The sequence below is a fragment of the Streptomyces sp. NPDC059008 genome (genome assembly GCF_042749045.1).
Classification (GTDB): Bacteria; Actinomycetota; Actinomycetes; order Streptomycetales; family Streptomycetaceae; genus Streptomyces.
Genome location: NZ_JBHYJC010000001.1, coordinates 241,901 through 298,687 on the forward strand (window position 1 = coordinate 241,901; position 56,787 = coordinate 298,687).

The 56,787-nt window shown below is 71.0% G+C and carries 48 protein-coding genes, 1 tRNA gene and 2 pseudogenes (1 of these 51 running past the window's edge); 22 read left to right on the forward strand and 29 right to left on the reverse strand.

From position 1 onward, the window contains the following. Positions 1-116: 116 nt before the first annotated feature. Genes ACFWZH_RS01100 through pdhA (ACFWZH_RS01110) form a run of 3 tightly spaced genes read right to left on the reverse strand, consistent with a single transcriptional unit; the run spans position 117 to position 3,840 of the window. The gene (locus ACFWZH_RS01100) at positions 117-1,616 is read right to left on the reverse strand and encodes a dihydrolipoamide acetyltransferase family protein (RefSeq protein WP_384424166.1); all 1,500 of its coding nucleotides are present in this window, start codon (positions 1,614-1,616) and stop codon (positions 117-119) included. Positions 1,617-1,639: 23 nt separating this feature from the next. Then, positions 1,640-2,623 (reverse strand): alpha-ketoacid dehydrogenase subunit beta, encoded by a 984-nt coding sequence (locus ACFWZH_RS01105; RefSeq protein WP_384424167.1) that lies wholly within the window; start codon positions 2,621-2,623, stop codon positions 1,640-1,642. Between the two features lie 2 nt (positions 2,624-2,625). Beyond that, a complete protein-coding gene (gene pdhA / locus ACFWZH_RS01110) occupies positions 2,626-3,840 on the reverse strand; it encodes a pyruvate dehydrogenase (acetyl-transferring) E1 component subunit alpha (RefSeq protein ID WP_384424168.1) in 1,215 nt (404 codons plus the stop codon). Between the two features lie 327 nt (positions 3,841-4,167). Between pdhA (ACFWZH_RS01110) and ACFWZH_RS01115 the strand changes: the two genes are divergently transcribed. The 3 genes from ACFWZH_RS01115 to ACFWZH_RS01125 all read left to right on the forward strand — a co-directional run bounded on the left by ACFWZH_RS01115 (position 4,168) and on the right by ACFWZH_RS01125 (position 6,461). Then, positions 4,168-4,827: a response regulator gene (locus tag ACFWZH_RS01115; RefSeq protein WP_384424169.1), complete on the forward strand. Its 660-nt coding sequence runs from the start codon at positions 4,168-4,170 to the stop codon at positions 4,825-4,827. Between the two features lie 118 nt (positions 4,828-4,945). Beyond that, on the forward strand, positions 4,946-5,365 hold the full coding sequence (locus tag ACFWZH_RS01120; protein ID WP_384424170.1) for a pyridoxamine 5'-phosphate oxidase family protein: 420 nt from the start codon (positions 4,946-4,948) through the stop codon (positions 5,363-5,365). 52 nt (positions 5,366-5,417) lie between these two features. Beyond that, positions 5,418-6,461 (forward strand): phosphotransferase, encoded by a 1,044-nt coding sequence (locus tag ACFWZH_RS01125; protein ID WP_384424171.1) that lies wholly within the window; start codon positions 5,418-5,420, stop codon positions 6,459-6,461. Positions 6,462-6,479: 18 nt separating this feature from the next. Here ACFWZH_RS01125 and ACFWZH_RS01130 read toward each other — a convergent pair whose 3' ends face one another. Further along, positions 6,480-8,096 carry a protein kinase gene (locus ACFWZH_RS01130; protein ID WP_384424172.1) on the reverse strand — a complete coding sequence of 539 codons (1,617 nt, stop codon included), beginning with the start codon at positions 8,094-8,096 and terminating at the stop codon, positions 6,480-6,482. 320 nt (positions 8,097-8,416) lie between these two features. On the opposite strand from ACFWZH_RS01130, the gene ACFWZH_RS01135 reads away from it, so the two are divergent. Continuing rightward, positions 8,417-10,081 (forward strand): protein kinase, encoded by a 1,665-nt coding sequence (locus ACFWZH_RS01135; RefSeq protein WP_384424173.1) that lies wholly within the window; start codon positions 8,417-8,419, stop codon positions 10,079-10,081. A 77-nt stretch (positions 10,082-10,158) separates the two neighbouring features. Here the strand turns inward: ACFWZH_RS01135 and ACFWZH_RS01140 are convergent, their stop codons facing one another. The 4 genes and pseudogenes from ACFWZH_RS01140 to ACFWZH_RS01155 all read right to left on the reverse strand — a co-directional run. After that, complete coding sequence (locus tag ACFWZH_RS01140; RefSeq protein WP_384424174.1) at positions 10,159-10,710, reverse strand: bacterial proteasome activator family protein; 552 nt, start codon at positions 10,708-10,710, stop codon at positions 10,159-10,161. A 171-nt stretch (positions 10,711-10,881) separates the two neighbouring features. Next, positions 10,882-11,778: a hypothetical protein gene (locus ACFWZH_RS01145; RefSeq protein ID WP_384424175.1), complete on the reverse strand. Its 897-nt coding sequence runs from the start codon at positions 11,776-11,778 to the stop codon at positions 10,882-10,884. A 138-nt stretch (positions 11,779-11,916) separates the two neighbouring features. After that, positions 11,917-12,894, reverse strand: a complete 978-nt coding sequence (locus ACFWZH_RS01150) for an NAD(P)H-quinone oxidoreductase (RefSeq protein WP_384424176.1) — start codon at positions 12,892-12,894, stop codon at positions 11,917-11,919. A gap of 94 nt (positions 12,895-12,988) precedes the next feature. Then, positions 12,989-13,729: pseudogene (locus ACFWZH_RS01155) on the reverse strand (potassium channel family protein); the annotation flags it as partial. A gap of 425 nt (positions 13,730-14,154) precedes the next feature. On the opposite strand from ACFWZH_RS01155, the gene ACFWZH_RS01160 reads away from it, so the two are divergent. Then, the gene (locus ACFWZH_RS01160; protein ID WP_384424614.1) at positions 14,155-15,156 is read left to right on the forward strand and encodes a potassium channel family protein; all 1,002 of its coding nucleotides are present in this window, start codon (positions 14,155-14,157) and stop codon (positions 15,154-15,156) included. Positions 15,157-15,274: 118 nt separating this feature from the next. Here ACFWZH_RS01160 and ACFWZH_RS01165 read toward each other — a convergent pair whose 3' ends face one another. The 7 genes from ACFWZH_RS01165 to pdhA (ACFWZH_RS01195) form a co-directional block, all read right to left on the reverse strand. Next, the gene (locus tag ACFWZH_RS01165) at positions 15,275-15,850 is read right to left on the reverse strand and encodes a hypothetical protein (protein ID WP_384424177.1); all 576 of its coding nucleotides are present in this window, start codon (positions 15,848-15,850) and stop codon (positions 15,275-15,277) included. Between the two features lie 167 nt (positions 15,851-16,017). Beyond that, positions 16,018-16,974 (reverse strand): helix-turn-helix domain-containing protein, encoded by a 957-nt coding sequence (locus tag ACFWZH_RS01170; RefSeq protein ID WP_384424616.1) that lies wholly within the window; start codon positions 16,972-16,974, stop codon positions 16,018-16,020. A 219-nt stretch (positions 16,975-17,193) separates the two neighbouring features. Then, positions 17,194-18,768: a molybdopterin molybdotransferase MoeA gene (locus ACFWZH_RS01175; RefSeq protein ID WP_384424178.1), complete on the reverse strand. Its 1,575-nt coding sequence runs from the start codon at positions 18,766-18,768 to the stop codon at positions 17,194-17,196. Next, entirely contained in the window at positions 18,765-19,694 is a 930-nt protein-coding gene (locus tag ACFWZH_RS01180; protein WP_384424179.1) for a DUF6457 domain-containing protein, read from the reverse strand. Before ACFWZH_RS01180 ends, ACFWZH_RS01175 begins: the two co-directional genes overlap by 4 nt. 118 nt (positions 19,695-19,812) lie before the next feature. Continuing rightward, positions 19,813-21,279, reverse strand: coding sequence for a dihydrolipoamide acetyltransferase family protein (locus tag ACFWZH_RS01185; RefSeq protein WP_384424180.1), 1,467 nt, complete (start codon positions 21,277-21,279; stop codon positions 19,813-19,815). After that, entirely contained in the window at positions 21,279-22,313 is a 1,035-nt protein-coding gene (locus tag ACFWZH_RS01190) for an alpha-ketoacid dehydrogenase subunit beta (RefSeq protein WP_384424181.1), read from the reverse strand. The genes ACFWZH_RS01185 and ACFWZH_RS01190 overlap by 1 nt, the downstream gene beginning before the upstream one ends. Beyond that, complete coding sequence (pdhA, locus tag ACFWZH_RS01195) at positions 22,310-23,503, reverse strand: pyruvate dehydrogenase (acetyl-transferring) E1 component subunit alpha (protein WP_384424182.1); 1,194 nt, start codon at positions 23,501-23,503, stop codon at positions 22,310-22,312. Before pdhA (ACFWZH_RS01195) ends, ACFWZH_RS01190 begins: the two co-directional genes overlap by 4 nt. Before the next feature lie 224 nt (positions 23,504-23,727). Here pdhA (ACFWZH_RS01195) and ACFWZH_RS01200 point away from each other — a divergent pair, with 224 nt between their 5' ends. After that, positions 23,728-24,249, forward strand: coding sequence for an Lrp/AsnC family transcriptional regulator (locus tag ACFWZH_RS01200; RefSeq protein WP_384424183.1), 522 nt, complete (start codon positions 23,728-23,730; stop codon positions 24,247-24,249). A 10-nt stretch (positions 24,250-24,259) separates the two neighbouring features. Here ACFWZH_RS01200 and ACFWZH_RS01205 read toward each other — a convergent pair whose 3' ends face one another. Both ACFWZH_RS01205 and ACFWZH_RS01210 read right to left on the reverse strand, forming a co-directional pair. Beyond that, positions 24,260-24,850 carry a TetR/AcrR family transcriptional regulator gene (locus tag ACFWZH_RS01205; protein ID WP_384424184.1) on the reverse strand — a complete coding sequence of 197 codons (591 nt, stop codon included), beginning with the start codon at positions 24,848-24,850 and terminating at the stop codon, positions 24,260-24,262. Positions 24,851-24,861: 11 nt separating this feature from the next. Next, complete coding sequence (locus ACFWZH_RS01210) at positions 24,862-26,373, reverse strand: 3-hydroxyacyl-CoA dehydrogenase (RefSeq protein ID WP_384424185.1); 1,512 nt, start codon at positions 26,371-26,373, stop codon at positions 24,862-24,864. A gap of 147 nt (positions 26,374-26,520) precedes the next feature. On the opposite strand from ACFWZH_RS01210, the gene paaN reads away from it, so the two are divergent. Then, complete coding sequence (gene paaN, locus ACFWZH_RS01215) at positions 26,521-28,203, forward strand: phenylacetic acid degradation protein PaaN (protein WP_384424186.1); 1,683 nt, start codon at positions 26,521-26,523, stop codon at positions 28,201-28,203. Positions 28,204-28,257: 54 nt separating this feature from the next. Here the strand turns inward: paaN and ACFWZH_RS01220 are convergent, their stop codons facing one another. From ACFWZH_RS01220 to ACFWZH_RS01230, 3 genes are read right to left on the reverse strand one after another with little or no spacing between them, the layout of a single operon-like run. Beyond that, the gene (locus ACFWZH_RS01220) at positions 28,258-28,932 is read right to left on the reverse strand and encodes a TrmH family RNA methyltransferase (RefSeq protein ID WP_384424187.1); all 675 of its coding nucleotides are present in this window, start codon (positions 28,930-28,932) and stop codon (positions 28,258-28,260) included. Next, the gene (locus ACFWZH_RS01225) at positions 28,929-30,341 is read right to left on the reverse strand and encodes an HTTM domain-containing protein (protein ID WP_384424188.1); all 1,413 of its coding nucleotides are present in this window, start codon (positions 30,339-30,341) and stop codon (positions 28,929-28,931) included. Before ACFWZH_RS01225 ends, ACFWZH_RS01220 begins: the two co-directional genes overlap by 4 nt. Next, positions 30,338-31,009 (reverse strand): DUF5819 family protein, encoded by a 672-nt coding sequence (locus ACFWZH_RS01230; protein WP_384424189.1) that lies wholly within the window; start codon positions 31,007-31,009, stop codon positions 30,338-30,340. The genes ACFWZH_RS01225 and ACFWZH_RS01230 overlap by 4 nt, the downstream gene beginning before the upstream one ends. A 167-nt stretch (positions 31,010-31,176) precedes the next feature. Here ACFWZH_RS01230 and paaA point away from each other — a divergent pair, with 167 nt between their 5' ends. The 6 genes from paaA (at position 31,177) to ACFWZH_RS01260 (ending at position 35,992) form a co-directional block, all read left to right on the forward strand. Then, positions 31,177-32,127 carry a 1,2-phenylacetyl-CoA epoxidase subunit PaaA gene (paaA, locus tag ACFWZH_RS01235; RefSeq protein WP_384424190.1) on the forward strand — a complete coding sequence of 317 codons (951 nt, stop codon included), beginning with the start codon at positions 31,177-31,179 and terminating at the stop codon, positions 32,125-32,127. Beyond that, on the forward strand, positions 32,124-32,462 hold the full coding sequence (gene paaB / locus ACFWZH_RS01240) for a 1,2-phenylacetyl-CoA epoxidase subunit PaaB (RefSeq protein ID WP_384424191.1): 339 nt from the start codon (positions 32,124-32,126) through the stop codon (positions 32,460-32,462). The genes paaA and paaB overlap by 4 nt, the downstream gene beginning before the upstream one ends. Then, the gene (gene paaC, locus ACFWZH_RS01245; RefSeq protein WP_384424192.1) at positions 32,462-33,178 is read left to right on the forward strand and encodes a 1,2-phenylacetyl-CoA epoxidase subunit PaaC; all 717 of its coding nucleotides are present in this window, start codon (positions 32,462-32,464) and stop codon (positions 33,176-33,178) included. Before paaB ends, paaC begins: the two co-directional genes overlap by 1 nt. Further along, positions 33,172-33,669, forward strand: a complete 498-nt coding sequence (paaD, locus tag ACFWZH_RS01250; protein ID WP_384424193.1) for a 1,2-phenylacetyl-CoA epoxidase subunit PaaD — start codon at positions 33,172-33,174, stop codon at positions 33,667-33,669. Before paaC ends, paaD begins: the two co-directional genes overlap by 7 nt. After that, entirely contained in the window at positions 33,669-34,712 is a 1,044-nt protein-coding gene (locus ACFWZH_RS01255; protein WP_384424194.1) for a 2Fe-2S iron-sulfur cluster-binding protein, read from the forward strand. Before paaD ends, ACFWZH_RS01255 begins: the two co-directional genes overlap by 1 nt. A 146-nt stretch (positions 34,713-34,858) precedes the next feature. Beyond that, positions 34,859-35,992 (forward strand): acyl-CoA dehydrogenase family protein, encoded by a 1,134-nt coding sequence (locus ACFWZH_RS01260; RefSeq protein ID WP_384424195.1) that lies wholly within the window; start codon positions 34,859-34,861, stop codon positions 35,990-35,992. A 245-nt stretch (positions 35,993-36,237) separates the two neighbouring features. On the opposite strand, the gene ACFWZH_RS01265 is transcribed toward ACFWZH_RS01260, so the two are convergent. The 4 genes from ACFWZH_RS01265 to ACFWZH_RS01280 all read right to left on the reverse strand — a co-directional run bounded on the left by ACFWZH_RS01265 (position 36,238) and on the right by ACFWZH_RS01280 (position 41,411). After that, a complete protein-coding gene (locus ACFWZH_RS01265) occupies positions 36,238-36,582 on the reverse strand; it encodes a rhodanese-like domain-containing protein (protein WP_384424196.1) in 345 nt (114 codons plus the stop codon). A gap of 10 nt (positions 36,583-36,592) precedes the next feature. Further along, positions 36,593-37,684 carry a hypothetical protein gene (locus tag ACFWZH_RS01270; protein ID WP_384424197.1) on the reverse strand — a complete coding sequence of 364 codons (1,092 nt, stop codon included), beginning with the start codon at positions 37,682-37,684 and terminating at the stop codon, positions 36,593-36,595. Positions 37,685-38,218: 534 nt separating this feature from the next. Beyond that, the gene (locus ACFWZH_RS01275; RefSeq protein WP_384424198.1) at positions 38,219-39,685 is read right to left on the reverse strand and encodes a DUF2252 domain-containing protein; all 1,467 of its coding nucleotides are present in this window, start codon (positions 39,683-39,685) and stop codon (positions 38,219-38,221) included. A 382-nt stretch (positions 39,686-40,067) separates the two neighbouring features. Further along, complete coding sequence (locus ACFWZH_RS01280) at positions 40,068-41,411, reverse strand: ABC transporter permease (RefSeq protein ID WP_384424199.1); 1,344 nt, start codon at positions 41,409-41,411, stop codon at positions 40,068-40,070. A gap of 156 nt (positions 41,412-41,567) precedes the next feature. On the opposite strand from ACFWZH_RS01280, the gene ACFWZH_RS01285 reads away from it, so the two are divergent. Next, a complete protein-coding gene (locus ACFWZH_RS01285; protein WP_384424200.1) occupies positions 41,568-42,002 on the forward strand; it encodes a MarR family winged helix-turn-helix transcriptional regulator in 435 nt (144 codons plus the stop codon). A 44-nt stretch (positions 42,003-42,046) separates the two neighbouring features. Here ACFWZH_RS01285 and ACFWZH_RS01290 read toward each other — a convergent pair whose 3' ends face one another. Next, positions 42,047-42,409, reverse strand: a complete 363-nt coding sequence (locus tag ACFWZH_RS01290) for a winged helix-turn-helix transcriptional regulator (protein WP_384424201.1) — start codon at positions 42,407-42,409, stop codon at positions 42,047-42,049. A 126-nt stretch (positions 42,410-42,535) separates the two neighbouring features. On the opposite strand from ACFWZH_RS01290, the gene ACFWZH_RS01295 reads away from it, so the two are divergent. Further along, positions 42,536-43,186 (forward strand): FMN-dependent NADH-azoreductase, encoded by a 651-nt coding sequence (locus tag ACFWZH_RS01295; protein ID WP_384424202.1) that lies wholly within the window; start codon positions 42,536-42,538, stop codon positions 43,184-43,186. Between the two features lie 159 nt (positions 43,187-43,345). On the opposite strand, the pseudogene ACFWZH_RS01300 reads toward ACFWZH_RS01295, so the two are convergent. Continuing rightward, positions 43,346-44,476: pseudogene (locus tag ACFWZH_RS01300) on the reverse strand (MFS transporter); the annotation flags it as partial. Between the two features lie 156 nt (positions 44,477-44,632). On the opposite strand from ACFWZH_RS01300, the gene ACFWZH_RS01305 reads away from it, so the two are divergent. Beyond that, positions 44,633-45,598 (forward strand): LysR family transcriptional regulator, encoded by a 966-nt coding sequence (locus ACFWZH_RS01305; protein ID WP_384424203.1) that lies wholly within the window; start codon positions 44,633-44,635, stop codon positions 45,596-45,598. Positions 45,599-45,887: 289 nt separating this feature from the next. Here ACFWZH_RS01305 and ACFWZH_RS01310 read toward each other — a convergent pair. Beyond that, positions 45,888-45,971, reverse strand: a tRNA-Leu gene (locus ACFWZH_RS01310). Positions 45,972-46,496: 525 nt separating this feature from the next. Between ACFWZH_RS01310 and ACFWZH_RS01315 the strand changes: the two genes are divergently transcribed. The 6 genes from ACFWZH_RS01315 (at position 46,497) to pknB (ending at position 54,554) form a co-directional block, all read left to right on the forward strand. Continuing rightward, the gene (locus ACFWZH_RS01315) at positions 46,497-47,315 is read left to right on the forward strand and encodes an FhaA domain-containing protein (RefSeq protein ID WP_384424204.1); all 819 of its coding nucleotides are present in this window, start codon (positions 46,497-46,499) and stop codon (positions 47,313-47,315) included. A gap of 10 nt (positions 47,316-47,325) precedes the next feature. Next, positions 47,326-47,853 carry an FHA domain-containing protein gene (locus ACFWZH_RS01320; RefSeq protein WP_384424205.1) on the forward strand — a complete coding sequence of 176 codons (528 nt, stop codon included), beginning with the start codon at positions 47,326-47,328 and terminating at the stop codon, positions 47,851-47,853. Between the two features lie 132 nt (positions 47,854-47,985). Then, the gene (locus ACFWZH_RS01325) at positions 47,986-49,539 is read left to right on the forward strand and encodes a PP2C family protein-serine/threonine phosphatase (protein ID WP_384424206.1); all 1,554 of its coding nucleotides are present in this window, start codon (positions 47,986-47,988) and stop codon (positions 49,537-49,539) included. 23 nt (positions 49,540-49,562) lie between these two features. After that, the gene (locus ACFWZH_RS01330; protein ID WP_384424207.1) at positions 49,563-50,945 is read left to right on the forward strand and encodes an FtsW/RodA/SpoVE family cell cycle protein; all 1,383 of its coding nucleotides are present in this window, start codon (positions 49,563-49,565) and stop codon (positions 50,943-50,945) included. Further along, entirely contained in the window at positions 50,942-52,411 is a 1,470-nt protein-coding gene (locus ACFWZH_RS01335) for a peptidoglycan D,D-transpeptidase FtsI family protein (RefSeq protein WP_384424208.1), read from the forward strand. The genes ACFWZH_RS01330 and ACFWZH_RS01335 overlap by 4 nt, the downstream gene beginning before the upstream one ends. A gap of 145 nt (positions 52,412-52,556) precedes the next feature. Further along, the gene (gene pknB, locus ACFWZH_RS01340) at positions 52,557-54,554 is read left to right on the forward strand and encodes a Stk1 family PASTA domain-containing Ser/Thr kinase (protein WP_384424209.1); all 1,998 of its coding nucleotides are present in this window, start codon (positions 52,557-52,559) and stop codon (positions 54,552-54,554) included. Between the two features lie 121 nt (positions 54,555-54,675). Here the strand turns inward: pknB and ACFWZH_RS01345 are convergent, their stop codons facing one another. Together ACFWZH_RS01345 and ACFWZH_RS01350 are read right to left on the reverse strand one after the other, a co-directional pair. After that, a complete protein-coding gene (locus ACFWZH_RS01345; protein ID WP_384424210.1) occupies positions 54,676-55,419 on the reverse strand; it encodes a class E sortase in 744 nt (247 codons plus the stop codon). Between the two features lie 25 nt (positions 55,420-55,444). Beyond that, positions 55,445-56,787, reverse strand: the 3' portion of a protein-coding gene (locus ACFWZH_RS01350) for a class E sortase (protein WP_384424211.1). Its footprint extends 112 nt past the window's final position; only the last 1,343 of its 1,455 coding nucleotides appear in the window; its start codon lies off the right edge, out of view — the gene reads right to left on this strand; its stop codon occupies positions 55,445-55,447.

Below are 56,787 nucleotides of genomic sequence, written 5' to 3' on the forward strand. Positions count from 1 at the left end.
CCACTAACCGCGTTCGCCCCCCCCCAGCCGGCCAACGGCCACTCTTATACTTAAAGGGGGCCGGGGTTTTTTCACATTTCAACCGACGCCCGGCCCAGCCGATACCGCGTCCCGGATCACCCCCAGGTGATCAGCCGCTTCGGGCGCTCCAGCACCGCCGCGACATCCGCGAGCAGCTTGGAGCCCAGTTCACCGTCGATCAGCCGGTGGTCGAAGGACAACGCGAGCGTGGTGACCTGGCGCGCCGTCACCTTGCCCTTGTGGACCCACGGCTGGAGCTTGACCGCGCCGAAGGCGAGGATCGCCGACTCCCCCGGGTTGAGGATCGGCGTACCGGTGTCGACGCCGAAGACGCCGACGTTGGTGATGGTGACCGTGCCACCGGTCATCGCCGCCGGGGAGGTCTTGCCCTCGCGGGCGGTAGCGACCAGATCGCCGAGTTCCGCGGCGAGTTGGGGAAGCGTCTTGACCCCGGCGTCCTTGATGTTCGGGACGATCAGCCCGCGCGGTGTGGCCGCCGCGATGCCGAGGTTGACGTAGTCCTTGTAGACGATCTCCTGATTCGCCTCGTCCCAGGACGCGTTGACCTCCGGGTGGCGCTTGATGGCGACCAGGAAGGCCTTGGCGACGAGCAGCAGGGGGTTGACCCGCAGCCCCGCCATGTCCGGGTCCTGCTTCAGCTCCTGGACGAGCTTCATCGTGCGGGTCACATCGACGGTGATGAACTCCGTGACGTGCGGCGCGGTGAAGGCGCTGGTGACCATCGCCTGCGCGGTGGCCTTGCGTACGCCCTTGACCGGTACCCGCCGCTCGCGGGCGGCGGCGTCGACGATGCCGGGCTCGGCCGGGACGACCGCCGTCGGCACGGGAACCTCGGCCGGTACCGCCGGGGCCGGAGCCGGAGCGGCGGCCGCGTGCACGTCCTCGCGGGTGATGATGCCGTCCGGCCCGGTCGGTGCGACGGTCGCCAGGTCGATACCGAGGTCCTTGGCGAGCTTGCGCACCGGCGGCTTGGCCAGCGGCCGCCCGGCGGAGACCGCGGGCGCGGCCGGAGCGGCCGGAGCGGCCGGAACAGCGGGGGCGGCGGGAGCGGCCGGAGCCACCGGAGCGGCCAGCGGTGCCGGTGCGGACCGCCCGTTCAGCTCCGCCTGGAGCCCGGCGGTCGCGGCCGCCGGCTGGGCCGGCACGCCGGGCTGCGGCTTGCGGGCCCGGCGCTTGGTCGAGGACGGCGCGGCGCCGTAGCCGACCAGCACGGCCTGGCGGCCCTGCGGCTCGGCGTCCTCCTCGTCGGGCGCCGCGGCGGCCTGCGCGGCGCCGCCCGCGGCCGGCGCCTGGGCGGGTCCGGCTCCGGGGTCGGTGTCCACGGAGATGATGACGGTGCCGACGTCGACGGTGACGCCCTCGCCGAAGCGCAGCTCGTGCACCACGCCGTCGTAGGGGATGGGCAGTTCGACGGCGGCCTTGGCGGTCTCGACCTCACAGACGACCTGGCCGTCGGTGACGGTGTCGCCCGCCTGGACGTACCACTTGAGGATCTCGGCCTCGGTGAGCCCCTCGCCCACGTCGGGCATCTTGAACTCGCGGAAGCGCTGTGCGTTGGCGGTACCTGCAGTCATGGTCACGAACTCTCCTCAAACCCTCAGTACGCCAACGCGCGATCGACGGCGTCGAGCACCCGGTCCAGCCCCGGCAGGTACTCGTCCTCCAGCCGGGAGGGCGGGTACGGGGAGTGGAAGCCGCCGACCCGCAGGACCGGTGCCTCCAGGTGGTAGAAGCACCGCTCGGTGATCCGGGCGGCGATCTCCGCGCCGGAGCCGAAGAAGACCGGTGCCTCGTGGACGACGACCAGCCGGCCGGTCTTCTCCACCGACGACTGCACGGTGTCGAAGTCGATCGGGGAGAGCGAGCGCAGGTCGACCACCTCGACGGACTTGCCCTCCTCGGCCGCGACCTTGGCCACGTCCAGGCAGACCTTCACCATCGGGCCGTAGGCGGCCAGCGTGAGGTCCGAGCCGCTCTGGGCGATCCGGGCCTTGTGCAGCGGATCGGGGATCGACTCGGTGTCCAGCCGCGACTTGTCGTGGTAGCGGCGCTTGGGCTCGAAGTAGATGACCGGGTCGTCGCCGGCGATGGCCTGCTGGAGCATCCAGTAGGCATCGGAGGAGTTCGAGGGAGAGACGATCTTGAGGCCCGCGACATGCGCGAACAGCGCCTCGGGGGACTCGGAGTGGTGCTCGACCGCGCCGATTCCGCCCGCGTACGGGATGCGGATGACGACCGGCACCTTGACCTTGCCCAGCGCGCGGGCGTGCATCTTCGCGAGCTGGGTGACGATCTGGTCGTAGGCGGGGAAGACGAAGCCGTCGAACTGGATCTCGACGACCGGGCGGTAGCCGCGCAGCGCCAGGCCGATCGCGGTACCGACGATGCCGGACTCGGCGAGCGGGGTGTCGATGACCCGGTCCTCGCCGAAGTCCTTCTGCAGGCCGTCGGTGACGCGGAAGACGCCGCCGAGCTTGCCGACGTCCTCGCCCATGACGAGGACCTTGGGGTCGGCCTCCATGGAGGCGCGGAGCGATTCGTTGATCGCCTTGGCGATGGTGATCTTCTCGAAGACGGCCATGGTCAGTTCCCCTCCGCGACGGCATCGGCGTCGGCGAACGACGCCTGGTACGCGGCGAACTGCGCGCGCTCCTCATCGACGAGCGCGTGCCCGTCGGCATAGACGTTCTCGAAGATCGCCATGTGGTCCGGATCCGGCATGGCGCGTACGGCATCGCGGACCCGCTTGCCCAGGGCCTCGCTCTCCTCCTCGATCGACGCGAGGTAGGCGTCGTCGACCATGCCCTCGGCCTGCAGATACGCCTTCAGCCGGCGGATCGGGTCCTTGGCCTCCCAGGCCACCCGCTCCTCGTCGGCCCGGTATCGCGTCGGGTCGTCGGACGTGGTGTGCGCGCCCATGCGGTAGGTGAAGGCCTCGATGAGCATCGGACCCTGGCCGGTGCGGGCCCGCTCCAGCGCCGCCTTGGTCACCGCCAGACAGGCCAGTACGTCGTTGCCGTCGACCCGTACGCCGGGGAATCCGAAGCCGCGGGCGCGCTGGTAGAGCGGCACCCGGGTCTGCTTCTCGGTGGGCTCGGAAATCGCCCACTGGTTGTTCTGGCAGAAGAACACGACCGGGGCGTTGTAGACCGCGGAGAAGGTGAAGGATTCCGCGACATCTCCCTGGCTGGAGGCGCCGTCACCGAAATACGCGATGACCGCGGAATCCGCGCCGTCCTTCTGCACACCCATCGCATAGCCGGTCGCGTGCAGCGTCTGCGAACCGATGACGATGGTGTAGAGGTGGAAGTTGTTGCCGTTGGGGTCCCAGCCGCCGTGGTTGACGCCGCGGAACATGCCCAGCAGGTTCGTCGGGTCGACTCCACGGCACCACGCCACACCGTGCTCGCGGTAGGTCGGGAAGACGTAGTCGTCGTCGCGCAGCGCGCGGCCGGAGCCGATCTGGGCGGCTTCCTGGCCCAGCAGCGAGGCCCACAGACCCAGTTCGCCCTGGCGCTGGAGGGTGGTCGCCTCGGCATCGAACTTCCGCGTCAGCACCATGTCGCGGTACAAGCCGCGCAGTTCCTCGGGGGACAGGTCGATGGCGTAGTCCGGGTGCTCGACCCGCTCCCCTTCGGGGGTCAGCAGTTGTACGAGCTGATCCTGCTCCGCCTGCTCGGGCCGGCCGGTCGGGCGGGCCTTGGCCGGGGACGCCTTCTTCGCCGGCGCCGCCTTCTTGGCGGTGGTGCGCTTGCTGCTGCGGGCGTTTTTCCGCTGCGCAGTGCCTTCCACGGTCACGTGCTGCTCCTCCGTCTGTCCGGCCCCCGGGGTCCGCCGGTGGCCGTATTGCGGCTCACCCGGTATCCGATACGGCGCACGGGGTGTGTGCGATCGCGGCCGGATCCGGGTGGAACAAAGCTCCCGGAAGGTGGCCTGCTCATTGCACGTTACCCATTGTCAAAGCCGAAGTGGAAACGGCGCTGACCTGCGATTTTGCTTGGATTTCCAAGTAAATCGCGAAGGCTCGGAACAACTCCTGGTCACAGCGTTGCAGGCCGCCGGGACAACGGCACGTTATATCGGTGACCTGGAGCACGGGAAGACTTGATGTGTGAGACTGGCTCGGTGAGCGAAGACGGAAAAATCACGGTATTCCTGCTCGACGACCATGAGGTCGTCCGGCGCGGTGTCCACGAAATGCTCGCGACCGAGGCGGACATCGAGGTGGTCGGCGAGGCCGGCACCGCCGCAGACGCCCTGGTCAGGATCCCTGCGACGCGTCCCGACGTGGCCGTGCTCGATGTCCGGCTACCGGACGGGAGCGGTGTCGAGGTCTGTCGCGAGATCCGCTCGCAGAACGAGGACATCAAATGCCTGATGCTCACCTCGTTCGCTGATGACGAGGCCCTTTTCGATGCGATCATGGCCGGTGCGGCCGGTTATGTCCTCAAGGCCATTCGGGGCAATGAGCTGCTCTCCGCGGTACGCGACGTGGCGGCCGGCAAGTCGCTGCTCGACCCCGTGGCCACCGCCCGCGTCCTGGAGCGGCTGCGCGACGGCAGCGCCGCCAAGGGCGACGACAGGCTGGCGAACCTCACCGAACAGGAGCGCAGGATCCTCGACCTGATCGGCGAGGGGCTGACCAACCGCGCGATCGGCGAGCGGCTCCACCTCGCCGAGAAGACGATCAAGAACTATGTCTCCAGCCTGCTGTCCAAGCTCGGCATGGAGCGCCGCTCCCAGGCTGCCGCCTATGTCGCGCGGAGGCAGGCGGAGCGGCACTGACCCGGCGGGGGCGCCCGGCAGCACCCCGCCCGGCTCATGGCGTTTCGGGACCATCGTCCCGTTTCCTCGGGCTGCTGGGCCCTACTGGCCGGCCCGGCCCGAACGGCAAGGTGGTGACATGCCCACCGACAACTTCCGTGCCGTCGAGCTGCTGGGCCGCACCCCCTACGGGCGGGTCTCGGCCAGTCGGCGGGCGCTGCCCTTCACCACCGTCACCCGGCATCTCGTCCTCGACGACGGACGCCTGATGCTGCGGCTGCACCGCGGCTACGACTACCACCAGGCGCTGGACGGCAGCGTGGTCGCGTACGAGGCCGACAACATCAACAGCGGTGCGCCGGACACCTGGTCGGTCCAGTTCACCGGCACCGCCCGGGTCGTCGACCCCACCCCCGCCGAACGCGCGCTCTTCGGCCCCACGCCCCGGCTGGCCGACGGCGTGCCCTTCAACCCGGTCTTCCTGCGCATCGAGCCGGAGTTCGTCACCCTGCACCACCTCACCGATGTGCCCGCCTTCCGGCACGCGCACTCTGCGTAAGGCTTTCCCGCACAGCCACTCAGACGGGTGCACTTGATCTAACATCTGGCGCGTGCTGCGCTCATCTGTAGTCCGGCCGGCGGCGACGCCCGCCAGAGACACCCTCGGATCCCTGCTCCGCCACTACACCGGCGCCGGCGCGCCGCTGTCCTGCGAGCCCGTCGCCGAAGGCCTGCTCAACCACGGCTACTTCCTCGCCACCACCGGCGGCCGCTACTTCCTCAAGCACCACCTCGACGGCGACCAGGCCGCCATCAACCGCCAGCACCGCGCCACCCGCCGGCTCGCCGCGCTCGGCCTGCCGGTCGCCCCGCCCGTCGCCGACGCGGACGGCCGCACGGTCACCGTCCTCGACGGCCGCTGCTACGCCCTGCACCCCTGGGTCGAGGGCCGGCACCTCGACGGCGCCGCGCTGACCTGCGGCCAGTCCCGCCGGCTCGGCGCCCTGCTCGGGCTCGTCCACACCGCGCTGGAGCAGGTCATGGCGGACGAACCGCACCCCGCGCGGCCACCCTGCGCGGACGCCGGTGCCGACCCCGCGCGGACCTTCGAGATGATCGACGAACTACTGGCCCTGGCCCGCGGCGCCCGCCCGCGCACCAGCTTCGACGAACTCGCCGAGCACCGCCTGCTGGAACGCCGGGCGCTGCTGGAGCGGCAGGCGCACCGCCGCCCGGCCCCCGGCGCAGAGCCCGCCGCCGGCTGGGTGCACGGCGACTTCCACCCGCTCAATGTGCTCTACCGCGGCCCGGAACCGACCGCGATCGTCGACTGGGACCGGCTGAGCGTGCAGCCGCGCGCCGAGGAGGCGGTACGCGCCGCCGCGATCTTCTTCGTCCGTCCCTGCGGCACGCTGGACCTGGCCAAGGTCGCGGCGTACGCGGGCGCCTACCGCAGCGCCTGCGGGGCCGACGCCGACGAGCTGGCCGCGGCCGTCCACCGGGTGTGGTGGGAGCGGCTGAACGACTTCTGGATGCTCACCTGGCGCTACCAGCTCGGCGACCGCCGCACCGACCCGCAGTTCCCGGCGGCGGCCGCACTGGCCGTGTGGTGGACCCGCGAATACCGCGCCGTACGGGACGCGTTCACCCGCTGAGGCGGGCGAGCGGGCAGGTCAGCCGGTCGTACCGAGCGTGGTGCCGCTGTCCGTGCCGCTGCCGGTGGTGGTCCCGCTGTCCGTGCCGGTGGTCGTCCCGCCGTCGGTGGTGCCACCGTCCGCGGTGCCGCCGTCGGTGGTGCCACCGTCCGCGGTGCCGCCGTCGGTCGTCCCGCCGGTGGTGTCGGTGGGCGGCTCGGTCGTGGGCTCCTCGGTCGTCGGCGGCGCCGTGGTGGGCTCCTCGGTCGTCGGAGCCGTGGTCGGCTCCTCCGTCTCCGGCTGGGTGTACGTACCGCCGTCGCCGCCGATGCCACCGGGCTCGGTCTGCGGGGTGGTCGGCTCGTCCGTCGGCGGCTCGGTCGTCTCCTCGTCCTTCGACGGCGACGGCGACTGCGTGGTGGGGGTGTTGTGCTTGGTGTCCGGCTCCTTGGTGTTCTGCAGCGCGAAGGCCACGCCCACCGCGATGGCGATCACCGCGAGCGCCGCGATCAGCCAGACCTTGCCGCGGCCGCCCTTGGCCGGCCGGTGCCCGCCCTCGAACCCGCCGTCGTCCTCGCGCATACGGGACGACAGGATCGGCTGGGCCGTGGTCTGCCCGGCGTCGGGGTGCGGCAGCGCGGTGGTGGCGGCGTTGCCCAGGGACGGGGTGTGACCGCCCTCGTGCAGCGCGACCGGGCCGGTGTTCCAGGTGCCGGTGTGCCCGCCCTGCTCCTGCAGCATCTGCAGCGAGTACTGGACCAGGCCGCGCATCTCCTCGGCGGTCTGGAACCGGTCGTCGGGGTCCTTGGCCAGCGAGCGCATGACCAGGCCGTCCAGCTCCGGCGGCACCGCGTCGGCCACCTCGGAGGCCGGCACCGGCATGTCCTGAACGTGCTGGTAGACCACCGAAAGCGGGGTCTCGCCGGTGAACGGCGGCCGCAGCGTGAGGAGTTCGTAGAGCAGACAGCCGGTGGCGTAGAGGTCGGAGCGGGTGTCGACGGTCTTGCCGAGGGCCTGCTCCGGGGAGAGGTACTGGGGCGTACCCATGACCATGCCGGTCTGGGTCATCGTGGACTGGGCGCCGTGCAGGGCGCGGGCGATGCCGAAGTCCATGACCTTCACGGCGCCGCTGTTCGTGATGATCACGTTGGCGGGCTTGATGTCACGGTGCACGATGCCGTGCTGGTGGCTGTAGGCCAGCGCCTCCAGCACCCCGGAGACGATGATCAGCGCCTGGTCCGGCGGCGGGGCGTCGGCGTTGAGCAGCAGATCGCGGATGGTGCGGCCCTCGACCAGCTCCATCACGATGTACGGCACGGTGTTGCCGCCGACCAGGTCCTCGCCGGAGTCGTAGACCGCCACCACCGCGTGGTGGTTCAGCCCGGCCACGGACTGTGCCTCACGCGTGAAGCGGGCCTTGGACACCGGGTCCTCTGCGAGGTCGGCACGCAGCAGCTTGACGGCGACGGTCCGGCCGAGACGTACGTCCTCGGCCGCGAACACCTCCGCCATGCCACCGCGGCCCAGCCGTCCCGTGAGCCGGTAGCGGCCGTCGCCGACCAGCCCGCCGTTGCCCCACATCTCCGGTGCGTCGGGGATATTGGAGCCGGTGGCCTCAGGATCGGACGGGCCCTGGGGGCTCTGCGTCGGTGCCATCGGTCCTCGCCGTCGAATCGATCCGCATGAGAGCGGTAAGGTCATCGGTCTTCGCTAGAGCACGCTACAGGCTCCGCGGCACCCGCCGGTCCGCCGTTGACCGGCCATCAAACCCGCCGAATGCCTGAAATCGCAAGTTCACCCGAGGTCACCAAGGGTGCAAACGTCTCACCGCCGTGACGGGATCTTGCACATCTGGTCACGGAACGGGCACACGGCTTGACGTGTCCGAGGCCTGGGGCAGACTTGGCTGCGGAATTCCAGATTTTGATCGCTACACGTGCGGGTAGTGGGCCGTGCGCCTAGGGGGAAGCGAAACGATGAGCCAGGACGGCGCTCAGGGCCAATTCGAGGGCCGTTCGGTCGGCGGAGGACGTTACCAGCTTCGTGATCTTCTCGGGGCCGGCGGCATGGCATCCGTGCACCTCGCACACGACACGGTGCTCGACCGCGACGTCGCGATCAAGACCCTGCACACCGAACTCGGTCGCGAGCAGGCCTTCCGCGAGCGCTTCCGCCGCGAGGCGCAGTCCGTGGCGAAGCTCACGCACACCAATATCGTCTCGGTCTTCGACTCCGGCGAGGACGAGCTCGACGGCGGCATGGTGCCGTACATCGTCATGGAGTACGTCGCGGGCCAGCCGCTGCGCTCCGATCTGGACTCCGACATCGCCCAGCATGGCGCGATGCCGACGGAAAAAGCCCTGAAGATCACGGCCGATGTGCTGGCGGCGCTCGAGGTCAGCCACGAGATGGGCCTGGTCCACCGCGACATCAAGCCCGGCAACGTGATGCTGAACAAGCGGGGCGTCGTCAAGGTCATGGACTTCGGCATCGCCCGCGCCATGCAGTCCGGCGTGACGTCCATGACGCAGACCGGCATGGTCGTCGGCACCCCGCAGTACCTCTCGCCCGAGCAGGCGCTGGGCCGCGGTGTGGACGCCCGCTCCGACCTCTACTCCGTCGGCATCATGCTCTTCGAGCTGCTGACCGGCCAGCTGCCGTTCGACGCGGACTCCCCGCTGGCCATCGCCTACGCCCATGTCCAGGAAGAGCCGCCGGTCCCGTCGAGCATCAACCGCTCGCTGCCGCCGGCCGTGGACGCCCTGGTCGCGCGGGCTCTGAAGAAGAACCCCAACGAACGCTTCCCCACCGCCGAGGCGATGCGGGACGAGTGCCTGCGGATCGCCGGGTCCGGGCAGTCCGGCGCGACGCCGCTGATCATCGGCGAGGGCCCGCGGGCGCGCACCAGCGGCTCATCGGTGTCCTCCGCGGTGTTCCCCACGGCGTCCGGCAATCCCCAGACCCCGGTGCCGCCGAGCGTCCAGCAGCCCTACCAGCCGACGCAGGCGGCCGGCTTCGGGCCGTCGACGCCCCCGCCGGTGCCGAACAACGCCTACCCGACCCCGGCGCCCGGCCCCGCCCCGGCGCCGTTCAACGCCGGCGGCTTCCAGGCCCCGCCGCCCTACACCCCGCCGCCCGTGACGGCCTCGATGCCGACGGCCGGCAACCCCGCCAACCGGAAGAACAACACCCCGGTGATCGTGGTCTCGGCGATCGTCGGTGTGATCGTGGTCACCGCGATAGCGATCGGCATCGGTCTGAGCGCCGGCTCCAGCGACGACAACGGCGGTGACTCCCCGACGTCGACCTACACGCCGTACTCCTACACCCCGTCGCCCAGCGAGAGCATCCGGCCCGAGGACAAGACGGCGACGATCCTGACGTCCCAGTGCACCAGCCCGACCAAGAGCTACTCGGACAAGAACAAGATCCTCGTCCCGTCGTTCCGCTTCAAGAACCTGGACTCGGTGAAGAAGTGCATCGAGGCCGCGGGCTGGAAGTGGAAGATCGTCGGGCAGGAGGACAGCTCGATCTGGGGCAAGAACACCGTCACGCAGCAGAAGCCGGACGCCATCAGCTGGTGGTACCCCAGCAAGAACGACACCATCGAGCTGACCATCTCGACCGGTCGCAGCGGCTGACGCCGCGGGGCTCACGGCCCACGGACAGACCGAAGGGGCCGGCACGCGGACTGCGTGCCGGCCCCTTCGGCCGTTGATCAGAGGTACGGGCCCGAGCGGGCGCCGCCGTGACCGGGCTTGCCGTCATCGCCCTCCAGGGGCGCGACACCGGGCGGCAGCGCACGGCGCATCTGCTCCAGCTGGGCACGGGCCGCCATCTGCTGAGCGAACAGCGCGGTCTGAATACCGTGGAAGAGGCCCTCCAGCCAACCCACCAGCTGAGCCTGGGCGATGCGCAGCTCCGCCTCCGTCGGCACCGACTCGTCGGTGAACGGCAGCGACAGCCGCTCCAGCTCCTCGACCAGCTCGGGCGCCAGCCCGTCCTCCAGCTCCTTGACCGAGCTGGCGTGGATCTCCTTGAGCCGGACCCGGCTGGCCTCGTCCAGAGGAGCGGACTTCACCTCCTCCAGCAGCTGCTTGATCATGCTGCCGATGCGCATGACCTTCGCAGGCTGTTCGACCATGTCCGTCACCGGGACCTCGCGGGGCTCCTCGCCGTCGGAGCCGGCAGCGCCGAGGGCCATGCCGTCCGGGCCGACAACCAGGACGTGTGGGTTCTCCTGCGACCGTTCGTTCATCGGCATATCCATGCCGCCATTCTCTCGTACGGAGGCTTATGAACGGTGGTGCCCCCGGCAGAAGATGATCCACCGCACCGAACGATTCCGGCAGCCGCTGTTTCACGTGAAACCACGGATTTCTCGCCGTTTCACGTGAAACGTTCCGAAGGAGCGCTCTGTTTCACGTGAAACGGAGCAAGATCAGCGCCGGCGCAGGCGCAGGGCGAGAAAGGCCAGGCCCAGACCGGTCAGCGCAAGGCCGGCGCCCATCGGGAGAACCCGCTCGACCGGTGCCTGCGGGGCCTCCAGCGCGTACGGGCTCGCCGTCGCGGCCGACTCGTCATCCGTGCTCCCCGGCATGGGAGTCCCGCTCCGCCCGGCGGTCGGCTGGGGATGCGGCGAGAACGCCTCGTATCGGCGCTCGCTCGGCCGCTCCGGGGCCTTGTGCCGCGGGGGCGAGGGCCGGGCCGAGGGGGAGCCGGCACGGGGTTCGGACGCCGCACGCGTACGGCGCTTCGGCGGCGGGGCGTGCCGGCCGCGGCGGGCGTGCGCACGGTCGCTGCTCCGCGGGCCCGCCGGTCGGGCGGACCGGGGGCCGCGGGTGCGCGGGGACTCCTCGTCGCCGCGGAAGGGGACGAAGCGCGGCAGGTCCGGTACCGCGAAACCGGGCCCGAACGAGTGAGGGAGGTGGTGGCGCCACCGTCCGTACCCGAAGTGATGGTGCGACGGCAGGTGCGGGATGGCCGCCAGGAAGTCCGGCAGACGGGGGAAGTCGTCCGGCAGCCCGGGAAGGCGGATCGCAACCCCGGGGTGGCCGGCGTGGCCACGGCTCGCTCCGTTTCTCCCGTGGGACGGCGAGAGATCGCTCAGGCGGTCGCCAGGCCCGAAATCGTCGGGTCCAAAGTCCTCGGGGTCGAGCATTTCGGGTACGTAGTCGTCGGACAGATCGCCCGGGTGGGCGAGCTTCGGGGGGCGGTCGGCCGGTGTGGCCTGCCGTTCCGAGGCCGCCGCGGGTGTGGTCCCCGCCGGGACGGGCAGGACGACGGCGGCAACCAACAGACCGGTGGCGATGCGCGATCGGAAACCTGGAGCGACCACAGTGCCCCTCCCGTGCCGAGCCGTCGGGTGACCTGCCCAGCGTCACATGTGATCAGATTCACGGCATCTCGAGACGTCGGCGGGGGGGGAGCCGCCGCCGTGCGGGAGGGGCGGGCGCAGGCGGCGGGCGGCGACGGCTCAGACCGTCAGCACGACCTTCCCCACGTGCACGCTCGCGTCCACGACGCGGTGCGCCTCGGCGGCCTCCGCCATCGGAAGCGTCCGGTCCACGATCGCGCGGACCTGGCCGTTGCCGATCAGCGGCCAGACATGCTCACGCACGGCGGCGACGATGGCCGCCTTCTCGTTCAGCGGGCGGGCCCGCAATCCGGCGCCGGTGATCGCGGCGCGCTTGGCCATCAGTGCGGCGAGATTCAGCTCCGCCTTCACCCCGCCCTGCAGCCCGATGATCGCCAGTCGTCCGCTGACGGCCAGTGCCTTGACGTTCCGCTGCAGATACTTCGCGCCGATGATGTCGAGGATGACGTCCGCGCCCTTGCCGTCGGTGGCCTTGCGGATCTCCTGGACGAAGTCCTGCTCGTGGTAGTCGATGAGGATGTCCGCGCCCAGCTCGGCACAGCGGGCGAGCTTCTCGGGGCCGCCGGCGGTGACCGCGACCCGCGCGCCGACGGCCTTGGCGAGCTGGATCGCCATCGTGCCGATGCCGCTGGCGCCGCCATGGACCAGCAGCGTCTCACCGGGCCGCAGGTGGGCGATCATGAAGACGTTCGACCAGACCGTGCAGGTCACCTCGGGCAGCGCGGCGGCGGTGACCAGGTCCAGGCCGGTCGGCAGCGGCAGCACCTGGCCGGCCGGGACGGCGACCTTCTCCGCGTAGCCGCCGCCCGCCAGCAGCGCGCACACCTCGTCGCCGACGGCCCAGCCGTGCACGCCGGGGCCGATCGCGACGATCCGCCCCGAGCACTCCAGCCCGGGGTACGGGGAGGAGCCGGGTGGCGGGTCGTAGAAGCCCTGACGCTGCAGCAGATCGGCGCGGTTCACGGCGCTGGCCGCGACCTCGATCAGGACCTCGCCCTCGGCGGGCAGCGGATCGGGCACTTCCGCCCAGACAAGTGCTTCGGGGCCACCGGGCTCCGGGATAGTGATCGCTCGCATGGGCGCGAGGCTACTCGCCGTCCGCGCGCGGAGCGACGGTGCGGGGGCCGCAGGCAACGGCAGGGGCTGCCTGTCACCCGCTCACGGAGTCCGGTTATTCATCCGCCCGGCGCATCGGGGAGACGCCGGTGCCGGGGAGCGTCGGCTTCCTGGTCTGCTTGCCGGGAAGGTCCGGCTCCTCCGTCGGCGCCGCGCGGACGATGGTGATCAGACGGTCCGTGCTCTGCAGCGGGCTGGCCTCCGGATCGTCGTATCCCAGGAGCCGGTGGCCGCGCAGCACGGACACGACGAGGTCGTCGGTCTCCCGTACCGACTTGCCTACCTCGGCCTTCACCACGGGGCGTTCGACCAGGTCCAGGCCGCTGCCCTGCTGGATCAGGTCCTCCATGACGGTGCCCGCGCTGGGGCTGTGGACGGACAGGCCCAGCAGCCGGCCGGCCGCGCTGGCCGAGGTGATCACGGCGTCGGCGCCGGACTGGCGCAGCAGCGGGGCGTTCTCCTCCTCCCGCACCGCCGCGACGATGTTGGCCGTCTTGTTGAGCTGACGCGCGGTCAAGGACACCAGCACGGCGGTGTCATCGCGCTGGGTGGCGATGACGACCTGGTGCGCGCGCTGGATCTCGGCCCGCATCAGCACATCGCTGCGCGTCGCGTCGCCGACCACCCCGGCGAAGCCCTCGGCCACCGCCGCCTCGATCACCTTGGAGCTGGGGTCGACGATGACGATGCGGTCGCGGCTCAGCCCCGTCGCACGCAGGGTCTGCACGGCGGAGCGGCCCTTGGTCCCGAAGCCGACGATGACGGTGTGGTCGCGCAAGGCGTTTCTCCAGCGTTTTGACGACAGCAACCTGAGTCCATGGACAACGAGTGCGTGCAGCAGGCCCGTTGGGGCGATCGCGAGGGCCAGGGCCGGGCCTGCCACGTGCGTCCGTCCGTCGAGGTCGACGAGGCGCCCACCACTCCTGGGAACGACGCTACCGACATCACGGAGCGACGTCCGCCTTCCGCCCCATGACCGGGCCGGGCATCAAGGACCGCGACACCCCCTGACCGGGACCTGAAGAAGGGCTTGATCCCCGAGGATGGCGGTATGCCTTACGCACGGATGTCTCCAGCACAGGCCGGACCAGGGGGGCCGATCGCATGAGGGAAGAGCAGCGGCCGCCCCGCAGGCCCGGAAAGGTCTCCATCCTCGGCTCGCTGTGGTCACGTTCACGCACCCAGAACGGGGAGGACGCCGAGGACGGCCGGTCCGTCGTCATGCCCGTACAAGGCGTGCGGCCGCCACTTCAACAAGTGCTGCGCCGGCTCGTCATGGCCCTTGTGGTGTTGGCGCTCACGACGTTCATCGTGTGGATCGATCGCGCCGGGTACCACGACAACGCCGGCGGGACCGTCGGTCTCCTCGACTCGGCGTACTACGCGACAGTGACCCTGTCGACCACGGGTTACGGGGACATCACCCCGGTCAGCGACGCTGCGCGGCTGACCAACATCTTCGTCATCACGCCGCTGCGCGTCCTGTTCCTGATCATCTTGGTCGGTACGACGCTGGAGGTGCTCACCGAGCGCACCCGGCAACAGGTACGGGTGCATCGGTGGCGCTCCCGCATGCAGGAGCACATCGTGGTCGTCGGGTACGGGACGAAGGGCCGCCACGCCGCCCAAAGCCTGCTCGGCCAGGGCGTCTCGAAGCAGAAGATCGTCGTGGTCGACCCCCAGAAGCAGACGGTGGACGCCGCGAGCAATGACGGGCTCGTGGGCGTCGTTGGTGATGCGACGCGTTCCGACACCCTGCGCAGGGCCGAACTGCACCGGGCGTCGAAAGTGGTCGTCGCCACCCACCGGGACGAGACCGCCGCCCTGGTGACGCTCACCGCGCGCCAGCTCAACAAGCGCGCCTCCATCGTGGTGGCGATCCGGGAGGACGAGAACATCCCGCTGCTGAAACAGAGCGGTGCCGACGCCGTCATCACGAGTTCCAGCTCCGCGGGCCGGCTGCTCGGGGTGGCAGTGGCCAGCCCCAGCGCCGGCGCGGTCCTGGAACGCCTCATGACCTACGGCAGCGACCTGGACCTCACCGAACGCCCCGTGTCAGCGGCCGAGGCGGGGAAGTCCGCCCGCGCATGCAGTGACCTGGTCGTGGCCGTCGTACGCGGGGGCAAGGTGCTGGACTACACCGAGCCGGAAGCCGCGAAGCTCCAGCTCACGGACCGGCTCATCACCATTCAGCGGGCCCCGGCCGGGGATCGCGCGGACTGAGTCCCCTGTGCGGCCCGAGGCGACTGCCGCCCCGGCGAAGGGAGGGAGCAGACCTCTTGGAGTCCCTGGCGTTCCGTCGCCCTCGGCGTCACCAAGAGGTCCTGCCCCGTTCGGTCGTTCAGTTCTCCGCGTCCGCGGTCACGCTCTTGTACACAGGGGTGTTGCCCTTCCAGGCCATGGCGATGAAATTGATGCCCCGGCCCTCCTTCATCTCACTGTCGAAGTAGCAAGCCGTCCAGCCCGCGGCCTTGCCGAGGTCGTTCCTGCACTCGAAGACGGTTTGCGTGTTGCCGCGGTACAGGGCGCGCATGTAGATGCTCATTCCGTCGGACGCCGTGTCCTTGACCCAGAAGTAGTCACCGGCCGGGTCGAAACACACTTCACCGTGCTTCTTCGCGCCGCCGCCCGAGTTGACCGAAACGCAGACGACCTTGTCGCTCGGCTTCGGCCCCGCACCGCCGACGCGCATGGCGTTCTTGACGTGCCAGCCGCCCCCTTGGATGCGGGCTTCTCCTGTGTGCCGCACCGTGGCCGCGGAGGCGGAGGGAGCGGAGGCAGCCGTCTTCGTCGCTGTCGGCGACGAAGGCTGGGTGCTGTCGGCATGGGCCGTGCCGGCCAGGCCGCCCAGTCCCAGCATGGCGGCGGCGGCAGCTGTAGTGGTACGTCGGAAATGCACGAGAATCCCCCAGGTCATGGATGTTGCTTCGGCTGACTGATCCCTCGGCTGCCCGCCCAGCTCGGCAGGCAGCCCGCGTCGTCAAGGTCCCGGGCCGCAGCGTTGATCGGCGCCCCACCTGCAAGGATTCCGGTGCCAGACCTGGAAGTCGTTAGCACTCAGACAACAATCGCTTAGCTATGCGTCTACTCCAGGAACTCGGGCGCCTGTCGACGATGGTCCCGGGGCGGCAGTCCGTATGCGGTACGGAAGGCGCGGGTGAAGTCGGCCGCGCGGGGGAAGCCCCAGCGGGTGGCGATGGCGTGGATGGGGACGGCGTGGAGCGCCGGGTCGGCGAGGTCGCGGCGGGCGGCCTCCAGGCGCAGGCGACGGATCCACGCGGCGACTGTGGTGTCTTCGTCCCGGAAAAGACAGTGCAGATAGCTGGTGGAGATGTAGTGCGCGGCGGCGATCGTGGTTGGGGTGAGCTGCGGGTCGTGCAGGTGCTCGCGGATGAACGACTTGATGCGCAAGGTGAGCATCCGCTGGTGGGTCTCCGGCGGGAGGAAATCCGCGGCTTCGAGCGTGTGGGCGAAGAGCGCGGCGACCAGATCGGTCACGACCGTGCCCAGCCGGGGCCCATCGGAGGGCTGGTAAGCGGCGGTGTCCGCGGTCAGCTGGGTGAGGAACTGCGCCAAGAGCGCCCCCATCCCCTCCTGGGCCGACACCGGCGCCCCGACCACCCGGGCAGCCATGTCACGCGGCAACGGCAGCAGGGCCTTGGGAACCTCCACCGCCACCGTCGCGACCCCGGTGCTGTGGATCTCACTCGGCAGCGAGGTGGAGGTGATGAACAGGTCCTGCGACTTGTACGCGGTTTCCCGGTGCCGCCACACACCTGCCCCGGTCCCGCTCAGGACCAGCGACAAACTGTACGTCTCGGGATCGGACTGCCGGATCATCTTCGGCATACGCCGGAAGACCTGCGGCGCGAAAGCAGCAGACCAGACAGTGACGGCACCGAGATCCAACACACGCTGAGAAGCCCGGAAATCGTCAGCGCAGTCACTGCGCAGCTCCATCGGCGCATGAGAACGACCCAACAACTCGACCCAGTAGTCGAACCGGTCCGCCGCAGGAACGTCTTCACTCCGGAACACCATCTCGTCCAACAACTGTCGTTCACCGTCCCTGAAACCGCTGGTCGAAGCCTCTCCTTCAGTGACGGGTGTCCTGGACACCACAGTTCCGCTCCGCGACGGCCGGGGCCGACGTGGCACCCGGCCACACCGGACCCGCCCTGCGGCGCCCTGCCTCCTCCTGGCCGGGGTGCCGACAACCGCGGAGCACCTCGCGCGCCGTGCCGTCGTGGGACGGCAGCTTCACGCGGTGCCTCCCGTGGGTTCCTGCGGGGCCCCGGGGTCGGTCCGGTCCGTTGTCGAGTCGGCCGACCAGTCCGTCGACCAGTCCGCCGACCAGGGAAGTTCCAGTAGTTCGAGTTCGCTGCCGGGCTCCGCGCCACCGGGTGGGACGACGGCCAGCGCCTCGGCGGCGGCGATCCCGCGCAGCATGGCGGGGCCGTGGAAACGCAGCGGCTCCACCAGCAGGCCCCGGTGCGCGTCGTCACGGTAGACGACCGGAACGAGGCGGGTGTCCCGCGGATGCCCCTGGACGGCGGTGCTCACCGGCGCACGGTACGTGGCCGCCGGGCGGCGGCCGGAGAGCGTCCGCAGCAGCGGCTCGGCGAGCGTGCACAGACCGGAGACGGCGGCGAGGGGGTTGCCGGGCAGGCCGACGAGGTGCCGCCGCGGGGCGAGCCGGGCGAGCAGCATGGGGTGGCCGGGGCGCACCGCCACGCCGTCCACCAGCAGCTCTGCGCCCAGGTGGCGCAGCGTGGGGTGCAGATGATCGACCGGGCCGGACGCGGTGCCGCCGGTGGTGATCACCACATCGGCGGTGGACTCGGCGATGGCCGCGTACAGCGTGTCGGCGTCGTCGGCGAGATGGCGTGGCGCGGCCGCCTCGACGCCCAGCGCACGCAGCCAGGGGGCGAGCATCGGGCCGAGCGCGTCCCGGATCCGGCCCTCCCGGGGCAGTCCGCTCTCCAGCAACTCATCACCCAGGACGAGCACTTCGGCCCGGGGCCGGGGGTAGGTGGTCAGCTCGTCGTAGCCGGCGGCTGCGGCCAGGCCGAGGACGGCGGGGGTCACCAGGGCCCCGGCGGGCAGGAGTTGGTCGCCGCGGCGGCACTCCTGGCCTCGGGGGCGGATGTCCTGGCCGGGCGGCGCGGGCCGGGGCGCGTACAGCCGCAGCCCGCCGTCGCCCAGCCGGCGGACCTCGCCGTGCTCGCTGCGCAGCACCGCGGTGGCGCCGGCCGGGATGCGCGCGCCGGTCGCGATCGGGATCGCATGGCCGTCGGGAAGCGCCTCGACGGGGGCGTGACCTGCGAGGATGCCGTGATGCAGGCCGGTTGTGGCCTCGTCGGCGGGCTGGTCGACACGCCAGGGCCCGGGGCCGGAGACCGCCCAGCCGTCCATCGCCGAGGTGTCGAACGACGGCAGATCGGTGAGCGCGGCCAGCGGCGCGGCGAGCGTACGGCCCAGTGCGGCGCCGAGCGCCGTCGTGGTGGCCGGGGGCGGGCCGGACACGGCGTGCGCCGCGGTCCGGCGGGCGGTGTCCCAGGGCAGGTCGCCCGGCGTACGACGGGGTGACGGCTCCTTTGGGCCGGCCGGGCCGCAGTGGTGGTCTGCGCCGGTGCCGCGGCCCTCGGCGGCGGATGCGCGGGCGTCGTCGGGCGGGGTGCCCGCGCCGCCGCCGGTGGCCCCTGCGTTCGCCACCCCCGCCGCGCGGGCGCCGTTGACCAGCGCGAGCGCGTCGTCGAACGGGTCGCCGGGCCCGGCGCCGGCCTGCGCGCGCAGCACGCCGCCGGGCTCCGCGCCGCCCTCCACGTCGGTCATTCGGCGGGCTTCGCTTCGCTCCCCGTGGCGCCGCCGGACCCGGCAGCGCCTCCGGACGCCTCGGTCTCCGCCGCCCAGCGGCCGGCCAGCGCGGCGGCCCGGTCGGACAGCTCCTGCACATCCCGGCCCTGCTGCCCCGCCGCATAGCCGATCAGGAAGGTCGTCAGCGGCGCGGCCGGGCGGGCCACGCCGTGTGCGGCGTCCCGAGCCAGGTCGAGAAGCGCCGCCGTGTCGACATCGAGCTCGATGCCCAGTTCGGCCTTGACTGCGGTGATCCATTCGTCCAACACGTGTCCATGCTCCCTGATGCGGGCGCGTGCCGCGCTGACGTCTTCCCAGGTGTCGCAGTCGAAGGAGGCCGTGGACGTGGCGTCGGGGACCCGCGCCAGCGCCAGCCGGCCGAGCACGGCGCGCAGCGGCAGACCGGCCAGGGTGCCGTGCTCGGCCCGTACCCGCGCCAACTCGCGGCGCAACGACGCGGCCCGGTAGGCGGCCACCAGCGGCTGGTCCCGGCCGATGGTGTCCTGGAGCATCGCGCCGTCAGGGGGCGTGACGGCGCCGTCGGGCACGCCGCCGGCCGCCGTGCGCGTCGCCGCTGCCAGGAGGCCGCGTACGGTCGCGGCGGTCAGGAACGGCAGATCGGCGGAGAGGACGAGCACCGTCGGGGCGGTGGTGTGCCGCAGGCCGGCGTCCAGCGCGGCGAGCGGGCCGCCGCCCGGGGGGTCCTCCAGGGCCCGGACCACGGCGCGGGCTGTGGGGCGGCCGGGGCCGACGACGACCGTGATCGCCGCATCGGGGCAGGCGGCGATCACCCGGTCCAGGAGGGGGCGGCCGCCGACGGACAGGGCGGGTTTGTCCGCCCCGCCGAGCCGCCGGGCCGCGCCTCCGGCCAGGACGATGGCGTCGTGGTCGGTGTGGTCGCTCACCCCCTGAGTATCGCCAAGGGGCGCCGCGACCACACCGGTGTCGTACGTCTCACGGCTGTCGGCTCCGCCGCGGCGGCCCCGGCCGTCCCGCCCTCGCCGCCGCTGTCCGGACCGTGGGTCACAGCCCCCGCAGCAGCACGGCGGGCTGCTCGACGCAGTCGGCCACGAATCGCAGGAAGCCGCCGGCCGTGCCGCCGTCGCACACCCGGTGATCGAAGGTGAGCGAGAGCTGGACGACCTTCCGGACGGCCAACTCGCCTTCGTGCACCCAGGGTTTGTCGGCTATCCGGCCGATGCCGAGCATCGCCGCCTCCGGGTGGTTGATGATCGGCGTGGAGCCGTCGACGCCGAAGACGCCGTAGTTGTTGAGGGTGAACGTGCCGTGCGTCAGCTCGGCCAGGGTCAGCCCTCCGGACCTGGCCGTTTCCGTGAGCCGGGCGATCTCGGCGGACAGCTCCTCGACCGTACGGGCCTGGGCGTCCCGCACGACCGGCACCACCAGACCGCGGTCGGTCTGCGCCGCGAAGCCCAGATGGACCGCGGGCAGCCGGACGATCTCCTGGGTCTTGGTGTCGACGGTGGCGTTGAGCTGGGGGAACCGTGCGAGCGCGGCCGTGGTGATCCGGGCCAGCAGGGCGAGCAGCGACACCTTGGGAACGCCCGGAACGTTCATCGCCCTGCGGGCGGTGAGGAGTTCGGTGGCATCGGCGTCCACCCAGCAGGTGGCCTCCGGGATCTCCCGGCGGCTGCGGCTGAACTTCTCGGCGGCCGCACCGAGCATCCCCCGCAACGGGATCCGCTCCTCGCCGGCCGTGGCGGGCCCGGTGGCCCTCGCGCCCGCCGTCACGCCCGTCGCCTCGGCAGCGGCCGTCTCCCGCGCCCGGATCGCGCACTCGACGTCGGTACGGAGAATCAGGCCGTCCCGCCCGGATCCCGTCACCTCCCGCAGATCCACGCCGTTCTCCCGCGCCATCCGGCGCACCAGCGGAGAGATGACAGCCACCGAGCCGCTCCCGGCATCCACCGCACCGGCCCCGGCCGGGCCGTGCGCACCGGCGCCCCCGACTCCCCCGGCTTGCCCGGCCGTCTGCCCGCCGGACGCCTCCGCCCCGGCCGCGGCCTCTCGCGGCGGCTGCGGCACTCCGGCCGCGGGGCCCGCCGTGCCGCTCGGCCGGATGCGGCGCCGCCGCGCCGCCGCCGCGCTCGTGCCGTATCCGACGAGCACGTTCCCCGACCCGGCATCCGCCGGATCCGCCGGGGAGGCACCGGCCCCGTCCGCGGGCACACCGGAAGCCGGTGGCGCCTCCTTGGGGCCGCTGCCCGCCAGATCGTCCGGCACCGCGCCCACCGCGACCGTCACCAGCGCCGCGCCCACCGGGACTTCGGCGCCCTCCTCGCCGAAGCGGGCGGTCACCACGCCGCCGTACGGGCAGGGCACCTCCACCATCGCCTTGGCGGTCTCGACCTCCACCACCGGCTGGTCGATGGCCACCACCTCACCGACCTCGACCAGCCATTGCACGATCGTCGCCTCGGTGAGGCCCTCCCCCAGGTCGGGCAGGGTGAATTCGCGGACCACGGCCATCACTCACCACGTCCCTCGGTCCACTCCGACTCCCACTGGAGGCGGGCGACGGTGTCCAGAATCCGGTCCACGCCCGGCAGGTGATGCCGCTCCAGCATCGGCGGCGGATAGGGGATGTCGAAGCCGGCGACGCGCAGCACCGGCGCCTCCAGGTGGTGGAAGCAGCGTTCGGTGATCCGTGCGGCGATCTCCCCTCCGGGACCGCCGAACCCGTTGGACTCATGGACGATCACGGCCCGTCCGGTGCGCCGCACCGACGCGCAGACCGTGTCGTCGTCGAACGGCATCAGCGAGCGCAGATCGACCACTTCCAGGTCCCAGCCCTCGGCGCGCGCGGCCTCGGCGGCTTCCAGGCAGACCGGGAGCGACGGGCCGTAGGTGATCAGTGTGGCGCTGCTGCCGCGGCGCCGGACCTCGGCCCGTCCCAGCGGGGCGACCGGGGCGGGGGCGTCGGGCGACCAGTCGGCCTTGGACCAGTAGAGCCGCTTGGGCTCCAGGAAGACGACCGGGTCGTCGGAGGCGATGGCGGCGCGCAGCAGCCCGTAGGCGTCCTCGACGGTCGCCGGGGTGACGACCTGGAGTCCGGGGGTGGCGAGGTAGTACGCCTCGGAGGAGTCGCTGTGGTGCTCGACGCCGCCGATCCCGCCGCCGTAGGGGACGCGGATGGTCAGCGGCATCGGCAGCGCGCCGCGGGTGCGGTTGCGCATCCGGGCGACATGGCTGATCAGCTGCTCGAACGCCGGGTAGGCGAACGCGTCGAACTGCATCTCGACGACCGGCCGCAGGCCGTACATCGCCATGCCGACGGCGGTGCCCAGGATGCCGGCCTCGGCGAGCGCGGTGTCCGTGCAGCGGTCCTCGCCGAACTCCTTGGCCAGGCCGTCGGTGACCCGGAAGACCCCGCCCAGAGTGCCGACGTCCTCGCCCATGACATGGACGGACGGGTCCTCGGCCATGGCGTCGTGCAGCGCGCGGGTCAGCGCCTGCGCCATGGTGGCGGGCTTGCGCGCGGTCGCCGGAGCGGTGGTGGTCATGGCCTGGCCTCCTTGGCGGACCCTTCGGTGCCCGCTGCGTCCTCGGTTTCTCCGGCGGCCTCGGCATCCAGCTCGGCACGCAACTGTGCCGCCTGCGCGCGCAGTTGGCTGGTCTGCTCGGCGAATACGTGGTGGAACAGGTCCATCGGGTCCAGCTCCGGGTCGGCGTTCATCCCGTCGCGCAGGTCGGCCGCCATCTGCTCGGCGCTCTCCCGGGTGGTGCCGACGAAGGCGTCGGTCAGCAGATCGCGGGCCGCCAACTCGTGCTCCAGAAGGGCTATCGGGTCGTGCGCCTTCCAGGTCTCGACCTCGGCGTCGGTGCGGTAGCGGGTGGCGTCGTCGGCGTTGGTGTGGGCCTCGATGCGGTAGGTGACGGCCTCGACCAGGGTGGGGCCGCCGCCCCGGCGGGCGCGCTCCACGGCCTCGGTGAGCACCTCGTGCATCGCGGGCGCGTCGTTGCCGTCGACCAGGCGGCCCGGCATGCCGTATCCGACCGCCTTGTGGGCGAGCGACGGCGCGGCGGTCTGCTTGGCGAGCGGCACGGAGATCGCGAAGCCGTTGTTCTGGACGAGGAAGACGACCGGCGCCTGCCAGATCGCCGCGAAGTTCAGCGCCTCGTGGAAGTCGCCCTCACTCGTACCGCCGTCGCCGACCATCGCCAGTGCCACCACGTCGTCGCCCTTGAGGCGGGCGGCGTGCGCCAGGCCGACGGCGTGCGGGAGCTGGGTGGCCAGGGGGGTGCACAGCGGGGCGATGCGGTGTTCATGCGGGTCGTAGCCGTTGTGCCAGTCGCCGCGCAGCAGGGTGAGCGCCTGTACGGGGTCCAGGCCGCGGGCCACCGCCGCCAGGGTGTCGCGGTAGCTGGGGAAGAGCCAGTCGCGGTCTTCGAGCGCCAGCGCCGCGGCGACCTCGCAGGCCTCCTGTCCGGTGGAGGACGGGTAGACCGCCAGGCGTCCCTGCCGGGTCAGGGCCGTGGCCTGGGCGTTGTAGCGGCGGCCGCGGACCAGCTGGGCGTACAGCCGGGTGAGAAGTCCGGAGTCGAGCCGGGCGGCCGCGTCCGTCCCCAGGACGCGGTACGGCTCCTCGTCGGGCAGGAGGGGCGCGGGATCGACGCGTGGGCGCCAGGCGGGCGGCGGGCCGGCCAGGCTGCTTTTGTTCCTGCTGCTGCCGGGCTGCTCGAGGACCGTCATGTCGAGCACCTCCTCGGATCGAAGGGGTGGCGCGATGCGCCTCATGTGGGTGGTGGGCGGACGGCTGATGGGCAGGATGGAACTGGTCGGGGCGGGTGCGCCCTTCCCTACCGATTGTTCGGTCGTCGGTGCAATTTGGCTACAGGCGGGTCAAGCCTGTGGACAAACGGTTCTCCACAGCTTGAGATGAAGACAGGGCGTCCACAAAGGGGAGGCGGGACCATATGCCGGACGAACAGATGGCCCACACCGGCGGCGGACAGCCGCCGGCGGCACCCGTCGCGTCATCGCCGGCCGCCCGCCCGCTGGACACCATCGACCGCTCGATCCTGCGCATGCTGCAGAACGACGGCCGGGCCTCGATACGCTCCGTCGCCGAGCGCGTGCACGTCTCGCGCGCCAACGCCTACGCGCGGATCAACCGGCTGATCGACGACGGGGTGATCCGCGGCTTCAGCGCCCTGGTCGACCAGGAGAGGGCAGGCCAGGGCGCCTCGGCCTATATCACCCTGAAGATCGTCCAAAATTCGTGGCGGACCGTGCGCAAGCAGCTCACGGCGCTGCCGGGCGCCACCCACATCGCGCTGGTCAGCGGCGATTTCGACGTGCTGCTGCTGGTGCACACGAAGGACAACCGCGAGCTGCGCGAGCTCGTCCTCACCCGTATCCAGTCGATACCGGAGGTGCTCAGCACCCGCACCCTGCTGGTCTTCGAGGAGACCGACCTGGGGCCGGAGGAGGAGTAGGCCGCCGCCGTCAGGCCTTGCGCAGCCCCGCGAACGCCGTGCGCACCACGGCCTCGGCGACCTCGTCACGGCTCGCCGCGCCGCCGCGCCCCGGCCGGTACCACTCCACAATCGAGTTGATCATGCCGAAGAGCAGCCGGGTCGCCAGCCGGAGGTCCACGTCGTTGCGCAGGTCTCCGTCGGACGCGGCCTGCTGGAGCAGGTCGGCGACCTCGTGGTCGAACTCCCGGCGGCGCTCCATGGCCCAGCGCTCGGTGTCCGTGTTTCCGCGCACCCTCAGCAGCAGCGTCACATAGGGCAGTTCGTCCATCAGCACCTCGGCCACCCGCCGGGTGACGTACTCCAGCCGCTCGATCGCACGGCCCTGACCGGCGCCCGGCTCCTCCAGCACGCCGAACAGACCGTCCAGGGCGCGGCTTATGGCGCGGCGCAGCAGCTCTTCCTTGCTGCGCACATGGTGGTAGATCGAGGACTTCGAGATGCCGGCCGCCTTGGAGAGGTGCTCCATCGACGTGCCGTCGTAGCCGCGCTCGATGAACACCTCGACGGCGACCGCGAGCAGCGAATCGGGCGTGTAGGTGTCGCGCTTGGCCATGGTCATGATTAGAGCACCTATTCCTCGAGGTCCGCACGGCGCCGCAGCGCCCAGGACGGTACGTAGCGTCCGCCGGCGTTCTGGCGGTGCATCGAGTCCAGCAGATCCCACACCCATCGGGCGCCCAGCAGCTCGACCCACTCCATGGGGCCGCCGGGATAGTTCACGCCCAGCCGCATGGCCGTGTCGATGTCCCCGGGGGTCGCCACCTCGCGGGCCGCGGCGTCCACGGCGAAGTCGACGATCATCGCGATCGTCCGGGCGACGATCATGCCGGGCACGTCCTCGATCACGCTGACCCGTTTGCCCAGCGCCTGGAAGAGCCCGACGGCCTCCGCGAGGTCCGCCTCGGAGCAGGCGCGAGAGGCGGACAGGGCGATCCGGGTGGCGGACCGGTAGTCCAGCGCGAGGTCGAAGCGGATGTTCCTGTCACCGGCCGGGCTCGTCGCCGGACAGCCGTCGGTCAGCGCCAGGCGCGCCCCACCGGGCAGCCGGATGTAGCCCTCGGACTCCCCGGGCGTGCGGTCCGTGGTGACGCGGATGCCCGCCTCCTCGATCAGCTCCCGCAGGACCGCGGCCGGGCCGGGCAGCCGCGCGTGCAGCACGACGGCCTCCGGGGCGGGAGCGGGCGCGGCGGTCTGCGGCTCGGGCCGGCGGGCGCCCTCGGCGTAGTCGAACCATCCGCGCCCCGACTTGCGGCCGTGCAGCCCGGACTCGACCAGCCGGCGCTGGGCCAGCGAGGGGGTGAACTTCGGGTCCTGGAAGAAGGCGGTCCACACGGAGTGGGTGACCGCCTCGTTCACGTCCTGCCCGATGAGGTCGGTCAGCTCGAAGGGGCCCATCTTGAAGCCGGCGCCCTCGCGCAGCAGGGCGTCGATGGTGGCGGGGTCGGCGACGCGCTCCTCGTAGGCGCGCAGGGCCTCGGCGTAGAACGGGCGGGCGATGCGGTTGACGATGAACCCGGGGGTGTCGGCGCAGCGCACCGGCTTCTTGCCCCAGGCGGCGGCGGTGTCGTACGCGGCCGTGGCGGCGGCCTCGTCGGTGGCGAACCCGCTGATCACCTCGACCAGGGGGAGCAGCGGCGCGGGGTTGAAGAAGTGCAGGCCCACACAGCGGCCGGGGTGCCGCAGCCGGCCCGCGACCGCGGTCACCGACAGCGAGGACGTGTTGGTGGCCAGCAGGCAGTCCGCCGCCACGACGTCCTCCAGGGCGGTGAACAGCTCCTGTTTGGCGGGGAGTTGCTCCAGGATCGCCTCGACGACCAGCGCGGCGTCGGCCAGCTCCGCAAGGGCGGCCGCGGGGGAGAGGCGCGCGCGGGCCGCGTCCCGCTCGTCCGCCGAAATCCGGCCTTTTTCGACGAGCCGGTCGAGCCTTCCCCCGATCGCCTCGGAGGCCTGCTCCGCGCGCCCGGGGGCGGTGTCGTAGAGGCGTACGCGATGGCCGGCGACCAGCGCCACCTGCGCGATGCCCTGCCCCATCGTGCCGGTCCCCACCACTGCCACGGTGCTGCTGGTCGCGATTGCCGTCATGCGAGTTGATCCTCCCCGACCGACTTTTCCACAGGCTGGCCGGACCCTCTTGCCCCGACCGATCGTTCGGTTACTCTAACTCCGTTGCCTTGTCCGCTCCCAGTCCCCATCCACTCTCCGCCCAGCTCGACGAGGAGTTGGTCATCGATGACCGCCGAAGTGACCGCAGCGCAGTTGATCGAGAAGCACCGCCCGACCCTCGACCAGACGCTGGAAGCGATCCGCACCCGCGCCTACTGGTCCCCGCACCCCGAGCACCCGAAGGCGTACGGCGAGAACGCCGCCGGCGACGGGCTGGCCGCTTTCGAGGCCCTGCGCGGCAAGCGCTTCGAGCTCGACCAGCCCGGCACCGACGACTGGACGGGCCAGGAAGTCTCACCGTACGGCCCGGAGTTGGGCATCAGCTATCCGCATCCGGATGTGGACGTGCTGCTGCCGGCGATGCGTGCCGCGATCCCCGCCTGGCGGGACGCGGGACCGGAGGCCCGTGCGGCGGTGTGTCTGGAGATCCTGGCCCGGATCAGCGCGCGCACCCATGAGTTCGCGCAGGCCGTGATGCACACCAGTGGCCAGGCCTTCATGATGGCGTTCCAGGCCGGCGGGCCGCACGCCCAGGACCGCGGCCTGGAGGCGGTGGCCTATGCGTACGCCGAGCAGGTCCGTACCCCGGAGCAGGCGCCGTGGTCCAAGCCGCAGGGCAAGCGCGAGCCGCTGGAGCTGGCCAAGACCTTCACGGCGGTGCCGCGTGGTGTCGCCCTGGTGATCGGCTGCAACACCTTCCCGACCTGGAACGGCTATCCGGGCCTGTTCGCCTCGCTGGCCACCGGCAACCCGGTGCTGGTCAAGCCGCATCCGCGGGCCGTGCTGCCGCTGGCGCTGACCGTCGAGGTGGCCCGTGAGGTGCTCGTCGAGGCCGGATTCCCCGCCGACCTGGTGTGCCTGGCCGTGGACAAGCCGGGCGAGGGCCTGGCCAAGGTGCTGGCCGTGCGCCCCGAGGTCCGCATCATCGACTACACCGGCTCGACCGCCTTCGGCGACTGGCTGGAGACGCACGCCCGGCAGGCGCAGGTCTTCACGGAGAAGGCCGGCGTCAACACCGTCGTCATCGAGTCCACCGACGACTACAAGGGCATGCTCAGCAACCTGGCCTTCTCGCTGTCGCTCTACAGCGGCCAGATGTGCACCACCCCGCAGAATCTGCTGATCCCCCGGGACGGCATCACTACGGACGCCGGACCGAAGTCGTACGACGAGGTGGTCAGTGATCTCGCGGGCGCGGTCAGCGGCCTGCTGGGCGACGACGCACGCGCCAACGCCCTGCTGGGCGCGATCGTCAATCCGCAGGTCAAGGAGCGGATCGACGCCGCTGCCGGACTGGGCGAGGTGGCGCTGGCCTCCCGCGAGGTGGCCAACCCCGAGTTCCCGGGGGCGACGGTACGGACCCCGGTGATCGTCAAGCTGGACGGCGCCAAGCCGGACTCCGAGGCGGCGTATCTGTCGGAGTGCTTCGGCCCGGTGTCCTTCGCGGTGGCCGTCGACTCCGCGGCCGACGCGGTGGACCTGCTGCGGCGCACGGTCCGCGACCAGGGAGCCATGACGGTCGGGGCGTACACCACCTCTGCCGAGGTCGAGCAGCTGGTGGAGCAGGCCTGCCTGGAGGAGTGCGCCCAGCTGTCGCTGAACCTGACCGGCGGGGTCTATGTGAACCAGACCGCGGCGTTCTCGGACTTCCATGGCTCCGGTGGCAACCCGGCGGCCAATGCGGCGCTGTGCGACGGCGCGTTCGTGGCGAACCGCTTCCGGACGGTGGAGGTGCGGCGACAGGCGTGACAGGCCTTGGGGCCCGGTCCGTTCCGCCGGGCCCCAAGGGGACCCGTGTCCCCGTCAGACGGCTCCCGGGCCCTCGATCCGCGCATGGCGGCCGATCCAGGCGTGCATCGCGATGGCGGCCGCCGCCCCCGCGTTGATCGAGCGGGTCGAGCCGAACTGCGCGATCGAGCAGACCCGCGAGGCGTGCCGGCGGGCCTCCTCGGTCAGCCCCGGCCCTTCCTGGCCGAACAGCAGCACACAGCGGCGCGGCAGCTCGGTCGTCTCCAGCGGCACGGACCCGGGGAGATTGTCGATCCCGATGATCGGCAGCTCCTCGGCCGCCGCCCAGGCGGTGAGATCCGCCGTGTCCGGGTGGTGGCGGACATGCTGGTAGCGATCGGTCACCATCGCGCCGCGGCGGTTCCAGCGGCGCTGCCCGACGATATGGATCTCCTTGGCCAGGAACGCGTTCGCGGTCCGGACGACAGAGCCGATGTTGAAGTCGTGGCCCCAGTTCTCGACGGCCACGTGGAAGTCATGGCGGCGGGTGTCGAGGTCGGCGACGATCGCCTCGCGCGTCCAGTAGCGGTACTGGTCGACGACGTTGCGGCGGTCGCCGTGCGCGAGCAGCTCGGGGTCGTAGCGGGCGTCCTGCGGCCAGGGCTCCGGGTGCGGACCGACGCCGATCTGCGTCCCGTAGCCCTCGTCGTACTGGAGGGGCTCGGCGGGGGCGGTTTTCTCACTGCTCACCCCACGAGCGTATGGCCATCGCCGCCGTGCTCGGTACGGGCCGGTGGCACACCGCCCCCGGATCCGGCGCCGGCCCCGGGGGAGCCGCCGCGCGAGAACAGCCGCTCGCGCAGGCCCACGACGCGTGCGGAGAGCCAGGTCAGGAAGTTCGTCGGCAGGAAGACCGCATCCGCCGCGATCATGGCGAGCGAGAAGAACGGCAGCCCCAGGAGGAACGCGATCGAGAGGTGCTCGCAGATCATCACGACCAGCAGCACGTTCTTCAGCCGCCGGTTGAACAGTGTGAACGGGAAGGCGACCTGCACGATCACCGTGCCGTAGGTGAGCACCATGACCATCAGTCCGTTGCTGCCGAGCAGGTCGGACAGTCCCGGCCAGGGCGAGAAGTAGTCCAGGTGCATCGGGTAGAAGACCGCGGTGCCGTCCTGCCAGCGCGTGCCCTGGATCTTGTACCAGCCGGCCGTGGCGTAGATAAGGCAGACCTCGACCATGATCACCAGCACTGCGCCGTTGTGGGCGAGCTTGGCGAGCGTGTCGAGGACGATGCGCGGTTCCCCGGGGGCGTAGCGCCGCACCGCCCACCACAGGCCGTGCGCCACCCACAGACCCCACAGGACCAGGCTCCAGCCGATGTGCGGGAACGGGCCGTTTTCGAACCAGTTCAGGCCGTGTCCACCGGACAGCTGGGCGACTGCCAGGCCGAGGCCGAGCACGGCCCACAGCACGACGCCGGGCAGATCGCGGGCGGGCCGCTCGCCGTCGGCGGACTCCGCCCGCTTCGCGCGACGCGCGTCCAGCGACCAGACCTGCCCGCACCGGGTCAGCACGAGGTACATCGACATCAGGTGGATGACGTTGTCGCCGCCGTCCCCTATGAAGACGCTGCGGTTCTGCAGCGAGAGCACGCCCACCATGAAGAGCACCGACATGGTGCGGGTGCGCCAGCCGAGCATCAGCGCCGCGCTGGCGGCGACGGCCAGGAAGTAGACGACCTCGAACCAGCCGCGCCCGTCGGACCACAGCAGGGCGGAGAAGGCGTGATTGGCGTCCAGGAGCCGGCGCGCCATGTCCAGGCTCCAGGGGCCGTCGGGCCCGTAGAGGGTCTGGCGGTGCGGCCACTCGCGCAGCAGGAACAGCAGCCAGGTCGCCGCGAAACCGATCCGGATCACAGCGGTCTGGTACGGGGCCATCGCCCGGCCGGTGACACGCGCGAAGCCACGGCCGATCACGCGCTCGATGCGGGTCTCCTCGTAGGGAGCGGGCGTCTCCTGGGGCGGCTGGGGCTCCCGGGATGCCTGCTGCTCCTGCTGGGCTTGTTGCGCCTGCTGCGGCACGTCGGTCGACTCCGTGAGGTGGGGCAGTGGTGCGTGCGATGCGCTGTGCGGTTGCTGCGGGATCGGTGACGTCACTGGTTCGTCGCCCCCTCGGGCAGGTCCTTTGCGGTGACCTGCCACCAGGGCAGCACGCGGTACACGGGCTTGTCGCTGATCTTCTCGGTGCTCCACGGCGGCGGGCTGACCGGCGTCGTCTGCGAACGGACCTGGATCTGCGCCACGCGCGCACCCCCGCTGGTCCATTCCTGAGACATCCGGAGCATCACGATCCGCCGGATGTAGCGCTCGGCCAGCACGCCCCGCGGGCCGACCGCGCGGTTCTGCGCGTCGTGGCTGTTGACGAGGAGTTCCCATCCGCGGCGCAGCTGGTTCTGCTGGGTGTGGCTGGGAACCGGGTTGTGGCGGATGGCCCGGCCGTCGCGGGCGGTCAGGTCGGTCCAGCCGGTGGTCCGCGCGGTGCCGTCCTCGGTGCGCAGCTGCGCGCGGACCTGGACCGCGACGTTCTGCTGGAGGGGGTTGGGCGCGAACAGCTTCCAGTTCTGTTCGTACTCGGGATAGACGTAGTCGCTGATCAGGGCGCCCTGCTGTTTGCTGAGCGTGTTCGATGGCGCGACGTGCAGAAACATCATCGCGAGATGGATCGCGACCGCGACGGCGACGGCGCAGGCGGCCACGCCTATGACGATCCGCGAGGGCAGCGAGAGCGCGGCCACCGACCGCGTTTCGTCCCCGTATGACTGCATTCCCGCCCCGTTCCCAGATCCCATGCGGTCGACTCCGCCTCGGAACCGTACCTACGCGGCCGCACCGGGCACACCCTCCCCCGGGTTATCCACAGGCTTGACACCCGCGGCCCGCCCACTCACCATTGAACCGAACGATCGGTCGGTCGGGAGCGAGGGGGCACCACATGACGACGATCGCGCCGGAGGAGACGGCCCGCGAGGCCGCTTTCGAGGCCACCGTGGCCGCGGACGAGCGCATCGAACCGCGGGACTGGATGCCGGACGCCTACCGCTCGACACTCGTGCGGCAGATCGCCCAACACGCCCACTCCGAGATCATCGGCATGCAGCCGGAGGCCAACTGGATCACCCGGGCACCGTCGCTGCGCCGCAAGGCGATCCTGATGGCGAAGGTCCAGGACGAGGCCGGCCACGGCCTGTATCTCTACAGCGCCGCCGAAACCCTGGGCACGGGCCGCGACGAGCTGCTCGACAAGCTGCACTCCGGCCGCCAGAAGTACTCCTCGATCTTCAACTACCCGACCCTGACCTGGGCCGATGTCGGAGCCATCGGCTGGCTGGTGGACGGCGCGGCGATCACGAACCAGGTCCCGCTGTGCCGGTGCTCCTACGGCCCCTACGCCCGCGCGATGGTCCGTATCTGCAAGGAGGAGTCCTTCCACCAGCGGCAGGGCTACGAACTCCTGCTGGCCCTCAGCCGCGGCACACCGGCCCAGCACGCCATGGCGCAGGACGCGGTGAACCGCTGGTGGTGGCCGTCCCTGATGATGTTCGGCCCGCCGGACGACGAGTCGTCGCACTCCGCGCAGTCCATGGCCTGGAAGATCAAGCGGCACTCCAACGACGAGCTGCGGCAGCGCTTCGTCGACATCTGCGTCCCCCAGGCCGAGGCCCTCGGGCTCACCCTCCCCGACCCGGACCTGACGTGGAACGAAGAGCGCGGCCAATGGGACTTCGGCCCGATCGACTGGGCCGAGTTCCGGGAGGTCCTCAAGGGCAACGGCCCCTGCAACGAACAGCGGATAACCCGCCGCCGACGAGCTCATGAGGAAGGCGCCTGGGTGCGCGAAGCCGCCGCCGCACACGCGGCCAAGCACGGGAAGGCCGACCGATGACGACACCCCGCCCCACCGAGACCCCGGCAGCCGACGGCGGAGCGCTGGCCCCGCCGGCGGACTGGCCCCTGTGGGAGGTCTTCGTACGCAGCCGCCGCGGACTCTCCCACACCCACGCCGGCAGCCTCCACGCGCCGGACGCCGAAATGGCCCTGCGCAACGCCCGCGACCTCTACACCCGCCGCTCCGAGGGCGTCTCCCTGTGGGTGGTGCCCTCCGCGCAGATCACCGCCTCCTCTCCGGACGAGAAGGACGCCTTCTTCGAACCGGCCGGCGACAAGCCCTACCGCCACCCGACCTTCTACGAGATCCCGGACGGGGTGCATCACCTTTGATGAACGCCACGGCCACCCCGGCCCTGCCCCTCGGGGACGACGCCCTGATCCTCTCCCACCGCCTGGGCGAGTGGGCCGGCAACGCCCCGGTCCTAGAAGAGGAGGTCGCACTGGCCAACATCGCGCTGGACCTGCTCGGCCAGGCCCGGGTGCTGCTCTCCCTGGCCGGCGACGAGGACGAGCTGGCGTATCTGCGCGAGGAGCGGCAGTTCCGCAACCTCCAGCTGGTCGAGCAGCCCAACGGCGACTTCGCCCACACCATCGCCCGCCAGCTCTACTTCTCCACCTACCAGGAGCTGCTGTACGAGCGACTCGCCGAGGGCGAGAGCGAGTTGGCTCCGCTGGCCGCAAAGGCCGTCAAGGAGGTCGCCTACCACCGCGACCACGCCGAGCAGTGGACACTGCGCCTGGGCGACGGCACCGACGAGAGCCACACCCGGATGCAGCGTGGCCTGGACGCCCTCTGGCAGTTCACCGGCGAGATGTTCGCACCGGTGGAAGGGCTGGAGTCGGTGCCCTGGCCGACCCTCCACGACGCCTGGACGACCCGCATCACCACCACACTCGGACAGGCCACCCTCGCCGTCCCCGAAGGCCCCCAGCGCGGCGCCTGGACGGCCGGCGCGGGCCGCCAGGGCCTGCACACCGAGCCGTTCGGACGACTGCTCGCCGAGATGCAGCACCTCCACCGCAGCCACCCGGGAGCGACATGGTGACCACCACCGCCCTCGAAGAGGAACTACTGGCGCTCGCCGGCTCCGTTCCCGACCCCGAGCTGCCCGTCCTCACCCTCGCCGAGCTCGGCGTACTGCGCGACGTACGGCTGACGGCCCCGGACCGCGTCGAGGTCCGGCTCACGCCCACCTACACCGGCTGCCCCGCCATCGAGGCGATGTCCGCCGACATAGAACGCGTACTGCACGACCGCGGCATACCCGAGGTCGAGGTCCGCACGGTCCTCAGCCCACCGTGGACCACCGACGCGATCACCGCCGAGGGCCGCCGGAAGCTGGCCGAATTCGGCATCGCCCCACCGCGCCCCACGGGCCCAGCCGCCGGACCGATCAGCGTCGACCTCACGATCCGCTGCCCGCACTGCGGATCGACCGACACCACCCTGCTGAGCCGGTTCTCCTCCACGGCGTGCAAGGCACTGCGCCGCTGCGAGTCCTGCCGTGAACCCTTCGACCACTTCAAGGAGTTGTGATGTTCCACCCGCTCCAGGTCCGGGAGATCGAGCGGCTCACGGACGACGCGGTGGCCGTCACCTTCACGGTCCCGCCCGAGCTGCGCACGACCTTCCGGCACACCCCCGGGCAGCACATCGCGCTGCGCAGAACGGTCGACGGCCAGGAGATCCGCCGTACGTACTCCATCTGCACCCCCGCCACCGACGAGCCCGTGCTGCGCGTGGGCATCCGCCTCGTCGAGGACGGCGCCTTCTCGACCTACGCCCTCAAGGAGCTGGCGGTCGGCGACACGGTGGAGGTCATGGCCCCGGCCGGGCGGTTCACCCTCGCACCACGCCCCGGCCACTTCGTCGGAATCGTCGGCGGCAGCGGCATCACCCCCGTGCTCTCCATCGCCGCCACACTGCTGGCCCAGCAGCCGGACGCCCGCTTCTGTCTGCTGCGCAGCGACCGCACGGCAGCCTCGACGATGTTCCTGGAGGAAGTGGCCGACCTCAAGGACCGCTATCCCCAGCGCTTCCAGCTCATCCACACCCTCTCCCGAGAGGAGCAACAGGCCGGCCTGCCGTCCGGCCGCCTGGACGAGGCCCGACTGCGCTCCCTCCTGCCCGCCCTCCTGAAGATCGACTCCGTCGACGGCTGGTACCTCTGCGGCCCGTACGGCCTGGTCCAGGGGGCCGAGCGCGCCCTGCGCGCCCTCGATGTGCCCCGATCCCGCATCCACGAGGAGATCTTCCACATAGACAACGGCGCCCCGGCCGTCCCGGCCACCGCCACCCCCGCGCACAGCACCGTCACCGCCACCCTCGACGGCCGCTCCGGCACCTGGCCGGTCCACGACGGCGAGCCCCTGCTCGACGCGGTGCTCCGCAACCGCGCGGACGCCCCCTACGCCTGCAAGGGCGGGGTCTGCGGCACCTGCCGGGCCTTCCTGGTCTCGGGCGAGATCCGCATGGACCGCAACTTCGCCCTGGAATCGGACGAGGTCGACGCCGGTTACGTCCTGGCCTGCCAGTCCCATCCGGTCACGGAGAAGGTCGAGCTGGACTTCGACCGTTAGCGCCCGGCGCGGCGCCCCGAGCGCACGCCACACCCCGACCCGCTCGTAGCCCCGCGCCTTTGACCGCCCTCACCATTCCCAATTCCTGCAACCTGTTCTACCTTGACGCTTCGTCAGATCGAAGCGCCGCGCGGGAGGACAGACCAGTGGACTTCACCTTCACCGAGGAGCAGCAGGCCGCCGTCGAAGCGGCGAAGGCCGTCTTCTCGGGGGTCGCACCCGACGGCGTTCCCAGCCCCGCACTCACCGCGGGCGCGGTCGCCGACGATTTCGACCGCCCCCTGTGGCGCCAGCTCGCCGACGCCGACCTGCTGAGCCTGCCGATCGCACCCGAGCACGGCGGGGCGGGCCTCGACCCGATCGCACTCTGCCTCGTCCTGCGCGAGTCGGCCAAGGTCCTGGCACGGGTCCCCCTGCTGGAGTCCAGCGCCGCGGCACTCACCCTCCGGCACTACGCCACCGACGAGCTGCGTACCGAGGTGCTGCCCCCCATCGCCGCCGGGGACCTGGTCGTGACCGTCGCCTCCGCCGGGCGCACCGGCCACGAGCCGGCCGAGCTCGCCGTGACCGCCCGCCAGGAGGGCGCCGACTGGCTCCTCGACGGCACCCAGACCGCCGTCCCCTGGGGGCACACCGCGGACCGGATCCTGCTCCCCGCCCACACCACCGACGGCCACGCCGTACTCGCCCTCGTCCCCCGTACCCGCCCCGGCGTCACACTCGGCGACCAGATATCCACCAGCGGAGAGCGCCATGCCGAGGTCCGGCTGGATTCCGTGCGCATCAGGGCCCACGAGATGATCGGCGACCCCGCCGCCTGGAAGTCGCTGCGCAACGTCCTGACCACCGGCACCTGCGCACTCGCCCTGGGCCTCGGCGAACGCGTACTCGCGATGACCGGCGACTACACCGGCAAGCGCGAACAGTTCGGGTTCCCGGTGGCGACCTTCCAGGCCGTCGCCGTGCAGGCCGCCGACCGCTTCATCGACCTGCGCGCCATGGAAGCCACACTCTGGCAGGCCGCCTGGCGCCTCACCACCGACGCCCCCGGCCCGCTACCGGTAGCCGGAGACATCGCGGTCGCCAAGATCTGGGCCTCCGAAGGCGTACGCCGCGTCGTCCAGACCGCCCAGCATCTGCACGGCGGCTTCGGCGCGGACACCGACTACCCCCTGCACCGCTACCACGCCTGGGCGAAACAGCTCGAGCTCTCCCTGGGCCCGGCCGCCGCCCACGAGGAAGCCCTCGGCGACCTGCTGGCGGCGCATCCACTGGGCTGAGGCGGAGCGTGAGGGCCGGGGAGCGTCAGGGGAGCGTCAGGGGAGCGGAACGCGGAAGGCAGCACGGCAGCACGCGGACTGGCCGCACGCCGGCACTGACGCCTTGAACTACCGACGGACCGGCCCCCGGCAGACCGAGGTCAGCGGACGGGCAGGCCGTCGAACACCCGGACAGGTGGACCCGACGACGGCCCCCGCAACACCCGGCCACAAGGCCCGACCACAAAGCCCACTACAAAGTCGGGCTAGATGACCGTCCCCGAACCGCCCTTGCCGTCCGACACCGGACGACCGGCGGCCTCCCAGGCCTGCATACCGCCCGCGACATTCACCGCGTCGACGCCCTGCTGGAGCAGATACTGCGCCACCTGCGCGGAACGCCCGCCGACCCGGCACAGGACATACACCTTGCCGCCCTCGGGCGCCGCCTCGGTCAGCTCCCCGTAGCGGGCGACGAACTCGCTCATCGGGATGTGCAGCGCGCCCTCGGCGTGCCCGGCCGCCCACTCGTCGTCCTCACGCACGTCCAGGAGGAAGTCGCCGGACGAGAGCGCGTCGACAGCGACCGTGGGTACAGAACCAAATTGCATGGTCACGACGCTACCCGACGAGCTGCGCGAGGTAGGCCTCGCGTTCTGCGACATCGGCGAGCAGCTTCTCGGCGATCTCGTCCAAGAGCGCGTCCGGGTCCTCCGGCGCCATCTTGATCATCGAGCCGATCGCGCTGTCCTCCAGCTCGGCGGCGACGGCGGCCAGCAGTTCCTTGCGCTCGGTCAGCCACTCCAGCCGGGCGTAGAGCTCCTCGCTCTCGCTGAGCCGCTCCTCGACCGGTGCGGGACCGGCCTCCCACTCCCGCGCGAGTTCCCGCAGCACCGCCTCGTCGCCCTGGCCGTACGCCAGGTTGACGCGCGCGATGAACGCGTCACGGCGTGCCCGCTCCGCCTCGTTCCGTGCCAGGTCCGGGTGGGCCTTGCGCACCAGGTCGCGGTAGACCTTGCGGGCCCCCTCGCTGGGCCGCACCTTCTCCGGCGGCCGCACCGAACGCTCGGTGAGCATCGCCTGCGCCTCCGGGAACAGTCCCTCCGACCCCATCCAGCCGTGGAACAGCTCCTCCACCTCCGGCATCGGCAGCACCGAGGCCCGTGCCTCCCGCGCCTTACGGATGTCCTCGGGGTCGCCCGTACGCGCTGCCACGGCCTCGGCGATCTGCGCGTCCAGCTCGTCCAACCGCGCGTACATGGGGCCGAGCCGCTGGTGGTGCAGGCGGGAGAAGTTCTCCACCTCGACCCGGAAGGTCTCCACGGCGATCTCGAACTCGATCAGCGCCTTTTCCGCGGCCAGCACCGCCTTCGCCAGCCGCCGGGTCCCCTCGTCCTGAGCGGCCGGCCCAACCGGCTCAGCGCCCGGCTCGCCACTCGGTGCATCAGCCGGTGCGGTACCCGCCTCAATGCCCGGCCCGTCCCCAGCCCCGGCCGGCCCGGCGGTCGAATCGGCCTCGGCGTCCTGGGCAACCCCTGGCTCACCCGAGCCCGCGACCTGATCTTCCGGGCTGCGACCGCCGTGCCCGACCTGGGCATCCTGCCCACCGCCGCGGGCGTCGGGTGCCTGCGAACCACCCTGGGCGCCCGATGTGCCCGGTGCGTCCGCTTGGTGCTGGCCGTCCTGCGCGTTCTCCGCGTGCGAGTTCGTCACCCGGTCAGCGTACGGCCCATGCAGGGGCTGACACCTCCACCCCATGCCGGGGCTGGGACGGCTTGGCACCCCCACCCCCATGCCGGAGCTGGTACGGACTGGGCACCTCCACACCACGCCAGGGGGCCTCCGACGTCCTCACGACCGCTGGCCCGCTTCGCTGCTTCTCGGCCTTCCCCCTTGCCCTCCCCCCCCCGGGGCCCCAGGGCCCCTCCCCCCACCCACCACCACCGCCGCCAACCTCTTCAGCCCAGCCAGCCTCCCCAGCCGGCCAACCGCCCAAGCCGGTCAACGGCCCAAGCCGGTCAACCGCCCGAGCCCACCAGCCCCCCGGCCGAACCAGCCCGGCACGCACGACCGCACCGCCCGCATGACAGCCACGACCCCACCCGCATGACACCCACGACCCGCACCACCCGCATGACAGGTACGACAGGCACGAAACGCATGACAGGTACGACAGGCACGAAACGCATGACACGCATGACAGGTACAACGGAAATATCAGGCGCGCCTACCGACCTCCCCCGGAACTCACACCCCCAGCTCAGCCGCGATCCGGCCGGTCTTCACCGCGGCGGTCAAGGCTGCATGGTCCGCTTCCGTACGGTCCGCGTACGAGAGGGCGAACCGTGCCACCGCCTCGTCCAGCTCCTCGCTCTTGCCGCAGTAGCCGGCCAGCAGACGCGGGTCGGCACTGTGCGCGTGGGCTCGGGCCAGGAGGGCGCCGGTCATCCGGGCGTAGTCGTCCATCTGGTCGCCGGACAGCTGCGCCGGGTCCACGCTGCCCTTGCGGTTTCTGAACTGCCGGACCTGGAAGGGGAGTCCGTCCAGGAACCCACCCTCCGGGCGGCCGCTTCCTGCTGCCACCCCTCCCCGGGCGGGCGTCGCTATGTCCTGCACCGTCGTCCAGCCCAGCAGGATGTCGCTGACGACCTGCATCCTGCGCTGCCCGAGCACCACCCGGCGCCCCTCGTGTATCGCCGACGGCATGGGGAAACCGGCCTTCTCCACATACGGCGCCAGCACCGAGGCGCGCGCCTCCTTCACCTGCAGCACCAGCGGCTCGCCCCGATGGTCCAGCAGCAGCACCACATACGAGCGCAGGCCCACACTGCCCGTGCCGACCACGCGGAAGGCCACATCGTGCACCGCGTACCGGGACAGCAGCGGCAGCCGGTCATCGGGCAGCGTCTCCAGATAGGCGGTGAGGGACGCGGCCACCGCTGCGGCCTCCGCGTCCGGCACCCGCCGCAGCACCGGCGGCGCGTCCACGAACCGCCGTCCACCGTCCGCCGTCCGCTCCGTGGCCTTCGCCGCGAACCGCGCGCTGGTGTTCTTGCGGGCCTTGGCCGACACCCGCTCCAACGTCCCCAGCAGATCCCGGGCGTCGGTGTGCGAGACCAACTCCTCGTCGGCGATGGCGTTCCACGCCTCGGTCACCGGCAGCTTGGCCAGCAGCCGCATGGTGCGCCGATACGCGCCCGCCGTGTCCTGCGCCGCCTTGCGGCAGTCGTCCTCACTGGCGCCGGCCTCGCGGCCCGCCAACACCACTGACGTCGCCAGTCGTTTCACGTCCCACTCCCACGGCCCGTACACGGTCTCGTCGAAGTCGTTGAGATCGATGACGAGACCGCCGCGGGCATCGCCGTAGAGACCGAAGTTGGCTGCGTGCGCGTCCCCGCAGATCTGCGCGCCGATGCCGGTCACGGGGCCATTCGTGAGGTCGTACGCCATCAGGCCCGCAGAGCCGCGGAGGAAGGCGAAGGGACTGGCGGCCATCCGACCGACCCTTATCGGCGTCAGCTCGGGCAGTCGCCCGGCGTTGGACGCCTCGACGGCCATGACCGGATCCGGCCGCCCGGCCGCGATCGACAGCGCGCCCTGCTCGGAACGGGGCAGGCGCTCCCGCAGCGCCCGGCCGGCGGCCTTGGGCGACGCCCCCGAAGGACCCTGCGCGTCCGCCCTCGCAAACCCCGGTACGTACGGCACACGCGACATGGCGGGCCACCTCCCCCTTCACGACCTGTATCTCTCGTGTCCTGCGTATTCGTCGGCCGCCGAGTGGTCCCGGCGTGCCGACGAGCAACGACGTTACCGACACTTCGCCGAAGCCCGCACAGCCTGTGGATAACTATCCGGCGGCGCCAGGGACCAGGACTCCCAGAACCCCGGCCGCAGTTCCAGCCCAAGCCGCAGTCGCAGTCGCAGTCGCAGTCGCAGTCGCAGTCGCAGTCGCAGTCGCAGCAACAGCAACAGCAACAGCAACAGCAACAGCAACAGCAACAGCAACAGCCATGGCAACAGCAACCGTCATGGCAATCGCAGCGCCAATCGCCACGCCGGCCACCGACCATCAACCACCAACCACCCCCATCCCCCACTACACCCCCACCGCCTCCTCCAGTTCCTCCTCCAGATCCTCGTCCTCAACGCCCCTCGGCTGCCGCGGCGGCACGGTCGCCGCCACCGCGGCGGCCGCCACCGCCACCGCGTTGGCGGCCGTCTCCGCCTCCGCCGCGCGCCGCCGCTTCTCGGCCAGCGCCGCCGCACCGACCGTCAGCACACCGACGACCAGCCACCACACCAGCGTCCAGAGGTGTCCGGACAGGCCGTAGCCGTCGAAGTAGACATGGCTGCGGGTGCCCTCCACAAAGCCCGCGCCGTTCCAGAAGGAGTGCAGGGCAGCAAAGAATCCGTTCTGCATCTCGGGGCGGAAAATCCCGCCGGAGGAGGTGAAGTTGAGCATCACGAAGAGGGCCATCACGCCGAGCGTCGTCCAGCGCTTGAGGAAGGTGTGCAGGCCGGTGCCGATCAGCAGGATGCCGGCGGAGTAGAGCCACGCCATGCCCCACACGCCCCACAGGCCGTGGTCGACTAGGTGGAACACGGGGCCCGCGAACGCCGCGCCGATGAGGCTGACCACGAAGGACGTGCCGATCGCCAGCGCCGCCCGGAGCCGGAGCGGCAGCCCGGCTCCGGCGCCGCCGATCACCGCGACCGAGGCGTACGAGCCGATGCTGATCGCGACCAGGAGGAAGAAGACGCCCTGGCCGGTGGGGTCGTCCTCGGCGGTCGGCGCCACGTCGGTGACCTTCAGCGGGGCGCCCTGCTGCGCGGCAAGGGGAGTGAAGATCTTCTGCACCACGGAGGCGCTGGTGTCGGACCCGGCGGTCGCCACCAGCAGCTCGGGCGCCGGCCTGGCCGAGCCCGCCGCTGCCGCCGCCGCACCCCCTACGGCATCCGCCGAAGCACCCCTCGCACCATGCGCCCCCGCATCATGCGCCCTCGCACCATGCGCCCCTGCACCATGCGCCCTCGCACCACGCGATCCCGCACCATCCGACCTCGCATCCCGCGCCGTCGCGCCCTGCGCCCTCGCGTCGATCACGTACGCGCCGAAGATGTCCTCGTGCTTGAGCTGCTCGACCGCCGCCGCCCGGTTGCCGACGGTCCGCACCTCCAGATCGCCGTGCGCCCGGTCGTTGATCGACTGAGCGAGCAGCTGAGCGCTCCGGCCCGATCCGACGATCGCCACGGGCAGGTCGTGCGGCGCGGGGTTCGCGAACGCGCCCAGGTACGCCAGCCCCATGCCGATGCACATCAGCAGCGGGGTGATCAGGTGCGTCAGGACATGGCGCAGCCCGGTGGAGTGAGCGGGGCGTGCGGAACGGTGGCCGCCGTGTCGTTCGCTTCGGTGGTGGTCAGGACGTCGGACCGTACTCATGGGCAGGCCTTCTCAGCTCGTCGGCTCGGCTGTCGCCACCAGATGTCCGCCGTCGCCCCCGGTGGCGCCGTCGTCACCGGCTACCGACCCATCTAGTTGGCAAATACAACTCTTGATTACGTTGTACTATACAACCACCTCTAGGGAAGGCAAGCCGTGGCCCACCGCGACGACTCCGTCGAGACCATCCAGCAGGAGATGACCGCGTTCGCCCGACGAGCCCGCGCGACCGCCGCCCGGATGCACCCCGAGCTGTCACTGGTCTCCTACACCCTGCTGGCACACCTCGACGACCAGCACGGATGCCGCGCCACGGACCTCGCGGCGCACTACTTCCTGGACAAGTCCACGGTCAGCCGGCAGATCGCCGCACTGGAGAAGCTCGGCTTCGTCGAGCGCCGCGTCGACCCGGACGACCAGCGCGTCCAGGTGCTCCACCCCACCGAGAAGGGCGCCCAGGTGCTCGCCAACGTCACCGCCAGCCGCCGCCAGGCGTTCCATCAGCGGCTGGCCGACTGGGACGAGGCCGATCTCGACCGCTTCGCGACGTACCTGCGGCGCTACAACGCCGCACAGGAGCGACTCGAGTGAGAGCGCTGCCCGGCTTGCGCCGCCCGCCCGCTCCCCACGTCCGGCTACTTCCGGAACCGCTCCGGACACTGCCCCCCGTCGGCGAGGTACGTCTCCGCCCAGCGCCCCAGCTCCTTCAGCGCGGGCTCCATCGCCAGACCGGCCTCCGTCAGCCGGTACGAGACGCGCAGCGGCGGCCCCGCGTCCACCTCGCGAACCAGCAGACCGGTCGCCGCCAGCTCCATCAGACGGTCGGAGAGCATCCGCTCACTGATCCCGGGAATGGCCCGCCGCAGGTCGGCGAAGTGCACCGGACCCGGCATGAGAGTGGCGACGATCAGCCCCGTCCAGCGCTTCCCGAACAGCTCGAAGACGCGCGCCATGCCGTCGTCGACCTGCCTGCACATCGCCTCGCCGTGGTCCGCCATACACCCAGAGTACCGCCTTCTCGTTGGCTACTGCAGAAAAGTAAGCTCCTGTGTTATTAATAGGGACGTACGGAATTCAACCAGCGGCCGCGCCCCGTCCGACCGCGAACCGAAGGACCGATTCCCATGGCCACGCTCCTGCTCATCGACTCCTCCCTCTTCCCCGAGGGTGGCTCCGCCTCCCGCTCCGTCACCGCGGCCTTCCGCAAGGCCTGGGAGGAACAGCACCCCGACGGCACGGTCGTCCACCGCGACCTGGCCACCGACCCGCTGCCGCACCTCGACGGCGTCGCCGCCTCCGCCGCCTTCTCCGACCCGGCCACCCACACCCCCGAGCAGCAGGCCGCCTTCGCGCTGCGGGTCGAGCTCGCCGAGGAGTTGGAGAAGGCCGACGCGATCGTGATCGCCGCGCCGATGTACAACTTCACGATCCCCTCGACGCTCAAGGCGTGGCTCGACCAGGTGATCATCATGGGCCGCACGGCGGGCGAGACGCCGTCCGCCAAGGGCACCCCGGTCACCGTCGTCGCCAGCCGCGGCGGTTCGTACGCACCGGGCACGCCCCGGGAGTCCTTCGAGTACGTCCAGAACTACCTTGAGGCCGTCCTCAACGGCGGCATGGGCCTCGACGTCGACTTCATCGTCCCCGAGCTCACCATGGCCCCCCGCAACCCGGCGATGGCCGACCTGGTCCCCCTCTACGAGACCTCCCGGGACAAGGCCCACCAGGACGCGGCCGCCAAGGCCAAGGCCCTGGCCGAACGCCTCGCCGCCTGAGACCCACCACCCGCGCCCGCCCCGGGGGCACCGGCAACTCCACCCCGCCCGTTGCCAACGCCCCCGGGCCCGCGCCCACTCCTCCGTCGCACCACCGTCGCACCACCCCGCCAACGGGCCCGAGGCAGGCACCCGAGAGCCGCTCCCCTCCTCCCACCTACTGCCCCGGCCGCCGAGCAGGGCGCCCAGCGCGATGGCCCCGTTGAACACCGCCACGAACAGCGCGGACGCCGCCTCCCGGGCGCCCGGCGCGGCGGCCATCAGCCAGCTCTGGGTGCTGACGGACACGCCCCCGTAGGCCAGGCCCCATACGGCCACCAGGACGGCCGCACCCGGCACCCCGGCGCCGCGCCCCAGCAGCGGCACCAGCAGCACCGCGCCCGCGAGCACCCCGCAGATCGCCAGCAGCGCCGCCCGGGGTGCGCGCGCCGCACCGGCACCGGCCGCGAAGTTGCCCGCCAGGCCCGCCAGGCCGAAGGCCAGCAGCAGCGTGCCGATCTGGTCCGCCCGCGCACCGGCCACCTGCTCCAGAACCGGCCGCACATAGGTGTACGCGGCGAAGTGGCCCGTCACCAGGAGCGCCACCAGCAGCAGTCCGGTCCGCACGGAAGCGCCGCGCAGCAACCGGAGCACGCCGTCCAGCCGGAGCGCCCGGTCCTCCGGCAGCGGCGGCAGCAGAACGGCCAGGGCGACCGCCACCGCGCCGCAGACCACGGCCATGGCCACGAACGCGCTGCGCCAGCCGCCCAGTTCACCCAGGAACGTGCCGGCCGGCACCCCCAGCACCGACGCCGCCGCGACCCCGCTGAAGATCAGGGAGGTGGCCGCCGGGACCCGTCTGCCGGGCACCAGCCGCACCGCGAGCCCCGCTGCGATCGCCCACACCCCTCCCATCCCCAGCCCCACCAGCACCCGTGCCGCCAGCAGCACCACGGCATTCGGCGCATACGCCGCGACCAGGTTCGCCACCGCCAGCGTGCCCATCAGGGCGGCCAGCACCGCCCGCCGGTCCCGCCGCCCCACCAGCAACGTCAGCACCGGCGCGGCCACCGCCGCCACCAGGCCCGTCACGGTCAGAGCCAGCCCCGCCGTGCCCTCCGAGACCCGCAGCTCCCGGCCGATCGGCGTCAGCAGCCCCACCGGCAGCATCTCCGACGTCACCACGGTGAACGTCGCCGCCGCCAGCGCCCCCACCGCCGGCCAGCCACCGCCCCGTACTCCCGCCAACTCCCCGAGCCGTCCGCCTGGTTCACGTCCGCGGACCGCCGTCCCGCCCTCACCGTTCGTCATGTCCCCAGCCAACGCCCGCGCCCGCCGGGGAACAACGGCCAACTTCTCACCCTTCTATGAGCAGGACTTATCGATCCGCCTACGAGCCGGACGCATCGATCCGCAGAGAGCCATTGCCACCGGCCACCACCTGACGAACGCCCCACGAAGGACCCCATGAGCGGCAGCGGCCCCCCGGCCACGACCACCACCGCCCACCGCCCCGCCCCCGGGCTCGAACTCCGCGAGCTGGAGTGCTTCCTCGTCCTGTCCGAGGAGTTGCACTTCGGCCGCACCGCCGAGCGGCTGTATGTGTCGCAGAGCCGCGTCAGCCAGCTCCTGCGGGCCCTGGAGTCCCGGATCGGCGCCCGCCTGGTGGACCGCACCAGTCGCCGGGTCCGCCTGACTCCGCTCGGCGAGGAGTTCCGTATGTCGCTGCGCCCCGCCTACGACGCGCTGCGCGCCACCGTGGAGCGTGCCCGCAGCGCCGCCCGCGGCATCGAGGGCCGGCTGACGATCGGCTTCCAGGGCACCGCGGACGACCGCATCATGCGGGCCATCGACGCCTTCCACCGCCGCCACCCGGCCTGCGCCACCCAGATCGTCGAGATCCCGCTCTGCGACCCCTTCGGCGCGCTGCGCAGCGGCACCGTCGACGTCGCCGTCACGCTGCTGCCCATGGCCGAGCCCGATCTCACCCTCGGCCCGGTCTTCTCCGCCCAGCAGCAGACCCTCGCGGTGTCCGTACGCCACCCGCTGGCGGCCCGCGCCACGATCACCGCCGAGGATCTCGCCGGCATCGCCCTGATCTCCCCGGGCGACCCGGCGCCCGCCTACTGGCGCGCGGCCCACGCCCCGGCCGCCACCCCCCAGGGCCGCCCGATACCCGCCGGCCCCAGGGTCAGCACCTTGCAGGAGGGCCTCACCCTCACCGCGGCCGACCGCGGCGGGATGCTGCTGTGCCGCCCCACCGCCGACTACCACGGCCGCCGCGACATCGCCTTCGTCCCCGTCGCCGGCCTGCCGGACTCCGTCCTGGGGCTCGTCCACCACACCGAGCGGGAAACGGCCCGCGTCCGCGCCTTCCGCACGGCCGTGACCGAGATCGCCGAGCCGGCAGAGGGCAGCACAAAGGCCATGTAGGTGAGGGAGGCGAAGTGGGCGGCCGAGAGGGAGAAGGTGAAACAGACAAAGGGAATGAAACATATAGAAGAATGCCCACACCTCGCGAAGGTGAGGTAACCCGCAAACGTCCCGACCGGGCGTCCACGCTCACCTCCGCGCCGCCCGCGCGCCGCCCCCGCCCGCACCCTGCCCGGACTCCGCCCGCCCCGGCCCGCCCGCCAAATCCCGTGACATACCCAACAGCGTGACGAAGACAACAAGAAACCCCCGGTCTCCGGATTTCTCCGGAGACCGGGGGTCTCATCTGTGCGCGAGGGGGGAGTTGAACCCCCACGCCCTTTCGGGCACTGGAACCTGAATCCAGCGCGTCTGCCTATTCCGCCACCCGCGCATGGGTGCTGCCGTTTGATTCTCTCACGTGATCCGGGGTGTTCCGTCCGGGTCTTGTGCGAGCGCCTTCCGACATCCAGAACATTAGCACGCTGGCAGGGGTGGGTTCACACGGCTTTCCCCCGGGCACCCGGGTCGGGGTGGCACCCTGCTCGCCTCGGGCATTCGCCGAGTGCCGCCCCGAGGGGTCACACTCGCGGTAGCCGCAACCGGAACGAGTCCCACCCGGGCCACCCCGGAGGCGGCCGGAACGGCTCGTGCCGCACGGTGTCCGGCTCCGGCCCCCGCCCGGCAGGGGTGGTCGGCGGTTGCGGGACACTGTCTTCGGGGCACATCTACGATCGCAGTGCACGAGCAGTGGGCAAGGAGCAAGCAAGCACCGGGCAACCCTGTGAGGGGCGACACTCGTCCTCAAGGCGGGAAAGGGGAACCAGCCGATTTCCCGACGCGTGGATACGATCAGTAAGCAGTATCAGGACGACCCGATCAGGACGACCCCGACGAAGGCTGAGGAAGGAGGTGCCCCGTGGGAGTACTGAAGCGTTTCGAGCAGCGTCTCGAAGGTCTCGTCAACGGCACCTTCGCCAAGGTGTTCAAGTCCGAGGTGCAGCCCGTTGAGATCGCCGGCGCCCTGCAGCGCGAGTGCGACAACAACGCCACCATCTGGAACCGCGACCGCACCGTCGTCCCCAACGACTTCATCGTGGAGCTGAGCGCGCCGGACTACGAGCGCCTCAGCCCCTACTCCGGCCAGCTCGGCGACGAGCTCGCCGGCATGGTCCGCGACTACGCCAAGCAGCAGCGCTACACCTTCATGGGGCCGATCAAGGTCCATCTGGAGAAGGCCGACGATCTCGACACCGGCCTGTACCGCGTCCGCAGCCGTACGCTCGCCTCCAGCTCGTCCCAGGACCAGCCGGGCCCGGCGGCGGCCCATCGTGCCCCCGCGGTACCCCGCGGCGGCCATGTGAGCCCGCCTCCCATGCCCGCGTCCCCGCCTCCCGGCGGCGCACAGCCCGTACCCCGTACGGCACCGCCCGGTGCAGGACCGCAGCCCTACGCGCAGACCAGGCGCTGGATCGAGATCAACGGCACCCGCCACCAGATCTCGCGCCCCACTCTCGTGCTGGGCCGCAGCACCGACGCTGACGTACGGATCGACGACCCGGGTGTCTCCCGGCGTCACTGTGAGATCCGGGTCGGAACGCCCCCCACGATCCAGGATCTGGGTTCCACGAACGGCATCGTGGTAGACGGGCAGCACACCACTCGCGCTAATCTCCGCGACGGCTCGCGGATTGTCGTGGGCAGTACCACCATCGTTTACCGGCAAGCCGAAGGGTGAAGCGGGGGCAATGTCAGAGCTGACCCTCACGGTCATGCGGTTGGGTTTCCTCGCCGTACTGTGGCTGTTCGTCATCGTGGCCGTACAGGTCATCCGCAGCGATCTGTTCGGCACGCGCGTCACACAGCGCGGTGCCGCCCGGCGCGGCGGGCCGGATGCGCGTACGCAGCGCCAGGCTGCCGCGCCCCAGCAGCAGCCGCGCCGCCAGGAAGGCGGCCGCGGAAACAACCGCCAGCGCCGCGGAGCCCCCACGAAGCTGGTGGTCTCCGAAGGCTCGCTGACCGGCACCACCGTCGCCCTCCAAGGCCAGACGATCTCCCTGGGCCGTGCGCACGACTCCACGATCGTGCTGGACGACGACTACGCGTCCAGCAGGCATGCCAGGATCTACCCGGACCGTGACGGCCAGTGGATCGTCGAGGACCTCGGTTCCACCAACGGCACGTACCTGGACCGGACCCGACTGACGACCCCGACACCGATTCCGCTGGGAGCCCCGATCCGCATCGGCAAGACCGTCATCGAGCTGCGGAAGTAGTACGACAATGAGCGAGCGCAGCGAGCGAGCCGCGGCGGTCCACTCGGCGGACCCGGGCGTGCTCCCGACCGGAGGGTGGGCAGTGTGGCTCGACGAGACCGGCTGTACCCCGAGCCGACGGGTGAGGTGCGCATGAGTCTGTCACTGCGCTTCGCCGCCGGATCGCACAAGGGCATGATCCGCGAGGGCAACGAGGACTCCGGCTACGCCGGGCCGCGCCTGCTCGCCATCGCCGACGGCATGGGCGGCCAGGCCGCCGGCGAGGTCGCCTCCTCCGAGGTGATCTCCACGCTCGTCCAGCTCGACGACGACGTTCCGGGCTCGGACCTGCTGACGTCGCTCGGCAGCGCCGTACAGCGCGCCAACGACCAGCTGCGGGTGATGGTCGAGGAGGACCCCCAGCTGGAGGGCATGGGCACGACCCTGACCGCCCTGCTGTGGACCGGGCAGCGGCTCGGGCTGGTCCACGTCGGCGACTCCCGCGCGTACCTGCTGCGCGACGGTGTGCTGACCCAGATCACCCAGGACCACACCTGGGTGCAGCGGCTGGTCGACGAGGGCCGGATCACCGAGGAAGAGGCCACCACCCATCCGCAGCGGTCGCTGCTGATGCGGGCGCTGGGCAGCGGCGACCACGTCGAGCCGGATCTGTCGATCCGCGAGGTGCGGGCCGGCGACCGGTATCTGATCTGCTCGGACGGGCTGTCCGGTGTCGTCAGCCACCAGACGCTGGAAGAGACCCTCGCCAGCTACCACGGGCCGCACGAGACGGTGCAGGAGCTGATCCAGCTCGCGCTGCGCGGCGGCGGCCCCGACAACATCACCTGCATCGTCGCCGACGTCCTGGACGTGGACGGCAACGAGTCGATGGCCGGGCAGCTCAACGACACCCCGGTGATCGTGGGCGCCGTCGCGGAGAACCAGCACCAGCTGAGCGATCCCAGCACGATGCAGACGCCCGCCGCCCGGGCCGCCGAGCTCGGCCGGCCCGGAGGCCAGCCGGCCGCCCCCGGGGGCGCCTTCGGCCCGCCCGGAAGCGGTGGCCCCGAGGTCGGCGGTCCGCCGCAGGGCTCCTTCGGCGCGTTCATGGACGAGGACTTCGTCAAGCCCAAGCGGGGCAGATGGATCAAGCGGTCCCTGTTCATCGCGCTCGCCCTGGCCGTCGTCGGCGGCGGTCTGTACGCGGGCTACCGCTGGACGCAGACCCAGTACTTCGTCGGCACCAAGGACGACCACGTCGCGCTCTACCGGGGTATCAGCCAGGACCTCGCGTGGATCAAGCTCAACGACGTGGACGAGGACCACCCCGAGATCGAACTCAAGTACCTGCCGCTGTACCAGCGCAACCAGGTCAAGGAGACCATCGCGGTCGACAACCTTTCCCAGGCCGCCGCGAAGGTCACCGAGCTGAGCAAGCAGGCCAACGCCTGCCGCAGCAAGGAGCAGCGGGAGGCCGCCGAGCGCGAGGCGGCCCGCAACAAGGGCAAGGGCCAGGCGGGCACGCCCACCAAGCCCGGGACGCCCACCAAGCCGGGGACGCCGACGGCCAAGCCCGGTGCCACCGACAAGGCGGGCACGGCCGGTGCCCTCGCGGCGACCGTGACCCCGACTCCCACACCCACTCCCAGCCAGGCCCCCTCCGAGGAGCAGCTGAAGCTGGAAAAGAATTGCAGCACCCAGCAGTGAGGGCGTAGGGGGCCGGACATCTCATGAGCAGTACCACCAACACCACCACCATCGGCACCATCGGAGCCCCGAGCCGCCGCAACACCGAGCTGGCCATGCTGGTCTTCGCGGTGCTGATTCCCGTGTTCGCGTACATCAACGTCGGACTGGCGAAGGACGGTTCGGTGCCGGCCGGTGTGCTGGGCTACGGCCTGGGCCTCGGTCTGCTGGCGGGCGTCACCCACCTCGTCGTCCGCAAGTGGGCGCCGTACGCCGACCCGCTGATGCTTCCCATCGCCACCCTGCTCAACGGCCTGGGGCTGGTCTTCATCTGGCGGCTCGACCAGGAGCCCTCGCTGGGCAAGGCGATGGCGCCCAACCAGCTGATGTGGTCCACCCTCGGTGTGGCGCTGTTCCTCGGCATCCTGATCTTCCTCAAGGACCACCGCGTCCTGCAGCGCTACACCTACATCTCGATGGTGGTCGCGCTGGTGCTGCTGGTCGCGCCGATGTTCTTCCCCGGCGTGAACGGCGCGAAGATCTGGATCACGATCCCCGGCCTCGGCTCGCTGCAGCCCGGCGAGTTCGCGAAGATCATCATCGCGATCTTCTTCGCCGGCTACCTGATGGTGAAGCGGGACGCGCTGGCGCTGGCCAGCCGCCGCTTCATGGGGCTCTACCTCCCGCGCGGCCGCGACCTCGGCCCGATCCTGGTCATCTGGGCGCTGAGCCTGATGATCCTGGTCTTCGAGACCGACCTGGGTACCTCGCTGCTGTTCTTCGGCCTGTTCGTCGTGATGCTGTACGTCGCGACCGAGCGGACCAGCTGGATCGTGTTCGGCCTGCTGCTCAGCGCCGGCGGCGCGGTCGCGGTGGCGTCGTTCGAGTCGCACGTCCAGACGCGTGTGCACAACTGGCTCAACCCGCTGGAGCTGCTCAACGGCGGTGTCACCGAGACCGCCCAGGCCATGTACTCCTTCGGCTCCGGCGGCATCCTGGGCTCCGGCCTGGGGCAGGGCTACTCCCGCCTGATCCTGGGCATCGCGCCGAAGAGCGACTACATCCTCGCCACCGTCGGCGAGGAGGTCGGGCTGGCCGGGCTGATGGCCATCCTGCTGCTGTACGGCCTGCTGATCGAGCGGGGCATCCGTACCGCGCTGGCCGCCCGCGACCCGTTCGGCAAGCTGCTGTCCGTCGGCCTCTCCGGCGCGTTCGCGCTGCAGGTCTTCGTCGTCGCCGGTGGTGTGACGGGCCTGATCCCGCTGACGGGTATGACGATGCCGTTCCTGGCCCAGGGTGGCTCCTCCGTGATCGCCAACTGGGCGCTGGTGGGGATCCTGCTCCGGATCAGTGACACCGCGCGCCGCCCGGCGCCGGCCCCCGCCCCCTCCACCGACGCCGAGATGACCCAGGTGGTCCGCCCGTGAACAAGCCTCTGCGCCGGGTCGCGATCTTCTGCGGCCTGCTCGTCCTCGCCCTGCTCGTCCGCGTCAACTGGGTGCAGTTCGTCAAGGGCGACGAGCTCAAGAACGACCCGCACAACCGGCGGGTGGCCATCGAGCGCTACAGCACGCCGCGCGGCAACATCATCGTCGACGGCAAGGCGGTCACCGGCTCCACGACCACCGACAGCGGTGACTTCAAGTTCAAGCGCACGTACAAGAACGGCAAGATGTGGGCGCCGGTCACCGGTTACGCCTCGCAGGCCTTCGACGCCAACCAGCTCGAAAAGCTCAACGACGGCATCCTCACCGGCACCGACGACAGGCTCTTCTTCAGCCGCACGGTCGACATGTTCACCGGCAGCAAGCAGAAGGGCGGTGACGTCGTGACCACCCTGAACGCCAAGGCGCAGAAGGCCGCCTTCGCCGGCCTGGGCGACCAGAAGGGCGCGGTCGCCGCGATCAACCCGGAGACCGGCGCGATCCTGGCGCTGGCCAGCACCCCGTCGTACGACCCGTCCACCTTCGCGGGGATGAGCGACAAGGACGCCAAGGCCTACCTCGGGCTGCAGAAGAAGAACAACCCCGACGAGCCGATGCTCAACCGGGCGCTGCGCCAGACCTACCCGCCGGGTTCGACCTTCAAGGTCGTCACGGCCGCGGCGGCCCTGGAGAACGGCCTCTACACCGACGTCGACGCCAAGACCGAATCGCCGCTGCCCTACACGCTGCCCGACACCGCGGGCCTCCAGCTGAAGAACGAGGGCAACATCCCCTGCGAGAACGCCAGCCTTCGGGAGGCGCTGCGGGTGTCCTGCAACACGGTGTTCGGCAAGATCAGCGCGGACCTCGGCAACAAGAAGATGAAGTCCGAGGCGGAGAAGTTCGGCTTCAACAACGCGAAGATCGACACTCCGGTCCGCGCCGCGGAGAGCATCTTCCCCACGGACAACCGGCCGCAGAACGCCATGGCGGGCATCGGCCAGGCCTCCAACCGCGCCACCCCGCTGCAGATGGCCATGGTCGCCTCGGCGGTCGCCAACGGCGGCAAGCTGATGAAGCCGTACATGGTCGAGCAGCTGGTCGCGCCGAACCTCAACGTGGTCCAGCAGCACACGCCGCAGGAGATGAGCCAGCCGCTCTCGCCGGAGAACGCGCAGAAGATCCAGAGCATCATGGAGACCGTGGTCAAGGAGGGCACGGGAACCAACGCCCAGATCCCGGACGTCACAGTCGGCGGTAAGACCGGTACGGCGCAGCACGGCGAGAACAACAAGGACAACCCGTACGCCTGGTTCATCTCCTACGCGAAGACCGACAAGGGCACCCCCGTCGCGGTCGCCGTCGTCATCGAGGGATCCGACACCCTCCGCGACGACATCGCCGGTGGCAAGCTCGCCGCGCCGGTCGCGAAGCGCGTCATGGAGGCGGTACTCGAAGGCGAGAAGTGACTCGGGTCATGCCCATACCGGTCATATATCAGGTTGCGGCTCTGACCCGATCCGAAGTGGCGTGCCGGGTACGGTAGCCCGGACAGCACACCGCCGGACCACACACCGGTGCGGTCGGGACTGACGGAGAGGGCTGGAGAAGCTTATGGAAGAGCCGCGTCGCCTCGGCGGCCGGTACGAGCTGGGCTCGGTGCTCGGCCGCGGTGGCATGGCCGAGGTGTACCTCGCGCATGACACCCGTCTGGGCCGCACCGTAGCTGTGAAGACGCTGCGGGTGGATCTCGCTCGTGACCCGTCCTTCCAAGCCCGGTTCCGCCGTGAGGCCCAGTCGGCCGCCTCGCTGAACCATCCGTCGATCGTCGCGGTCTACGACACCGGCGAGGACTACGTCGACGGGGTCTCGATCCCGTACATCGTCATGGAGTACGTGGACGGCTCCACCCTGCGTGAGCTGCTGCACTCCGGGCGGAAGCTGCTGCCCGAGCGTTCGCTGGAGATGACCACCGGTGTCCTCCAGGCGCTGGAGTACTCCCACCGGGCCGGCATCGTCCACCGCGACATCAAGCCGGCCAACGTCATGCTGACGCGCACCGGCCAGGTCAAGGTCATGGACTTCGGTATCGCCCGTGCGATGGGCGATGCCGGGATGACGATGACGCAGACCGCGGCGGTCATCGGCACCGCGCAGTACCTCTCGCCCGAGCAGGCCAAGGGCGAGCAGGTCGACGCCCGCTCCGACCTGTACTCCACCGGCTGTCTGCTCTACGAGCTGCTCACGGTCCGGCCGCCGTTCATCGGCGACTCGCCGGTCGCGGTGGCCTACCAGCATGTCCGCGAGGAGCCGCAGAAGCCAAGCAACTTCGACCCCGAGATCACGCCGGAGATGGACGCCATCGTCCTGAAGGCGCTGGTCAAGGACCCGGACTACCGCTATCAGTCGGCCGACGAGATGCGCGCCGACATCGAGGCGGCGCTGGAGGGCCAGCCGGTCGCGGCGACCTCCGCCATGGGCGCGGTCGGCTACGACCAGGACCAGCCGACCACGATGCTGCGTCCGCAGGATCCGGCGGGCCAGACCTCCATGCTCCCGCCGATGAACCCGGACGACGGCGGCTACGGCTATGAGGAGCGTGGCGACCGGCGGCGCGGCGGTGGCCCGAAGAAGAGCCACACCTCGACGATCCTGCTGGTGCTCGCGGCGGTGCTCGTCCTGGTCGGTGCGATCTTCATCGGCAAGGCGATGTTCACGGGCGGCAACAAGAGCACCGAGACGACGGTGCCCAACCTCGTCGGGAAGACCCTGCCGGAGGCCAAGGACTTCGGGGTCAACGGCGGCTTCAAGGTCGCTCTGAGCGGCCGCAGGGCCTGCGACAACGTCAAGAAGGGCCAGGTCACCGAGCAGGAGCCGGCCGCGGGCGGCGACATCAGCAAGGGCGAGACGGTCAGGGTCACGCTGTGCTCGGGGGGTGTGAAGGTCACTGTTCCCGACGTGACGGGCTACACCTTCGCCAAGGCCAGCTCGATGCTCAAGAGCAAGGGCTTCGACGACGTCACGCAGGAGACGAAGGTCACCGACGAGGGCAAGCCGGGCACCGTCATCGACCAGGACCCCGATCCTCAGACCGACGCCTCCAAGAACGCGAAGATCACGCTGTTCGTCGCCCAGGCGAGCCCGAAGACGAAGGTCCCGCCGGTCGTGGGGCAGGACGCCGCCGCAGCGGAGAAGCAGCTGACCGATCTGGGCTTCACCGTCAGCAAGTCCGAGCAGGACACCCCCGACCCGAACCAGGTCGGCAAGGTGCTCACGCAGACGCCTGACGGGGGCACCGAGGTCAAGAACGGCTCCACGGTCACCCTCACGATCGGCAAGGCGCCGGCGCAGACCCCCATGCCGGACGTGCGGGGCCGGAAGCTCAAGGAAGCCAAGCAGGCGCTGCAGCAGGCCGGATTCACCAACATCCAGTTGGCTCCGGGAAGTTCACCGGACGACAACGCCCGTGTGATCACCCAGGACCCGCAGCCGCAGACGCCGTCCGACCCCAAGGCCACCACCGTGACGCTGACCACCGTCGGTGGTGGCGGTGGTGGTGACACTGGCGGTGACGACGGTGGCGGCTTCTTCGGTGGACCGTTCGGCGGCTGACAGCCGGCGTCCGTGAAGTGACAGCACAGTGGAGCCCCGGCAGCCCTTGGAGGGCGGCCGGGGCTTCGTCGTGCGTGCGGGCGAAGGTCCTGGCAGGCGCTTGCGGGCTTCTGTGGGCCCGTCAGCCCAGCTCCTTCGGCGGTGTGCGGTCCGCGTCGACCTTCTCCGTGCGGACCAGCTCGCCCCAGACGACGTAGCGGTAGGTCGAGGTGTAGACCGGGGTGCAGGTCGTCAGGGTGATGTAGCGGCCCGGCTTGCGCTTGCCGGACTCCTTGGGGACCTTGTTGAGGACGTCGACGTTGTACTTCGAGGTCTGGGGGAGCGTCGCGTAGACCTTGTAGACGTACCAGGTGTCCTTGGTCTCGAAGACGATCGGGTCGCCGTCCTTGAGCTTGTCGATGTTGTGGAACTTCGCGCCGTGACCGTCGCGGTGCGCGGCGAGGGTGAAGTTGCCTTTCTTGTCCTGAGGCAGCGCCGACTTGACCGGCTTGGTGTAGTAACCGGCCACCCCCTCGTTGAGGACGTCCTCGGCGGTGCTCTTCTTGACCAGCACCTCACCGCTGTTCATCGCCGGTACGTGCAGAAACCCGATGCCGTCCTTGGTGTCCAGCTCCCCCGGCCCCTTGGGCCCGCTGCTCGCCCAGTGCTGGCGTACCTGGTCGCCCTGCTTGTGCGCCTCGCGGTCGGCGAGGACGTTGGTCCACCACAGCGAGTAGGCGACGAAGAGGCCCATGATCAGGCCGGCTGTGATCAGCAGCTCGCCGATGACGCTGACGATGGCGGCAATGGTCCTGCGTACCCGGCGTCGCGGCTTGGGTGGCGGCGCGAACCGGTCGCTGTCCTCGTCGGTTCCGGTTGCAGTCACCGCGTAGTACCCCTTTTGTGTTCGCTCAGCCGGCGAGCGCTTCCGGTTTGCCCTTGCTCCGCGGCCGCTCGTCGACCATCTTGCCCCAGACGATCATCCGAAAGGTACTGGTGAACTCCGGCGTGCACGTCGTCAGGGTGATGTAGCGCCCCGGCCCCGTGAATCCCGAGCCGGGCGGTACCGGACCGATCACGCTGGTGTTGCTGGGAGGCGTCTGCGGGAGGATGCTCTCCATCTCGTACGTGTAGTACGAGCTCCGCGTCTCGACGATGATCTTGTCGCCCTTGGTGAGCTTGTTGATGTACCGGAACGGCTCGCCGTGCGTGTTGCGATGGGCGGCGACCGCGAAGTTGCCCTTCTTGTCCCAGGGCATCGCCGTCTTGAGCCCGCTGCTCTTGTCGTAGTGCCCGACCATGCCGTGGTCCAGCACACTGGGCTTGTCGATGCCCTCGGCGATCGGCGCCTTCACATCCAGCTTGGGGATGTACATGATTCCGAAGCGCTCGCCGGCCGCGAGATTCTTCTTCTCCCCGCCGCCCTTGTCCCACTCGTGCTGGAGGTTGTTGGCGGCGCCGCCCGCCTCCTGCTCGGCCATCACATTCGTCCACCACAGCTGGTAGGTGACGAACAGCAGCATCAGTACGCCGAGGGTGATGAACACCTCGCCCAGCGCGCGGCTGACGATCAGGCTGGGGCTGTCCTTGGCGGCACGGGCGGCCCGTCGGGCCTCCAGCCGGGAGGTGGGAGCGGGAGCCGCTTCAGAGGGCTTCGCAGCGGCCGCTGTGGCGGTGGCCGCATCACCGCGCCGGCCGCGCCTGCCGCCTCGCTTGGCGGCCTCCTGAGCGGCCTTACGCCGGGCCGCACGGCCCCCGACCGCCGGGGCGGACTCCGATGTCGATGTTTCACGTGAAACGGCCGTGTCGGTTTCACGTGAAACAGCGCCCCCGCCGCCCTTCTCGGCCTGCCGCAGCGCCATGGTCTCGTCGTCCGGCCCCTGCGCGGCGGGCGCGGGCGCGGGAGCGGAGACGGACGGGGAAGGCCTCTGGATCTGCCCGCTCTGCCCCTGCCTCGGGGCGCCGGACGCGGGGCCGAAGGGCCGCTGCGGTCCCCGTGGGGCCGGGGGCGCCGCCGAGGCCGGCCGTTGCGGCGTCTGCTGCGGCGTCTGCTGCGGCCGGAACCACGGTGAGCCCGGCAGTCCCTCCTCCGCCGGCTTGCCCCGGCGGCGCCCCCGGCCCGGTTGGTCGAGCAGACTCGGCGTGGGTGCCGGTGCGGGCGTGGGAGCGGGGGCCGGCGTGGGCGGCGGCGAAGCCCGGCCCGGGAGCGGATCGTTCAGCGGGTCGTCGAGCTGCCCCACCGCCGCCTCGAACG

Coding starts and splice junctions, on each gene's coding strand:
- ACFWZH_RS01100 (WP_384424166.1), bottom strand. CDS start 1,616: ATGACTGCAGGTACCGCCAACGCACAGCGCTTCCGCGAGTTCAAGATG.
- ACFWZH_RS01105 (WP_384424167.1), bottom strand. CDS start 2,623: ATGGCCGTCTTCGAGAAGATCACCATCGCCAAGGCGATCAACGAATCG.
- ACFWZH_RS01120 (WP_384424170.1), top strand. CDS start 4,946: ATGCCCACCGACAACTTCCGTGCCGTCGAGCTGCTGGGCCGCACCCCC.
- ACFWZH_RS01130 (WP_384424172.1), bottom strand. CDS start 8,096: ATGGCACCGACGCAGAGCCCCCAGGGCCCGTCCGATCCTGAGGCCACC.
- ACFWZH_RS01135 (WP_384424173.1), top strand. CDS start 8,417: ATGAGCCAGGACGGCGCTCAGGGCCAATTCGAGGGCCGTTCGGTCGGC.
- ACFWZH_RS01140 (WP_384424174.1), bottom strand. CDS start 10,710: ATGGATATGCCGATGAACGAACGGTCGCAGGAGAACCCACACGTCCTG.
- ACFWZH_RS01150 (WP_384424176.1), bottom strand. CDS start 12,894: ATGCGAGCGATCACTATCCCGGAGCCCGGTGGCCCCGAAGCACTTGTC.
- ACFWZH_RS01160 (WP_384424614.1), top strand. CDS start 14,155: ATGCCCGTACAAGGCGTGCGGCCGCCACTTCAACAAGTGCTGCGCCGG.
- ACFWZH_RS01165 (WP_384424177.1), bottom strand. CDS start 15,850: ATGACCTGGGGGATTCTCGTGCATTTCCGACGTACCACTACAGCTGCC.
- ACFWZH_RS01170 (WP_384424616.1), bottom strand. CDS start 16,974: ATGGTGTTCCGGAGTGAAGACGTTCCTGCGGCGGACCGGTTCGACTAC.
- ACFWZH_RS01175 (WP_384424178.1), bottom strand. CDS start 18,768: ATGACCGACGTGGAGGGCGGCGCGGAGCCCGGCGGCGTGCTGCGCGCG.
- ACFWZH_RS01185 (WP_384424180.1), bottom strand. CDS start 21,279: ATGGCCGTGGTCCGCGAATTCACCCTGCCCGACCTGGGGGAGGGCCTC.
- ACFWZH_RS01190 (WP_384424181.1), bottom strand. CDS start 22,313: ATGACCACCACCGCTCCGGCGACCGCGCGCAAGCCCGCCACCATGGCG.
- pdhA (WP_384424182.1), bottom strand. CDS start 23,503: ATGACGGTCCTCGAGCAGCCCGGCAGCAGCAGGAACAAAAGCAGCCTG.
- ACFWZH_RS01200 (WP_384424183.1), top strand. CDS start 23,728: ATGCCGGACGAACAGATGGCCCACACCGGCGGCGGACAGCCGCCGGCG.
- ACFWZH_RS01205 (WP_384424184.1), bottom strand. CDS start 24,850: ATGACCATGGCCAAGCGCGACACCTACACGCCCGATTCGCTGCTCGCG.
- ACFWZH_RS01210 (WP_384424185.1), bottom strand. CDS start 26,373: ATGACGGCAATCGCGACCAGCAGCACCGTGGCAGTGGTGGGGACCGGC.
- paaN (WP_384424186.1), top strand. CDS start 26,521: ATGACCGCCGAAGTGACCGCAGCGCAGTTGATCGAGAAGCACCGCCCG.
- ACFWZH_RS01230 (WP_384424189.1), bottom strand. CDS start 31,009: ATGCAGTCATACGGGGACGAAACGCGGTCGGTGGCCGCGCTCTCGCTG.
- paaA (WP_384424190.1), top strand. CDS start 31,177: ATGACGACGATCGCGCCGGAGGAGACGGCCCGCGAGGCCGCTTTCGAG.
- paaB (WP_384424191.1), top strand. CDS start 32,124: ATGACGACACCCCGCCCCACCGAGACCCCGGCAGCCGACGGCGGAGCG.
- paaC (WP_384424192.1), top strand. CDS start 32,462: ATGAACGCCACGGCCACCCCGGCCCTGCCCCTCGGGGACGACGCCCTG.
- paaD (WP_384424193.1), top strand. CDS start 33,172: ATGGTGACCACCACCGCCCTCGAAGAGGAACTACTGGCGCTCGCCGGC.
- ACFWZH_RS01255 (WP_384424194.1), top strand. CDS start 33,669: ATGTTCCACCCGCTCCAGGTCCGGGAGATCGAGCGGCTCACGGACGAC.
- ACFWZH_RS01265 (WP_384424196.1), bottom strand. CDS start 36,582: ATGCAATTTGGTTCTGTACCCACGGTCGCTGTCGACGCGCTCTCGTCC.
- ACFWZH_RS01275 (WP_384424198.1), bottom strand. CDS start 39,685: ATGTCGCGTGTGCCGTACGTACCGGGGTTTGCGAGGGCGGACGCGCAG.
- ACFWZH_RS01280 (WP_384424199.1), bottom strand. CDS start 41,411: ATGAGTACGGTCCGACGTCCTGACCACCACCGAAGCGAACGACACGGC.
- ACFWZH_RS01290 (WP_384424201.1), bottom strand. CDS start 42,409: ATGGCGGACCACGGCGAGGCGATGTGCAGGCAGGTCGACGACGGCATG.
- ACFWZH_RS01295 (WP_384424202.1), top strand. CDS start 42,536: ATGGCCACGCTCCTGCTCATCGACTCCTCCCTCTTCCCCGAGGGTGGC.
- ACFWZH_RS01305 (WP_384424203.1), top strand. CDS start 44,633: ATGAGCGGCAGCGGCCCCCCGGCCACGACCACCACCGCCCACCGCCCC.
- ACFWZH_RS01320 (WP_384424205.1), top strand. CDS start 47,326: ATGTCAGAGCTGACCCTCACGGTCATGCGGTTGGGTTTCCTCGCCGTA.
- ACFWZH_RS01325 (WP_384424206.1), top strand. CDS start 47,986: ATGAGTCTGTCACTGCGCTTCGCCGCCGGATCGCACAAGGGCATGATC.
- ACFWZH_RS01330 (WP_384424207.1), top strand. CDS start 49,563: ATGAGCAGTACCACCAACACCACCACCATCGGCACCATCGGAGCCCCG.
- pknB (WP_384424209.1), top strand. CDS start 52,557: ATGGAAGAGCCGCGTCGCCTCGGCGGCCGGTACGAGCTGGGCTCGGTG.